The organism is Blastococcus sp. HT6-30 (assembly GCF_039729015.1).
In the GTDB taxonomy this organism is placed as follows: domain Bacteria; phylum Actinomycetota; class Actinomycetes; order Mycobacteriales; family Geodermatophilaceae; genus Blastococcus.
In genome coordinates, this window is the sequence record NZ_CP155792.1 from 2278688 (window position 1) to 2333798 (window position 55111).

General features: G+C 73.9%; 60 protein-coding genes and 1 pseudogene (2 of these 61 cut by a window edge). 26 read left to right on the plus strand and 35 right to left on the minus strand.

Going from position 1 to position 55111, the window contains the following annotated elements; all coding sequences use genetic code 11:
- Together treZ and ABC795_RS10975 are read left to right on the plus strand one after the other, a co-directional pair.
- On the plus strand, nucleotides 1–457 hold the 3' portion of the coding sequence (treZ, locus tag ABC795_RS10970; protein ID WP_347057221.1) for a malto-oligosyltrehalose trehalohydrolase. 1298 nt of this gene lie to the left of the window's left edge; only the last 457 of its 1755 coding nucleotides appear in the window; its start codon lies beyond the left edge, outside the window; it ends in the stop codon at nucleotides 455–457.
- Nucleotides 457–1182 (plus strand): dihydrofolate reductase family protein, encoded by a 726-nt coding sequence (locus ABC795_RS10975; RefSeq protein WP_347057222.1) that lies wholly within the window; start codon nucleotides 457–459, stop codon nucleotides 1180–1182. The genes treZ and ABC795_RS10975 overlap by 1 nt, the downstream gene beginning before the upstream one ends.
- A 28-nt stretch (nucleotides 1183–1210) precedes the next feature.
- Here the strand turns inward: ABC795_RS10975 and ABC795_RS10980 are convergent, their stop codons facing one another.
- The gene (locus tag ABC795_RS10980) at nucleotides 1211–1783 is read right to left on the minus strand and encodes a 1,4-alpha-glucan branching protein (protein WP_347057223.1); all 573 of its coding nucleotides are present in this window, start codon (nucleotides 1781–1783) and stop codon (nucleotides 1211–1213) included.
- Nucleotides 1784–1824: 41 nt separating this feature from the next.
- Here ABC795_RS10980 and ABC795_RS10985 point away from each other — a divergent pair, with 41 nt between their 5' ends.
- The 3 genes from ABC795_RS10985 (at nucleotide 1825) to ligD (ending at nucleotide 5668) form a co-directional block, all read left to right on the plus strand.
- Complete coding sequence (locus ABC795_RS10985; RefSeq protein ID WP_347057224.1) at nucleotides 1825–2895, plus strand: ATP-dependent DNA ligase; 1071 nt, start codon at nucleotides 1825–1827, stop codon at nucleotides 2893–2895.
- Between the two features lie 108 nt (nucleotides 2896–3003).
- Nucleotides 3004–4566 (plus strand): alpha/beta hydrolase, encoded by a 1563-nt coding sequence (locus ABC795_RS10990; RefSeq protein ID WP_347057225.1) that lies wholly within the window; start codon nucleotides 3004–3006, stop codon nucleotides 4564–4566.
- 34 nt (nucleotides 4567–4600) lie between these two features.
- Nucleotides 4601–5668: a non-homologous end-joining DNA ligase gene (gene ligD / locus ABC795_RS10995; RefSeq protein ID WP_347057226.1), complete on the plus strand. Its 1068-nt coding sequence runs from the start codon at nucleotides 4601–4603 to the stop codon at nucleotides 5666–5668.
- Between the two features lie 31 nt (nucleotides 5669–5699).
- On the opposite strand, the gene ABC795_RS11000 is transcribed toward ligD, so the two are convergent.
- Both ABC795_RS11000 and ABC795_RS11005 read right to left on the minus strand, forming a co-directional pair.
- A complete protein-coding gene (locus ABC795_RS11000) occupies nucleotides 5700–6305 on the minus strand; it encodes a gamma carbonic anhydrase family protein (RefSeq protein WP_347057227.1) in 606 nt (201 codons plus the stop codon).
- Nucleotides 6306–6545: 240 nt separating this feature from the next.
- Nucleotides 6546–6767, minus strand: coding sequence for a hypothetical protein (locus ABC795_RS11005; protein ID WP_347057228.1), 222 nt, complete (start codon nucleotides 6765–6767; stop codon nucleotides 6546–6548).
- Between the two features lie 268 nt (nucleotides 6768–7035).
- Between ABC795_RS11005 and ABC795_RS11010 the strand changes: the two genes are divergently transcribed.
- Nucleotides 7036–7443, plus strand: a complete 408-nt coding sequence (locus ABC795_RS11010) for a hypothetical protein (RefSeq protein WP_347057230.1) — start codon at nucleotides 7036–7038, stop codon at nucleotides 7441–7443.
- A 158-nt stretch (nucleotides 7444–7601) separates the two neighbouring features.
- On the plus strand, nucleotides 7602–7805 hold the full coding sequence (locus ABC795_RS11015) for a cold-shock protein (RefSeq protein ID WP_014377016.1): 204 nt from the start codon (nucleotides 7602–7604) through the stop codon (nucleotides 7803–7805).
- A gap of 78 nt (nucleotides 7806–7883) precedes the next feature.
- Here the strand turns inward: ABC795_RS11015 and ABC795_RS11020 are convergent, their stop codons facing one another.
- Nucleotides 7884–8360 (minus strand): hypothetical protein, encoded by a 477-nt coding sequence (locus ABC795_RS11020; RefSeq protein ID WP_347057231.1) that lies wholly within the window; start codon nucleotides 8358–8360, stop codon nucleotides 7884–7886.
- Nucleotides 8361–8562: 202 nt separating this feature from the next.
- On the opposite strand from ABC795_RS11020, the gene msrB reads away from it, so the two are divergent.
- On the plus strand, nucleotides 8563–8979 hold the full coding sequence (msrB, locus tag ABC795_RS11025; RefSeq protein WP_347057232.1) for a peptide-methionine (R)-S-oxide reductase MsrB: 417 nt from the start codon (nucleotides 8563–8565) through the stop codon (nucleotides 8977–8979).
- A gap of 86 nt (nucleotides 8980–9065) precedes the next feature.
- Here the strand turns inward: msrB and hemQ are convergent, their stop codons facing one another.
- From hemQ to hemE, 3 genes are all read right to left on the minus strand, one after another.
- Nucleotides 9066–9785 carry a hydrogen peroxide-dependent heme synthase gene (gene hemQ, locus ABC795_RS11030; RefSeq protein ID WP_347057233.1) on the minus strand — a complete coding sequence of 240 codons (720 nt, stop codon included), beginning with the start codon at nucleotides 9783–9785 and terminating at the stop codon, nucleotides 9066–9068.
- 351 nt (nucleotides 9786–10136) lie between these two features.
- Complete coding sequence (gene hemG / locus ABC795_RS11035; RefSeq protein ID WP_347057234.1) at nucleotides 10137–11507, minus strand: protoporphyrinogen oxidase; 1371 nt, start codon at nucleotides 11505–11507, stop codon at nucleotides 10137–10139.
- A complete protein-coding gene (gene hemE, locus ABC795_RS11040) occupies nucleotides 11504–12556 on the minus strand; it encodes a uroporphyrinogen decarboxylase (protein WP_347057235.1) in 1053 nt (350 codons plus the stop codon). The genes hemG and hemE overlap by 4 nt, the downstream gene beginning before the upstream one ends.
- A 104-nt stretch (nucleotides 12557–12660) precedes the next feature.
- Here hemE and ABC795_RS11045 point away from each other — a divergent pair, with 104 nt between their 5' ends.
- Together ABC795_RS11045 and ABC795_RS11050 are read left to right on the plus strand one after the other, a co-directional pair.
- Nucleotides 12661–13293 carry a DUF3000 domain-containing protein gene (locus ABC795_RS11045; RefSeq protein WP_347057236.1) on the plus strand — a complete coding sequence of 211 codons (633 nt, stop codon included), beginning with the start codon at nucleotides 12661–12663 and terminating at the stop codon, nucleotides 13291–13293.
- Between the two features lie 40 nt (nucleotides 13294–13333).
- On the plus strand, nucleotides 13334–14677 hold the full coding sequence (locus ABC795_RS11050; protein ID WP_347057237.1) for a ribonuclease D: 1344 nt from the start codon (nucleotides 13334–13336) through the stop codon (nucleotides 14675–14677).
- A gap of 166 nt (nucleotides 14678–14843) precedes the next feature.
- Here ABC795_RS11050 and ABC795_RS11055 read toward each other — a convergent pair whose 3' ends face one another.
- The 9 genes from ABC795_RS11055 to ABC795_RS11095 all read right to left on the minus strand — a co-directional run bounded on the left by ABC795_RS11055 (nucleotide 14844) and on the right by ABC795_RS11095 (nucleotide 24993).
- Nucleotides 14844–16130: an ABC transporter permease gene (locus tag ABC795_RS11055; RefSeq protein WP_347057238.1), complete on the minus strand. Its 1287-nt coding sequence runs from the start codon at nucleotides 16128–16130 to the stop codon at nucleotides 14844–14846.
- Nucleotides 16131–16140: 10 nt separating this feature from the next.
- Nucleotides 16141–16947, minus strand: a complete 807-nt coding sequence (locus ABC795_RS11060; RefSeq protein ID WP_347057239.1) for an ATP-binding cassette domain-containing protein — start codon at nucleotides 16945–16947, stop codon at nucleotides 16141–16143.
- A gap of 145 nt (nucleotides 16948–17092) precedes the next feature.
- The gene (locus ABC795_RS11065) at nucleotides 17093–18187 is read right to left on the minus strand and encodes a substrate-binding domain-containing protein (protein WP_347057240.1); all 1095 of its coding nucleotides are present in this window, start codon (nucleotides 18185–18187) and stop codon (nucleotides 17093–17095) included.
- Between the two features lie 359 nt (nucleotides 18188–18546).
- Nucleotides 18547–18825: a thiamine-binding protein gene (locus ABC795_RS11070; RefSeq protein WP_347060712.1), complete on the minus strand. Its 279-nt coding sequence runs from the start codon at nucleotides 18823–18825 to the stop codon at nucleotides 18547–18549.
- Nucleotides 18825–20744, minus strand: coding sequence for a 1-deoxy-D-xylulose-5-phosphate synthase (dxs, locus tag ABC795_RS11075; RefSeq protein ID WP_347057241.1), 1920 nt, complete (start codon nucleotides 20742–20744; stop codon nucleotides 18825–18827). Before dxs ends, ABC795_RS11070 begins: the two co-directional genes overlap by 1 nt.
- 141 nt (nucleotides 20745–20885) lie before the next feature.
- Nucleotides 20886–21254: a hypothetical protein gene (locus ABC795_RS11080; RefSeq protein ID WP_347057242.1), complete on the minus strand. Its 369-nt coding sequence runs from the start codon at nucleotides 21252–21254 to the stop codon at nucleotides 20886–20888.
- 99 nt (nucleotides 21255–21353) lie between these two features.
- The gene (locus ABC795_RS11085; RefSeq protein ID WP_347057243.1) at nucleotides 21354–21584 is read right to left on the minus strand and encodes a DUF4177 domain-containing protein; all 231 of its coding nucleotides are present in this window, start codon (nucleotides 21582–21584) and stop codon (nucleotides 21354–21356) included.
- 42 nt (nucleotides 21585–21626) lie between these two features.
- Nucleotides 21627–22961 (minus strand): TRAM domain-containing protein, encoded by a 1335-nt coding sequence (locus tag ABC795_RS11090; protein ID WP_347057244.1) that lies wholly within the window; start codon nucleotides 22959–22961, stop codon nucleotides 21627–21629.
- The gene (locus tag ABC795_RS11095) at nucleotides 22954–24993 is read right to left on the minus strand and encodes an APC family permease (RefSeq protein WP_347057245.1); all 2040 of its coding nucleotides are present in this window, start codon (nucleotides 24991–24993) and stop codon (nucleotides 22954–22956) included. The genes ABC795_RS11090 and ABC795_RS11095 overlap by 8 nt, the downstream gene beginning before the upstream one ends.
- Nucleotides 24994–25156: 163 nt before the next feature.
- Here ABC795_RS11095 and ABC795_RS11100 point away from each other — a divergent pair, with 163 nt between their 5' ends.
- Both ABC795_RS11100 and ABC795_RS11105 read left to right on the plus strand, forming a co-directional pair.
- Complete coding sequence (locus tag ABC795_RS11100; protein WP_347057246.1) at nucleotides 25157–25825, plus strand: TrkA family potassium uptake protein; 669 nt, start codon at nucleotides 25157–25159, stop codon at nucleotides 25823–25825.
- Nucleotides 25825–26505 carry a TrkA family potassium uptake protein gene (locus ABC795_RS11105; protein ID WP_347057247.1) on the plus strand — a complete coding sequence of 227 codons (681 nt, stop codon included), beginning with the start codon at nucleotides 25825–25827 and terminating at the stop codon, nucleotides 26503–26505. The genes ABC795_RS11100 and ABC795_RS11105 overlap by 1 nt, the downstream gene beginning before the upstream one ends.
- Before the next feature lie 60 nt (nucleotides 26506–26565).
- Here ABC795_RS11105 and ABC795_RS11110 read toward each other — a convergent pair whose 3' ends face one another.
- From ABC795_RS11110 to ABC795_RS11135, 6 genes are all read right to left on the minus strand, one after another.
- Nucleotides 26566–27369, minus strand: a complete 804-nt coding sequence (locus tag ABC795_RS11110) for a DUF3159 domain-containing protein (RefSeq protein WP_347057248.1) — start codon at nucleotides 27367–27369, stop codon at nucleotides 26566–26568.
- 58 nt (nucleotides 27370–27427) lie between these two features.
- Nucleotides 27428–27805: an OB-fold nucleic acid binding domain-containing protein gene (locus tag ABC795_RS11115; protein ID WP_347057249.1), complete on the minus strand. Its 378-nt coding sequence runs from the start codon at nucleotides 27803–27805 to the stop codon at nucleotides 27428–27430.
- A 65-nt stretch (nucleotides 27806–27870) separates the two neighbouring features.
- Complete coding sequence (locus ABC795_RS11120; protein WP_347057250.1) at nucleotides 27871–28596, minus strand: DUF3710 domain-containing protein; 726 nt, start codon at nucleotides 28594–28596, stop codon at nucleotides 27871–27873.
- 1 nt (nucleotide 28597) lies between these two features.
- Complete coding sequence (gene dut / locus ABC795_RS11125) at nucleotides 28598–29104, minus strand: dUTP diphosphatase (protein WP_347057251.1); 507 nt, start codon at nucleotides 29102–29104, stop codon at nucleotides 28598–28600.
- A gap of 83 nt (nucleotides 29105–29187) precedes the next feature.
- Nucleotides 29188–30060: a hypothetical protein gene (locus ABC795_RS11130; protein ID WP_347057252.1), complete on the minus strand. Its 873-nt coding sequence runs from the start codon at nucleotides 30058–30060 to the stop codon at nucleotides 29188–29190.
- A gap of 125 nt (nucleotides 30061–30185) precedes the next feature.
- Entirely contained in the window at nucleotides 30186–30485 is a 300-nt protein-coding gene (locus tag ABC795_RS11135) for a DUF4193 domain-containing protein (RefSeq protein ID WP_269193554.1), read from the minus strand.
- Nucleotides 30486–30769: 284 nt separating this feature from the next.
- Between ABC795_RS11135 and ABC795_RS11140 the strand changes: the two genes are divergently transcribed.
- Both ABC795_RS11140 and ABC795_RS11145 read left to right on the plus strand, forming a co-directional pair.
- A complete protein-coding gene (locus tag ABC795_RS11140) occupies nucleotides 30770–31816 on the plus strand; it encodes a phosphotransferase family protein (protein WP_347057253.1) in 1047 nt (348 codons plus the stop codon).
- Nucleotides 31817–31933: 117 nt separating this feature from the next.
- Complete coding sequence (locus ABC795_RS11145; RefSeq protein ID WP_347057254.1) at nucleotides 31934–32479, plus strand: LytR C-terminal domain-containing protein; 546 nt, start codon at nucleotides 31934–31936, stop codon at nucleotides 32477–32479.
- 13 nt (nucleotides 32480–32492) lie between these two features.
- Here the strand turns inward: ABC795_RS11145 and ABC795_RS11150 are convergent, their stop codons facing one another.
- A complete protein-coding gene (locus ABC795_RS11150; RefSeq protein WP_347057255.1) occupies nucleotides 32493–33323 on the minus strand; it encodes an inositol monophosphatase family protein in 831 nt (276 codons plus the stop codon).
- Between the two features lie 59 nt (nucleotides 33324–33382).
- Here ABC795_RS11150 and ppgK point away from each other — a divergent pair, with 59 nt between their 5' ends.
- The 5 genes from ppgK (at nucleotide 33383) to ABC795_RS11175 (ending at nucleotide 39887) form a co-directional block, all read left to right on the plus strand.
- Nucleotides 33383–34126 (plus strand): polyphosphate--glucose phosphotransferase, encoded by a 744-nt coding sequence (gene ppgK, locus ABC795_RS11155; RefSeq protein ID WP_347057256.1) that lies wholly within the window; start codon nucleotides 33383–33385, stop codon nucleotides 34124–34126.
- Between the two features lie 273 nt (nucleotides 34127–34399).
- Nucleotides 34400–35731: an RNA polymerase sigma factor gene (locus ABC795_RS11160; RefSeq protein ID WP_347057257.1), complete on the plus strand. Its 1332-nt coding sequence runs from the start codon at nucleotides 34400–34402 to the stop codon at nucleotides 35729–35731.
- 475 nt (nucleotides 35732–36206) lie between these two features.
- Nucleotides 36207–36431, plus strand: coding sequence for a hypothetical protein (locus tag ABC795_RS11165; RefSeq protein ID WP_347057258.1), 225 nt, complete (start codon nucleotides 36207–36209; stop codon nucleotides 36429–36431).
- A gap of 142 nt (nucleotides 36432–36573) precedes the next feature.
- A complete protein-coding gene (locus ABC795_RS11170; protein ID WP_347057259.1) occupies nucleotides 36574–38739 on the plus strand; it encodes a VanW family protein in 2166 nt (721 codons plus the stop codon).
- Nucleotides 38740–38822: 83 nt separating this feature from the next.
- Nucleotides 38823–39887, plus strand: a complete 1065-nt coding sequence (locus ABC795_RS11175) for a YihY/virulence factor BrkB family protein (RefSeq protein ID WP_347057260.1) — start codon at nucleotides 38823–38825, stop codon at nucleotides 39885–39887.
- Nucleotides 39888–40011: 124 nt separating this feature from the next.
- Here ABC795_RS11175 and ABC795_RS11180 read toward each other — a convergent pair whose 3' ends face one another.
- On the minus strand, nucleotides 40012–40239 hold the full coding sequence (locus ABC795_RS11180; protein WP_347057261.1) for a DUF3039 domain-containing protein: 228 nt from the start codon (nucleotides 40237–40239) through the stop codon (nucleotides 40012–40014).
- 90 nt (nucleotides 40240–40329) lie between these two features.
- Here ABC795_RS11180 and ABC795_RS11185 point away from each other — a divergent pair, with 90 nt between their 5' ends.
- A complete protein-coding gene (locus ABC795_RS11185) occupies nucleotides 40330–41259 on the plus strand; it encodes a pseudouridine-5'-phosphate glycosidase (protein WP_347057262.1) in 930 nt (309 codons plus the stop codon).
- Nucleotides 41260–41267: 8 nt separating this feature from the next.
- Nucleotides 41268–42146 carry a PfkB family carbohydrate kinase gene (locus ABC795_RS11190; protein WP_347057263.1) on the plus strand — a complete coding sequence of 293 codons (879 nt, stop codon included), beginning with the start codon at nucleotides 41268–41270 and terminating at the stop codon, nucleotides 42144–42146.
- A 100-nt stretch (nucleotides 42147–42246) separates the two neighbouring features.
- On the opposite strand, the gene ABC795_RS11195 is transcribed toward ABC795_RS11190, so the two are convergent.
- Entirely contained in the window at nucleotides 42247–42585 is a 339-nt protein-coding gene (locus tag ABC795_RS11195) for a DUF3099 domain-containing protein (protein ID WP_347057264.1), read from the minus strand.
- Nucleotides 42586–42692: 107 nt separating this feature from the next.
- Nucleotides 42693–43187: pseudogene (locus tag ABC795_RS11200) on the minus strand (HhH-GPD-type base excision DNA repair protein); the annotation flags it as partial.
- A gap of 109 nt (nucleotides 43188–43296) precedes the next feature.
- On the opposite strand from ABC795_RS11200, the gene ABC795_RS11205 reads away from it, so the two are divergent.
- Both ABC795_RS11205 and ABC795_RS11210 read left to right on the plus strand, forming a co-directional pair.
- The gene (locus ABC795_RS11205; RefSeq protein WP_347057265.1) at nucleotides 43297–43881 is read left to right on the plus strand and encodes a hypothetical protein; all 585 of its coding nucleotides are present in this window, start codon (nucleotides 43297–43299) and stop codon (nucleotides 43879–43881) included.
- A 175-nt stretch (nucleotides 43882–44056) separates the two neighbouring features.
- Nucleotides 44057–44497: a hypothetical protein gene (locus tag ABC795_RS11210; protein WP_347057266.1), complete on the plus strand. Its 441-nt coding sequence runs from the start codon at nucleotides 44057–44059 to the stop codon at nucleotides 44495–44497.
- A gap of 171 nt (nucleotides 44498–44668) precedes the next feature.
- On the opposite strand, the gene ABC795_RS11215 is transcribed toward ABC795_RS11210, so the two are convergent.
- The 8 genes from ABC795_RS11215 to ABC795_RS11250 all read right to left on the minus strand — a co-directional run bounded on the left by ABC795_RS11215 (nucleotide 44669) and on the right by ABC795_RS11250 (nucleotide 52080).
- A complete protein-coding gene (locus ABC795_RS11215; RefSeq protein WP_347057267.1) occupies nucleotides 44669–45514 on the minus strand; it encodes a phage major capsid protein in 846 nt (281 codons plus the stop codon).
- A 135-nt stretch (nucleotides 45515–45649) separates the two neighbouring features.
- Nucleotides 45650–46138: a hypothetical protein gene (locus ABC795_RS11220; RefSeq protein ID WP_347057268.1), complete on the minus strand. Its 489-nt coding sequence runs from the start codon at nucleotides 46136–46138 to the stop codon at nucleotides 45650–45652.
- Between the two features lie 472 nt (nucleotides 46139–46610).
- Complete coding sequence (locus ABC795_RS11225; RefSeq protein WP_347057269.1) at nucleotides 46611–46922, minus strand: hypothetical protein; 312 nt, start codon at nucleotides 46920–46922, stop codon at nucleotides 46611–46613.
- A 225-nt stretch (nucleotides 46923–47147) separates the two neighbouring features.
- Nucleotides 47148–49316 (minus strand): hypothetical protein, encoded by a 2169-nt coding sequence (locus ABC795_RS11230; protein WP_347057270.1) that lies wholly within the window; start codon nucleotides 49314–49316, stop codon nucleotides 47148–47150.
- Nucleotides 49317–49386: 70 nt separating this feature from the next.
- Nucleotides 49387–49599 carry a hypothetical protein gene (locus ABC795_RS11235; RefSeq protein ID WP_347057271.1) on the minus strand — a complete coding sequence of 71 codons (213 nt, stop codon included), beginning with the start codon at nucleotides 49597–49599 and terminating at the stop codon, nucleotides 49387–49389.
- Nucleotides 49600–49966: 367 nt separating this feature from the next.
- Entirely contained in the window at nucleotides 49967–50281 is a 315-nt protein-coding gene (locus ABC795_RS11240) for a hypothetical protein (protein WP_347057272.1), read from the minus strand.
- Nucleotides 50278–50481 (minus strand): hypothetical protein, encoded by a 204-nt coding sequence (locus tag ABC795_RS11245; RefSeq protein ID WP_347057273.1) that lies wholly within the window; start codon nucleotides 50479–50481, stop codon nucleotides 50278–50280. The genes ABC795_RS11240 and ABC795_RS11245 overlap by 4 nt, the downstream gene beginning before the upstream one ends.
- A 123-nt stretch (nucleotides 50482–50604) precedes the next feature.
- Nucleotides 50605–52080 carry a recombinase family protein gene (locus ABC795_RS11250; RefSeq protein WP_347057274.1) on the minus strand — a complete coding sequence of 492 codons (1476 nt, stop codon included), beginning with the start codon at nucleotides 52078–52080 and terminating at the stop codon, nucleotides 50605–50607.
- 388 nt (nucleotides 52081–52468) lie between these two features.
- On the opposite strand from ABC795_RS11250, the gene wrbA reads away from it, so the two are divergent.
- The gene (gene wrbA / locus ABC795_RS11255; protein WP_347057275.1) at nucleotides 52469–53071 is read left to right on the plus strand and encodes an NAD(P)H:quinone oxidoreductase; all 603 of its coding nucleotides are present in this window, start codon (nucleotides 52469–52471) and stop codon (nucleotides 53069–53071) included.
- Nucleotides 53072–53552: 481 nt separating this feature from the next.
- Here the strand turns inward: wrbA and ABC795_RS11260 are convergent, their stop codons facing one another.
- Nucleotides 53553–54065 carry an N-acetyltransferase gene (locus ABC795_RS11260; RefSeq protein WP_347057276.1) on the minus strand — a complete coding sequence of 171 codons (513 nt, stop codon included), beginning with the start codon at nucleotides 54063–54065 and terminating at the stop codon, nucleotides 53553–53555.
- 174 nt (nucleotides 54066–54239) lie between these two features.
- On the opposite strand from ABC795_RS11260, the gene ABC795_RS11265 reads away from it, so the two are divergent.
- Together ABC795_RS11265 and dtd are read left to right on the plus strand one after the other, a co-directional pair.
- Complete coding sequence (locus tag ABC795_RS11265) at nucleotides 54240–54692, plus strand: nuclear transport factor 2 family protein (RefSeq protein ID WP_347057277.1); 453 nt, start codon at nucleotides 54240–54242, stop codon at nucleotides 54690–54692.
- Between the two features lie 405 nt (nucleotides 54693–55097).
- Nucleotides 55098–55111: the 5' end (the start) of a D-aminoacyl-tRNA deacylase gene (gene dtd, locus ABC795_RS11270; protein ID WP_347057278.1), read on the plus strand. 418 nt of this gene lie beyond the right edge of the window; only the first 14 of its 432 coding nucleotides appear in the window; it begins with the start codon at nucleotides 55098–55100; the stop codon falls past the right edge of the window.

Sequence of the window (55111 nt, forward strand, 5' to 3'; positions counted from 1 at the left end):
CTTCACCAGCCACCCCGAGCCCGAGCTGGGCAAGGCCACGGCCGAGGGCCGGATCGGCGAGTTCGCCGAGCACGGCTGGGACCCCGACGTCGTCCCCGACCCGCAGGGCCCGGAGACGTTCACCCGCTCCAAGCTGGACTGGTCGGAGCTGTCGCAGGAGCCGCACGAGCGCCTGCTGGCCGTGCACCGGTCGCTGCTGGCGCTGCGCCGCGCCCACCCCGACCTGGTCGACCCCGACCTCTCCGCCGTGCAGGTCACCTGGGACGACGCCGACCGCTGGATGGTGGTCCACCGCGGCTCGCTGCGTGTGGTGCTGAACCTGGCCGGGGAGCCGCGGGAGATCGACCTCGACCGGCCGGTGGCCGACGTCCTCTTCAGCACCGCCGACGTGCCGACGGTGGCCGAGGAGACGGTCACCCTCGCCGCGGAGAGTGCGGCCGTGTTCAGCACCCGCTGATGCGCCGCCTCCTCCCGGAGCCGGCCGAACTGGACGACGCCGGTCTGCTCGAGGCCTACCGCTGCCCGCCGGGGCGCCGGCTGCGGATGGACTTCATCGCCTCGCCCGACGGCGCCATCACCGTCGGCGGGGTGAGCGGGGGGCTGGGCTCCCCGGGCGACCGGCGGGTGTTCCGGGTGCTGCGCGCGCTGGCCGACGTCGTCCTCGTCGGGCACGGCACCGCGGCGGCCGAGGGCTACCGGCCGGTGCTGCCGGACTCCGAGGTCGGCCGGCTGCGCAGGAGCACGGGGGTGTCCGCGACCGCGCCGATCGCCGTGGTCTCCCGGCGGGCGTCGCTGGACCCCGCGGGCCGGCTGGTGGCCGACGCCGTCTCCCCCACCATCGTCGTCACCTGCGCGGTCGCCGACCCCGCCCGCCGGGCCGTGCTGGCCGACGCCGGAGCGGAGGTCCTGGTCTGCGGTGACGACGACGTCGACCTGCCGGCGGCCCTCGACGCGCTGGCCGACCGCGGTCTGGAGCAGGTGACCTGCGAGGGCGGGCCCCAGCTGCTCCGCTCGGCGCTGGCCGCGGGGGTGGTCGACGAGCTCGACCTGTCGGTCTCCCCGGCCCTCGTCGGGGGCGAGGCCCGGCTGCTCGACACCGCGCTCCCGCACCCGGCGCGGCTGACGCTGCGCCAGGTGCTCGAGGAGGACGGGATGCTGTTCACCCGCTACGACGTCGGCTGATCGGCGCCTCGCCCCGTTCGGGGCCCGGTCATCGGACGACGACGACCGTGCCGCGGGCGGGCCTGCCGTCCGCCCGTGTCCAGCCGGCCTCGACCGACCCGATCCCCGACCCGGCCTCCCCGTCCTCCGGCAGCACGCGGACCAGCTCGACCGCCGGCCGCGTCTCGTCGTCCCCGCTCCAGCGGCGGATCACCGAGGGGTCCAGGGTGTCGCTGTCGTCCTGGTGCTGCGCCTGGGCCGCCCCCCGCGCCAGGGCCAGCAGCTGTGCGATCGCCACGGGGTCCGCCGCGGCGTCGTAGATCCACCGGAGTCCCAGCACCCCGTGCTCCGAGGTGCCGACGAGGCTCTCCTCGGCCCCGGCCAGCGGGGCGCCGCGGTAGCTCAGCGGCACGAAGTACGTCGTCTCCCCGCCCGGCGGGCCGTCGGTGACCACGACGAACTCGAGCCCGACCTCGCCCGTCGGGTCGTCGAGCCGGAAGCCGCCGGCCCGCCGCAGCGCCGGCGGGGCACCCGTGGGGCGATACCACGGCTGCCGGGGCAGCCACGCGGTGAGCAGCTCGAGCTTCGTCGGCACCATCGTGGTGCGGTGGATCGTCGCCATGCCGGCACCCTGCCACGGCGGGAACTGCTTGACTGCCCGGCATGGACCTGCCCGTGCAGCTGCCGGTGAAGCCGATGCTGGCCAAGGCCGTGACCACGATCCCCACCGGCGACGAGTGGTTCTACGAGCCCAAGTGGGACGGGTTCCGCTGCATCGTCTTCCGCGACGGCGACGAGGTGGAGCTCGGCAGCCGCAACGAGCGGCCGCTCACCCGCTACTTCCCCGAGGTGGTGGCCGCGGTGAAGGAGCAGCTGCCGGAGCGGTGCGTGGTCGACGGCGAGATCGTCATCGCGCGCGACGACCGGCTGCAGTTCGAGTCGCTCCTGCAGCGCATCCACCCGGCCGAGTCGCGGGTGACCCTGCTGGCCGAGCAGACGCCGGCCTCGTTCGTCGCCTTCGACCTGCTCGCCCTGGGCGACGAGTCGCTGCTGGAGGCGCCGTTCGCCCAGCGCCAGGAGCGGCTGCGCACCGTGCTCGCCGGGATCCGCCCACCGGTGCACGTCACCGCGATCAGCCGCGACGCCGGCACCGCCCAGCGGTGGTTCGAGACGTTCGAGGGCGCCGGCCTGGACGGCGTCGTCGCCAAGAACGGCGAGCTCCCCTACGGGCCCGACCAACGGCTGATGGCCAAGATCAAGCACGTCCGGACGGCGGACTGCGTGGTCGCCGGGTTCCGCTGGCACAAGAGCGGCCCGGTCGTCGGCTCGTTGCTGCTCGGGCTCTACGACGGCGACGGGCTGCAGCACATCGGCGTCGCCGCGTCCTTTCCGATGAAGCGCCGGGCCGAGCTGGTCGAGGAGCTGGCCCCCTACCGGGCCGAGGCGCTCGACGGCCACCCGTGGCAGGACTGGGCCGATGCCGAGACCGGTGCCGACGGCGGGCACCGCATGCCCGGCGCGGTGAGCCGGTGGAACGCGAAGAAGGACCTGTCCTGGGTGCCGCTGCGGCCCGAGCTGGTCGTGGAGGTCAAGTACGACCAGCTCGAGGGCCGTCGGCTTCGTCACACCGGCCACTTCCTCCGCTGGCGACCGGACCGGGACCCCCGCAGCTGCACGTACGACCAACTCGACGTGCCGGTGCGCTACGACCTGGCCGAGGTGCTGGACGGGTGAGGGAGAATCCCCCGCCCCCTGCCACTGGCATGCTCGCGGCGGGACCCCGCAGAGAGCCGACCCGTGCGCACGAGCGGTTCGGCCGATGAGGTCCCTATCCTCATGATCATGCGTCTGCACCGTGGCCTCCCGGCCGTCGCGTCCGGCCTGCTGCTGGCACTACCGCTGGCACTGACCGGCTGCACCTCCTTCGGCGACACCGCGGAGGAGCCGGCCGCCGCCACGACGACGGCGCCGGCCGAGCCGCAGGCGGCACCCATCGAGTGGACCGACTGCGACGCGCAGATCCAGCCGCTCATCGAGGGCCAGCCCGGCAGCGAGCGCGACATCGCCTTCGAGTGCGGCCGCACCGACGTGCCGATCAGCTACGACGAGCCGGGCGGCGCCACGCTGCCGCTGTTCCTGGTCCGGGCCGTGCTGGCCGGGCAGACCGACCGCATCGGCTCTCTCATGGTCAACCCCGGCGGGCCGGGCGGCTCCGGCGCGGACGCCGCGATCGGGCTCGCGCTCACCCTCCCCGAGGACGTGCTGCGCCGCTTCGACGTCGTCGGCTTCGACCCGCGCGGCGTGGGGCTCTCCACCCCCGTCGAGTGCATCCCCAAGGAGCTGAAGGACCGCGCGATCGCCGCGGAGCCCCGGCCCACCACGGCGGAGCAGCTCGACGACGTCTTCGCGCTCTCCCGGGAGGTGGCCGAGGGCTGCGCCGAGGAGTACGGCGAGGCGCTGGGCACCTTCAACACCGTCGACACCGCACGGGACATGGAGCAGATCCGGCAGTCACTGGGCGAGGAGCAGCTGAACTACCTCGGCTACTCCTACGGCACCACGCTGGGCTCCACCTACGCCGAGCTCTACCCCGACCGGGTGCGCGCCATGGTGCTCGACGCCGCCGTCGACCCCGACACCGACGCGATCGCCGACGCGGAGGCCAGCGCCGCAGGGTTCGAGGCCGGCTTCGACGCCTTCGCCGAGAACTGCCGGGGCCTGATCGCCGGCTGCCCGCTGGGCGACGACCCGCGCCGGTTCCTCGAGGAGCTCCTCGCGCAGGCGCAGACCACACCCATCCCGAGCAGCGAGGAGGGCGAGACCCGGCAGGCCACGCCCGGCGTCGTCCTGACGGCGGTGCAGGCCGCGCTGTACGACACCGCGTCCTGGCCGCAGCTGGCGCAGGGCCTGGCCGCCGCGCGCAACGGGGACGCCCGGGCGCTGTTCTCGCTGGCCGACGACTACAGCGGCCGGCTCGAGGACGGCACCTACTCCAACCTGATCGACGCGAACGTCGCGATCAACTGCGCCGACACCGAGGAGACGGTGGCCGAGACCCGCGTGCGCGAACTGGCCGCCGAGTGGAGCGCCCGCTACCCGCTGTTCGGTGCCGGCTCGGCCGCCGGCCTGTACACGTGCTCGGTGTGGGAGGCCGAGCGCACGCCCATCCCCGAGCGCGACGCCGAGGGCAGCGCCCCGATCCTCGTCATCGGCAACGCGGGCGATCCGGTCACCCCGCTGCCGGGCGCCGTCGACCTCGCCGAGGACCTCGACAGCGGCGTCCTGCTGACCTGGCAGGGCCAGGGGCACACCGCCTACCCGAAGACCGAGTGCGTCACCGCGGCGGTCAACGCCTACCTCATCGACCTGGCCGTTCCCGTGGACGGACTGACCTGTCCTGCGTGAGACTCGGCGGCCCCGGAACGAGCGGAGCAGCTGAATGGCCAGCAGCAAGGACGCCGTCGTCCTCGAGATCGACGGGCACGACGTCCGGGTCTCCAACCCGGAGAAGCCGTACTTCCCCGACCGGGGCATCCGCAAGATCGACGTCGTCGAGTACTTCGTGGCCGTCGGCGAGGGGATCCTCTTCGCGCTGAAGGACCGGCCGACGACGCTGGAGCGCTGGCCCGGCGGGGTGTTCGCGGGCGCCCGGATCTCCACCCGGACGGACAACACCGGCGACGCCTTCTACCAGAAGCGGGTGCCGAAGAACGCCCCTGAGTGGATCCCGACCGCGCACATCACCTTCCCCAGCGGCCGGACGGCCGACGAGATCGCGCCGGACTCGGTGGCCGTGGTCGCCTGGGCGGCGAACCTCGGCACGCTGACCTTCCACCCGTGGCCTGTCTCCAAGGACGACGTCGAGCAGCCCGACCAGATCCGCATCGACCTGGACCCGCAGCCGGGCACCGACTTCTCCGACGCCGTGTGGGTCGCACCCCACGTGCGCGAGCTGCTGCACGAGTTCGGCATGGAGGGCTGGCCGAAGACCTCCGGCGGCCGGGGGGTGCACGTCTACGTGCCGATCCAGCCGCGGTGGACCTTTGCCGAGGTGCGCCGGGCGGTGATCGCGTTCGGCCGCGAGCTGGAACGCCGCCTTCCCGACCGCGTGACCATGTCGTGGTGGAAGGAGGAGCGCGGCGAGAAGATCTTCATCGACTACAACCAGATGGCCCGGGACCGCACGATCGCGTCGGCGTACTCCATCCGGCCCAAGCCGCACGCCCCGGTCTCCGCGCCCGTGGACTGGGACGAGCTGCCCGACGTCCACCCGACCGACTTCGACGTCCTGACCATGCCGGCCCGGTTCGCGGAGGTCGGCGACAGGCACGCCGGGCTCGCCGAGCACGCCTTCGGCATCGAGCCGCTGCTGGAGCTCGCCGAGCGCCAGGCGGCCGACGACGGCCTGGGTGACCTGCCCTATCCGCCCGACTACCCCAAGATGCCGGGCGAGCCGATGCGGGTGCAGCCCAGCCGCGCCAAGGGTTCCACCAGCCCGAGCAGCTGAGCTGACGTCCACAGAGTGCCGTGCACAGCGCTCACCCGGCAGCGCCTCGGGGGTGCGCCGGGCTACGCGCGGCCGACGGGCTGTCCCGGACCGCCGCGCCGCCTGACCCCGGCCGACCGATCTCCTGCACTCCGGCCGCGTGCCGGCGGGCCAGCTCCTGGTAGGTCGTGGGGTTCTCGTCGACCCAGAACCGGCTGCCCGCCGACAGCGGACCACGCACGCTGGCCGGCTCGCCGAGTGCCATCACCTCGTCGGGGATGTCCATGCGCGGCGGTACCAGGCTGTGCGCCCCGATCAACGCTCGCCGGCCGATCCGGGCGCCGTCCTGGACGGTTGCGCCGTTCCCGATGAGCGCCTCGGCGCCGACCACGGCGCCGTGCACCACGCACATGTGCCCGATGGTCGCTCCCGGACCGACCTCGGTCTCCGGGTCCGACCCGCCGTGCAGCACCGAGTTGTCCTGCACGTTGGCCCCGGCGCGGACGACGATCCGGCCGAAGTCGGCGCGGAGCACCACGCCGTACCAGATGGAGGCGCCGGCCTCCACCACCACGTCGCCCACGAGGGTCGCCGTCGGCGCCACCCACGCCTCGGGATGCACCTGCGGGGAGCGGCCTTCGAACGAGAACAGCGGCATGGCCGGCAGCCTATGCAGGGGCGACCCGGCCGCCGTCCTCGGCAACCCTGGCTCCTGGTCGGTCGAGGTGGTCACCGACGCGGCGGAGCATGCCTGGACGGCCCACCCGCACGGCGCCGAGCCCGCCCATGGGCCACCACAGGCCGGTTCTCGGGCACAGGTCGGTCCCCCGTCGAGCGGGAGAGAACGTCGTGCGCGAGCGGCGCCCGCGTGACGGGTGGGGGCTCCGCGACGGCGGCCTCAGCCCGCCAGGCGCCGGGCGGACGCGCCCAGGGCGTGCACCCGCAGCGCGGCCGGCTGCGCCACCTGACGGGCCAGCTCGGCCGCCGTGACCGCCGCCCGCAGCGCGTCGGCGGACTCCGCCAGCCGGTCGGCGAGCACCTGGTCCAGGTCGGCGTCGTGCAGGTCCTCGATGTCGCGCAGGAAGACGGCGGAGGCGGGCGAGGCGGCGAGGGGCTGCATGGTGTTCTCCTGGATCGGGGGGTGCGCCGGATCCGTCCGGCTGGATCCCACCGTGGGCGTCGGACCGCAGGACGCCGGAGAGAGAAGCGCAGGAAATCCGCAAGACCACCCGGCACGAGCCGCTGCGTGACCGCGCCGGCCCGCAGTCGCCCGGACGGCCGCACGTCCTCCCCCGGACGGGTGAGGGCCGCCGCCGGGGCACGGGACGGTCCTCCAGCTGTGGGTAGCGATGGTCGATGCAGCTGACGACCGCGGTGGAGGCGAACGGGTGAGGATCTGGTTGCTGGCGTACGGCGTGCTGTACGTCGTCGTCGAGATGGTCGGCTCGACCCTGGAGTCCGTCGGGTGGCCGCAGATCACCGCCCTCGACGTGGCCACCGCGGTCACCGACGCGTTCCTCACCGTCTCGGTCTGCCTCGCCGTCCTGCTCGCCGGACACCTCGGCCTGCGGCGCTGGGCCCCGCTGGGGGCGACCCGGCTGCAGGCCCCAGCGAACTCCGGCTTCCTCGTCGAACAACCGCTCGGCGTCCGCTCGTGGCGCCCGGCGCTGTCTGCGCTGCCGCCCGCTGCTCCGCTGGGCCGCACCTACTCGGTGGGTGCCTACGGTCCCGGCTGGGGCCGACGGCAGCGACGCGTCGCACCGGCGTTCCGGGAGGAGCCGGGCCGGCTGCTGTGAGGCCGGCAGGGGTTCCCCGACCGGGTGTGGAGGAGTCCCAGGTCACAGTTCAGCGGCACCGGTGTCCTCTTCCGGCGATCTTTGGCTAGGGTTGGGCCGTCGGGAAGGCCCTGCGCTATGGCAGGACCCCGATGCACCACCTCAGCTAGGAGCGAGCAATGCCCGAAGGAACTGTCAAGTGGTTCAACGCGGAGAAGGGGTTCGGCTTCGCCACCCCTGACGGCGGCGGACCGGACGTCTTCGTCCACTACTCGGCCATCCAGTCCAGCGGGTACCGCTCGCTCGATGAAGGCCAGCGGATCGCGTTCGACATCGAGCAGGGCCAGAAGGGCCCGCAGGCTGCGAACGTCACCCCGCTCTGATCGCCTGATCAGCACAGCGCCCCCGCCCGGTTCTCCGGGCGGGGGCGCTGTCGTTCGTGAGCCGGTGCGGTGCGCCGGTCAGCGGGCGCGCGGCACGTACCCGCCGATGAGCGCGGACATGAGCAGGGCCCCATCGTGCTCGCCGACCGCGGCCGCCGCGTCCGCGAAGGCCCGCCAGCGCTGCCGCTCGACGTCGGTCGGCGCCTTCTCGGCCCGGGCGATCAGCTGCTCGAGCAGCCGCTCCCACTCCCCCTGCGGCGTCGGCCAGAGACCGGCCAGCCGTCGCGCCTCCGCCGAGATCGCGGTGATGCGGACGATGTCACCCGCGTGGTTGGTGAGCGGCTCGATGTAGCCGGCGGACGCCAGCGCCTTCGCCGCGGCGATGACCTCCGCCTTCGGCAGACCGCTCCCCGGCACGACCGAGCCGAGCAGGTAGGGGGCGCCGCCGTGCTTCGGCTCATCGACCAGCCGGGCGATCGCCCGCAGCACGGGCAGGTCGCGGGTGAACCAGACGTCGGGCAGGAGGCCGTCGGGGGGCTGGGGGGCGGAGGTCACCCCCCCAGTCTCCCCGGCCCCCACGCACGGCGGCGCCCCGCCTCCCCCGGAGGGAGAGCGGGGCGCCGGTCCTCCTGCCCGGGCCCGCCACGACCGTGCCCGCGGCGGGGGCAGGGGTGCCTGCTCAGCCGCGGGCGCGGAAGACCGGACCGGGGTGGTGACCGCCGGGAATGGTGGTCCGGGGGTGATCGTTGGTCCGGCCATGACGACCTCCCCTCAGAAGCCCCAGGTCAGCAAGACCGACGAGGAGTGGCGGGCGCAGCTGTCCCCGGAGGAGTACGCGGTGCTCCGCCAGGCCGGCACCGAGCGGGCGTGGACCGGCGAGTACGTCGACACGAAGACCGTCGGTGTCTACGAGTGCCGGGCGTGCGGCGCGGAGCTGTTCCGCTCGGAGACCAAGTTCGACTCGCACTGCGGCTGGCCGTCGTTCTACGAGGCCTCCGCCGAGGACAACGTGATCCTCCGCGAGGACCGCAGCTTCGGCATGGTCCGCACCGAGGTGCTGTGCGCCACCTGCCACAGCCACCTGGGCCACCTCTTCGACGACGCCCCGCAGACGCCCACCGGCGACCGCTACTGCATCAACAGCGTCAGCATCAGGCTCCAGCCGGCCGAGTAGGTCGCTCAACGCTCTCTGGGGGTATTCCTCCCGCTCCGGCCGTCCTGCAGGACTGCCGGGGGGCGAGGAACACCCTCAGAGTTGCGTCACGGCAGGTCGGCGACCAGCTCCTGCACCGGCTTGCGGGTGCCGGTGTAGAACGGCACCTCCTCGCGCACGTGCCGGCGGGCACGGCTGGCCCTCAGGTCGCGCATGAGGTCGACGATGCGGTGCAGCTCGTCGGCCTCGAAGGCGAGCATCCACTCGTAGTCGCCCAGGCCGAAGGAGGCCACGGTGTTGGCCCGCACGTCCGGGTAGGGGCGGGCCTGCATGCCGTGCTCCTTGAGCATGTCCCGCCGCTCCTCGTCGGGCAGCAGGTACCACTCGTAGGACCGCACGAACGGGTAGACGCAGACGAAGCGACGCGGCTCCTCGTCGGCCAGGAACGCCGGGATGTGGCTGCGGTTGAACTCCGCCGGCCGGTGCAGCGCCATCTGCGACCACACCGGCTCCAGCCGCCGGCCCAGGGCGGTGCGGCGCAGGCGCGTGTAGGCGTCCTGCAGCGCCTCGCCCGAGGAGGAGTGCCACCAGACCATGAGGTCGGCGTCGGCGCGCAGGCCGCTCACGTCGTAGGTGCCGCGGACGACGACGTCCTTGCCCGCCAGCTCCTCGACCAGCGCGGCGGCCTCGTCGGCCGCGGCGGTCCGCTGCTCGTCACCGAACGGCCGGGCCAGCTTGAACACCGACCACATCGTGTAGCGGATGCTGGCGTTGAGCTCGTTCGCCCGCTTGCCGATGCTGCGTTCCTCGACCTGCTGCTCGCTCATGCCGCCATTGTCCCCCCGCACCGGCATCTCCTTCCCGGGGGGCGTGAGCCGTGGAGAGGCGGTCCGGCGTGGTCGCGGCCGCCGCCGGGACGGCGACGGCCGCGACCACGCGGGGGCTCAGCCCGCCGTCGCCGCGCGATCCCGCCGGTTACCGGCGTGCGCGGCGCGGCAGTCGCCGCACGCGGCCATCCACACGTGGTGGCGCAGGCAGCGGGCCGGCGAATGCTGGACGGGGAACGTGCGTGTCGAGTCGTGCACCGATGTCACTCCGTTGTCAACGGCGGCGACCGGTCCGCCATGCCCGGGTCCGACCGTGGCGCCCGTCTCGGCGCTGCGGACCCGGCGGCCGGATCACGCGAGGGCGTCGACCGCCCGGTGGGCGTCGCGGATGCAGGCGGGGACGCCGACGCCCTCGTACGCGGCGCCGGCGACGGCCAGCCCCGGCACCTCGCCGACCGCTGCCCGGGCCGCCGCGACCCGCTCCGGATGGCCGACCAGGTACTGCGGCAGGCCACCGCCCCAGCGCGCCACGCGGGTCTCCAGCGGCTCGGGGCGCGAGAGCCCGAGCAGCTCGGCGACGTCGGCGACCACGTCCGCGGCCAGCTCCTCGTCGGACCGCTGCAGCTGCGACTCGTCGCCGAAGCGCCCCACCGACGACCGCACCAGCAGCGCCTCGCCGCCGGCCAGGTGCGGCCACTTCGCCGAGGAGACGGTCACGCCCTTGACCAGCCGGCCGGTCACCGGCGGCACCAGCAGGCCCGAGCCGGCAGGGACGTCCTGCACCGGAAAGGCGATCGCGACGACGGCCATGGAGGCGTACGGGATCCCCCGGAGCGGGTCGACGGCGCGGGGGGCGACCTCACCGAGCAGCCGCGCAGCCTTGGTCGCCGGCGCCGTGAGGATGACCGCGTCGGCGGTCAGCACCTCCGGCGCGGCGGCGGTCCCGACCGAGACCTCGAAGCCCCCGGCGGTCCGGCGCAGGCCGTGCGCGGGGGTGCGCAGCCGCACCTCCGCGCGCGCCGCCTCGACCAGCGCGGCCGGCAGCGCACCGATCCCGGCGTCGACGGTCACGAACACCGGCCCGTCGGCGTCGAACCGGCTACGTGACCCGGCGTCGCGGGCGGCGGCGGCCGCCTCGAGCACCGAGCCCGCACCACGCACCTGCGCGGCCAGCGCCGGCATCGTGGCGGCCAGCGACAGCTCGTCGGCGCGACCCGCGTAGACGCCGCCGAGCAGCGGCTCGACCAGCCGGTCGACCACCTCGTCGCCGAGCCGCTCGCGCAGCAGCCCGCCGACGGCGACGTCGCCGTCGGGCAGGGACAGCGGCGGCAGCTCGACCTCGGCGCGCACCCGGGCCACGCCGGTCGGGGTCAGGACGCCGTCGAGGCCGTCGGCCGAGGCCGGCACGCCGAGGACGGTGCCGGCCGGCAGCGGGAACCGGCCCTCCGGGAGCACCACCGAGGCCTGGGTGGTCGCCGGCGCGACCAGCCGGTCGCCCCACCCGAGCGCCTCCACCAGGCCCACCGCCTCCGGCACCCGGCCGAGCAGCGCCTCGGGGCCGGTGTCGTACCAGGTGCCGGCCAGCCGGATCCGGTCCAGCTTGCCGCCGATCCGGTCCCCGGCCTCCACGACGACGATCTCGTCGTCGGGCCGGCGCCGGCGCCACTCGAAGGCCGCGGCCAGCCCGGTGATCCCGGCCCCGACGACGACGAGCCGGGTCATCGCGCCGTCAGCTCGTGCACCAGGGCGGCGACGCGGGTCAGCACGTCGGGATCGGTGTCGGGCAGCACCCCGTGCCCGAGGTTGAAGATGTGCCCGCGCGCGCCCTCGGCCTGGCGGACGACCCGGCGCACCTCCCGCTCGACGGTGTCGCGATCGGCCAGCAGGACCGCGGGGTCGAGGTTGCCCTGCAGCGAGCGGTGGGGGCCGACCCGGCGGGCGGCCTCGTCCAGCGGCACCCGCCAGTCGATGCCGACGACGTCGGCGCCCGCGTCGCCGATCAGCGGCAGCAGCTCGCCGGTGCCCACGCCGAAGTGGATGCGGGGCACGTCGCGCTCCCCCAGCCCGGCGAAGACCGCCTGCGAGTGCGGCAGCACCCGCTCGGCGTAGTCGGCCGCCGACAGCACGCCGGCCCAGGAGTCGAACAGCTGCACGGCGGAGGCGCCCGCGTCGACCTGGGCGCGCAGGAAGGTCGCCGCCGACAGCGACAACCGCTGCAGCAGCCGCGACCACGCCTCCGGCTCGGCGTACATGAAGGCCTTGGTGCGGGCGTGCTCCTTGGAGGGGCCGCCCTCGATCAGGTAGGTCGCCAGGGTGAACGGCGCGCCGGCGAACCCGATCAGCGGCGTCGGCCCCAGCTCGGCCACGAGCGAGCGCACCGCCGTTCCGAGGAAGCCGAGCTGCTCGGGCACCAGATCGGGCAGGGCGTCGACGTCGGCGACCGTGCGGACCGGGTTCGCGACCACCGGGCCGATGCCCGGCTTGATCTCGATGTCCATCCCCGCGACCACCAACGGCAGCACGATGTCGGAGAAGAGGATCGCGGCGTCGACCTGGTGCCGGCGGACCGGCTGCAGCGTGATCTCGGTGACCAGGTCGGGGTCCTGGCAGGCCGCCAGCATGGACGTGCCGGCGCGCAGAGCCCGGTACTCCGGCAGCGAGCGGCCGGCCTGGCGCATGAACCAGACCGGAGTGCGGCCCACCGGGAGGCCACGTGCGGCGCGGACGAGGTCGGAATCGGCCGGGGACGCCGACGCGGGAGCGGGACTCACGAGCGTCGATCCTCCCAGACGGCCGGTGTCCGCCGGTCCGCCGCGTCCCGGCCGCGTGCGGCGCGTCGGCGCGCCTGCGCTGCTGACCGGCCTAGTCTGCGGACGTGGAGCCGCGCGACCTGGCCGACGCCGGGAACGAGAGCAGGGACGCCGATGCCGTCCCCGCCGCGTTCCGCGCCGCCCTGGAGGTCCTGGCCGGGGTGCGCGCCCGCCCGGAGATCGAGCTCGGCTCGATCCCCGCCCCCCAACGGCTGGCCCCCTTCGCGCACGCGATCGGTGCGCGGGTGCCCGACCCGGAGGGCGACGACGAGGACGACGTCGAGATCGCCAGCGCGAGGTTCATCGTCCTGTTCGACCCGCAGGGCCACGAGGCGTGGCACGGCACCGTGCGCTGCGTCGGCTACCTCTCGGCGGCGACCGACGAGGAGCTGGTCGACGACGCGATGTTCTCCGAGGTGGCCTGGAGCTGGCTCACCGACGCGCTGCACGAGTCGGGGGCGGTACACCACACCGTCGGCGGCACGGTCACCCGCACCGCGTCCACCCGGTTCGGCGAGCTGGCCGGCCCCGAGCACTCCGTCGACGTCGAGATCCGCGCCTCGTGGACGGCCGAGGGCACCGATCTGGACCGGCACCTGCTGGCCTGGCTCGACGTGCTGGGCAACGCGGCCGGCCTGCCGCCGCCGGGCGTGCGGCTGCTGGGTCCCTCCGACCGGGTCGGTAGCGAGACTCTCTAACATCGGTGCGGCACAGCGGGCCCGGCGCCCGCCTGAGCCGGTGCTCCTGCCCAGGATCCCGCGGCCGCCGCGGTGGACCCCGACCGGGCGCCGGTGCACCGACGACGAGGACCGGCGAGAAGGTGGACGGCAACTGAGCACCGAGCCCACTCCCGAGGCGCCGGAGGCCGTGGCTGCGGCCGCGGCTCCCGAGCCCATCCCGCTCCTCGTCCCCCGCGACGGGCTGCCCCCGGTCATCGAGACCTCTACGCAGCTGGTCGAGTACGCCGAGGCGCTGCGCGGCGGCACCGGGCCGGTCGCCGTGGACGCCGAGCGCGCATCCGGCTACCGGTACGGCCAGCGCGCCTACCTGGTGCAGCTGCGCCGCAACGGCTCCGGCACCGGCCTGCTCGACCCGATCCCGCTTCCCGACCTGTCAGTGGTCCAGGAGGCGATCGCCGACGCGGAGTGGGTGCTGCACGCCGCGAACCAGGACCTCCCCTGCCTCGCCGAGATCGGCCTTGCGCCGTCCCGCGTGTTCGACACCGAGCTGGCCGCCCGGCTGGCCGGACTGCCCCGCGTGGGCCTGGGCGCCGTCGTCGAGTCGCTGCTGGGCTTCTCGCTGCAGAAGGGGCACTCCGCCGCCGACTGGAGCACCCGCCCGCTGCCCGAGGAGTGGCTGGTCTACGCCGCCCTCGACGTCGAGGTGCTCGTCGACCTCCGCGACGCCCTCGCCGCGCTCCTCGAGCAGCAGGGCAAGACCGAGTGGGCCCGCCAGGAGTTCGAGGCCATCCTCGCCGCCGGCCCGCCGGCTCCGAAGCAGGACCCGTGGCGGCGCACCTCCGGCGTGCACGGGCTGCGCAGCCGCCGTCAGCTCGGCATGCTGCGGGCGATCTGGGAGGCCCGTGACGAGCTGGCCCGCCGGCGCGACGTCGCCCCCGGCCGGGTGCTGCCCGACTCGGCGATGGTCGCGGCGGTGCAGGCCGACCCCAGGAACGAGGGCGCACTGTTGGAGCTGCCGGTGTTCCGGGGGCGCGCCAACCGGCGCCTGGTCGCGCACTGGTTCACCGCGCTGGCCCGCGGCAAGGCGCTGCCGGAGAACGATCTCCCGCTGCACAGCAAGCCCGGGGACGGGCCGCCGCCGGTGAACCGCTGGGCCGACCGGGACCCCGCCGCCGCCACCCGCCTGCAGGCCGCCCGCGCCGGGCTCGCCGAGCTGTCGGAGAAGCACGCGGTGCCGGTCGAGAACATCCTCTCCCCCGACCTGGTGCGGCGGCTGGTGTGGAGCCCGCCGGAGCCCCGGGAGCCCGCGGCGGTGGCCGCGGCGCTGCGTTCGGGCGGCGCCCGGGCGTGGCAGGTCGAGCTCACGCTCGACGTGCTGACCGACGCGGTCAACCGGGCCTGAGAAAGGACCCCGACGCCCCCCCACCGCTCGCAAGCTCGCGGCGGGTCCCTGCGCCGGGGCCGGGGGACGGACGACGACGCCGGCGCCCACCGCGCAGAGCGGAGGACGCCGGCGTCGGCGTGGTCACCTGCCGCCCGCCGGCGTTGAGCACGGCGGGCGGCAGGGGTCATCGACGGGCCGTGGACGCCCGGCGCCGGGCCAGCGCGTCGACGCTCGCGGCCAGCAGCAGCACCCCACCGGTGATCACGAAGTTGAGGTAGGCCGCCACCCCCAGCAGGCCCAGCCCGTTGGCGATGATCGCGATCACCAGGCCACCCAGGACGGCGTCCCGGGCCTTGCCCCGGCCGCCGAAGAGGCTGGTGCCACCGATGACCGCCGCCCCGACCGCATACAGCAAGGTGTTGCCCGCGCCCGCGTCCGGCGTCACCGAGCTCAGCCGCGACGTGGCCAGGATGCCGCTGATCGCGGCGAGGCTCGACGAGATGACGAACGCCATCACGCGGATCCGGGTCACGTTGATCCCCGCCCGGCGCGCGGCCTCGGCGTTGCCGCCGACCGCGTAGATGTGCCGCCCGAACGCGGTGCGGGAGAGCACGAAGGTGAGGACCAGCAGCAGCACCACGACCAGCGGCACCGCGTACGGGATGCCGGCGAGGTCGATCGCGGCGGCCAGCGCCCGGTCGACGCTGAGGATGGCGGTCACGCCGAACACCACCGCGGCGATCAGGACGACGCGGGCCAGGACCAGCGCCAGGGGCTGGTGCGCCAGGCCCCGGGCCCTCTGCGAGCGCCAGCGCCACAGCTCGAGCGCCGCGTAGGCCAGGGCGACGACCCCGGCCAGGATCCAGCCCAGCGTGACCGGCAGGTTCTCGTTGGCCAGGGCGCGGATGACCGGCTCGCGCACGGGCACCGTGCCGCCCTGTCCGATGATCCGCAGGGTCACGCCCTGGAAACCGAGGAACAGGGCCAGCGTCACGACGAACGACGGGATGCCGACCATCCCGACCAGGCTGCCGGTGAAGACGCCGATCACCGCGCCGGTGGCGATGGCGGCCAGCACCGCGATCGGCCACGAGACGCCCACCTGCACCAGCAGCTGCGCGAGCACCGCGGAGCAGACCCCGCTCACCACGCCCGCGGACAGGTCGATCTCGCCGAGCAGCAGGACGAAGACCAGCCCCATCGCGAGCACCATGATCGGCGTCGACTGCACCAGCAGGTTGGAGAGGTTCAGCGGCGTCAGGAACGTCTCGGGCCGGAGGATCGTGAAGAGGATGCCCAGGACGACGATGCCCAGGATGGCCGGCAGCGCGCCCAGGTCGCCCGCGCGCAGCTTGTTGAGGTAGCCGCGGACGGCGCCGCCCATGGTGTTGTCCTGGCGGTCGCCCTCGAAGCCCGCGGCCGGCTTCTGCGGCCCGCTCGCCTCGGCGGCGGTCAGGGTGTTGCTCGACATGGAAGTCCTCTCAGTCCTCGAGCGCGTCCGGCGCGAGCCCCAGCTCGCCGGAACGACCGGAGGTGATCAGCTCGATGACCTGGGTCCGGTCGACGTCGGAGATGGGGACGTCCGCGGCCACCCGGCCGAGGTAGAGCGCGGCCACGCGGTCGGCCACCTCGAAGACGTCCACCATGTTGTGGGTGATGAAGACGACGGCGTGGCCGGTGTCGGCCAGCCGACGGACCAGGTCGAGCACCTGGCGGGTCTGGGCCACGCCCAGGGCCGCGGTCGGCTCATCCAGGATGACCAGCTTGGACTCCCAGAGGACCGCCTTGGCGATGGCGACCGTCTGCCGCTGACCACCGGACAGGCTGGAGACCAGCTGGCGCACCGACTTCAGGGTGCGCACGGACAGCTTGGCCAGCGTGTCGCGCGCGGCCTCCTCCATGGAGGCCTCGTCCAGGACGATGCCGTGCTTGCGTTCGCGGCCCAGGAACATGTTCTGGACGACGTCCAGGTTATCGGCGAGCGCGAGGTCCTGGTAGACGACCTCGATGCCCAGCCGGGCGGCGTCGCGGGGCCCGGTCAGCTGGACCGGCTCTCCCTCGAACTCCACGGTGCCCGAGTCGATCGGGTGGATGCCGGCGATGGACTTGATCAGCGTGCTCTTGCCGGCTCCGTTGTCGCCGACCAGCGCGGTCACCTTGCCGGGGTAGACGTCGAGGTTGACGCCGTGCAGGACCTGGACGGCCCCGAAGCTCTTCTCGACCCCCCGCAGCCTCAGCGTGGGCCGCTCCAGGGTCGGGGGGGGCGTGCTCTTAACGGGTGCGGACACCGCTGCGTCCTTTCCTGCATGGAATCGGCCCGGAGGGGACCGTGGTGAGACAGTGTGACGCCCTGCGGGCCCGGCGGACCCGGGACCCGCAGGGCGGGGACCACGCGGCCGGGGCACCCGCGTACGGGTGCCCCGGCCGGATGGATCAGGAGATGCCGAGCTCGGTGCAGGCGGCGGCGAACTCACCGGTGCAGACGTCCGCTGCGGACTGGTAGCCGTCGTCGATGACCTGCTTGACGTTGTCCCGGAAGATCGAGACCGGCTCGAGCAGCACCGAGGGAACCTCGCGCTGGCCCTCCGGGTCCTCGACCGTGCCGTCGGTCTGGGGCTCCTCGCCGATGACCAGGGAGACGGCCAGCTCGGCCAGCGCGCTGGCCTCCTGCTCGATCGGCTTGTAGACCGTCATGCACTGGTTCCCGGCGAGGATGTTCTGCAGGCCCTCGACGGTGGCGTCCTGGCCGGTGACGGGCACCTGGCCGGCCGCGTTGTTGCGGCCCAGGATCGACACGACCGCGTTGGCCAGGCCGTCGTTGGCGGCCACCACGCCCTGGATGTCACCGCCTGCCTGGGTGTACATCTGCTCGAAGATGGTGGCGGCCTGCTGGTTGTCCCACTCGGGAACGGCCTGCTCGGCCACGACCGTGTACTGCTCCATCGGGTCGAGGACCTCGTGGGCACCCGAGGAGAACAGCGTCGCGTTGTTGTCGTCGGGCGAGCCGTTGAGATAGGCGATGTTCGCCGGCTCGTCGCCGAGGCACTGGGCCAGGCCCTCGCCCTGCAGGCGGCCCACCTCGGTGTTGTCGAACGACACGTAGTAGTCGCTCTCGCCGCCGAGGGTCAGGCGGTCGTAGTCGATCGTCTGGACGCCCTGCTGCTCGGCCTGGCGCTGGATCGCCGCACCGGAGGCCGAGTCGAGGTTGGTGATCGCCAGGACGGTGACGCCCTCGGTGATCATCTGCTCGGCGATGGTGGCCATGCGCTGGGCGTCGCCCTGCGCGTTCTGGATGTCGTACTCGACACCGGCCTCCTCGAAGGCCGCCTCCAGCAGCGGGCGGTCCGCCGACTCCCAGCGGGCCGAGGACGCCGTGTCGGGGAGGATCACGCCGATCTTGCCTGCGGCGGCCTCACCGCCACCGCTGCCGGCGTTGCTGCCGCCGTCGGCATCGCCGCCGCCACATGCGGCCAGCCCGAAGACCAGAGCCGCCGCGATCGCCGTCGTCACCGTGCGCCGTCGCGCCATGAGGGACCTCTATTTCGTTGGGGTTACAGAGAAATTCCGGCGGGTTATCTTGCGCGCAGGTGGCGTGTGGCTGCAAGCACACCCTTGGGCCGTTGCCGGACCGTGACCCAGGAGCCCCCCGATGAGGCACCGGACCGCGCTCGGTGGACAGGTTACCGGCGGGTAACTGCATGTCCTGCCGACCCCTCCCGGGCGCCGGTCCCGATTTCTGCGGAGGCCCGTGTCCCGCACGCTGCATGAGGTCGTCTCCGTCCACGGCCTACGCATCCCCTTCGGCGAGGCCGGCCCGAAGGGCACCCACGCCGAGACCCGCGCCGACGACCTGGTCGTGCGCTGCATCCGCGAGCTCCCGGGGGGCCTCAGCGGAACTTGGCGGTGAGGCTGTCCATCGTGCGGTTCACCGAGGCGACCTTCACGTGCGAGAGCCCGGCCGAGGCGCCCGCGGCGAGCATCGCCTCGTGCGCGGCGCGCAGCGTGGCCCACACCGCGTCGTCCTCACCCTCGAGGGTCGTGCCGAGCGCACCCACCTCGTAGCGCAGCCCCGACGCCTGGATGACGGCGATCGCCGCCTCGACGTGCGCGTGCGGGTTCTCGGCGGTGCCGGGCGGGGACGGCGCCACCTGGATCTCGGCGATCATCACCGCCGGCCTTCCTCGACAGGGGCGGAGACAGCCTGCTCGGCGCGCTCGCTGAGGACGGCGGTCCACTCGGCGATGCGGCGCGCCACGTCCTGCTCGGTGAGCCCGACGTCGGCCAGCACCTGCCCGCGGCTGCCGTGCTCGAAGAACCGCTGGGGCAGCCCGACGGTGCGCACCGGCACGTCGCAGTCGCGGTCCTGCAGCGCCTGGGTGAGCATGGTGCCCACTCCCCCGGCGCGGCCGCCGTCCTCGACGGTGACCACGAGCCGGTGGCCGGATGCGAGCGACAGGAGCTCGTCGGCCACCGGGAGCACCCACCGCGGGTCGACGACGGTCGCCTCGATGCCGTGGTCGGCGGCCCGCTCGGCGACGGCGAGGCACATCGGCACCATCGACCCGACGGCGACCAGCAGCACGTCCGGGCGCTCGCCGCGCCGCAGCACGTCGACCGGCCCGCGTCGCTCGAGCGCCGGCAGGTCCGGCGGGAGGACGCCCTTCGGGAAGCGCACCACGGAGGGGCCGTCCGTGATGTCGACCGCCTCCCGCACCGCCTCGCGGAGGGTCGCCTCGTCCCGGGGCGCGGCGACGTGGACGCCGGGCACGACCGACAGGATGGACATGTCCCACATGCCGTTGTGCGAGGCGCCGTCGTCCCCGGTCACCCCGGCGCGGTCGAGGACGACGGTGACCGGCTGGCGATGCAGCGCGACGTCCATGAGCAACTGGTCGAACGCGCGGTTGAGGAACGTGGAGTACACGGCGACGACCGGGTGCATCCCGGCCATCGCGAGCCCGGCGGCGGAGGTGAGCGCGTGCTGCTCGGCGATGCCGACGTCGAAGGTGCGCCCGGGGAACCGCTCGGCGAACGGGGCCAGGCCGGTCGGATGCAGCATCGCCGCGGTGATCGCGACGACGTCGGGGCGCTCGGCACCGACCCGCACCAGCTCGTCGGCGAAGGCGTCGGTCCAGGCGAGCCCGGTCTTGCGGGCACTGATGCCGCTGTCGGGGTCGAAGACGCCGGTGGCGTGCCACGCGTCGATCTGGTCGGTCTCCGCCGGCGGGTAGCCGAAGCCCTTGGTGGTGACGGCGTGGACGATCACCGGGCCGCCGAAGGAACGGGCCCGCCGCAGCGCCGACTCCATCACCTCGACGTCGTGCCCGTCGACCGGGCCGACGTACTTCATGCCGAGGTCTTCGAACATGCCCTGCGGCGACAGGACGTCCTTGAGCCCCTTCTTGATGGCGTGCAGCGCGTCGTAGAGGGCCGAGCCGACGACCGGCGCCCGGTGCAGCGCCTGGCGCACCTGGAGCAGGGCATTCTCGTACCCCGGCCGCAGCCGCAGGGTGGCCAGCGCGTCGGCGACCCCGCCGATCGTCGGCGAGTAGGAGCGGCCGTTGTCGTTGACCACGATGACGACCGGGCGGTCCTGGGCCGCAGCGATGTTGTTCAGCGCCTCCCAGGCCATGCCGCCGGTGAGCGCGCCGTCGCCGATCACGGCGACGACGGGGCGGGAGTCACCGCGGATGGCGAAGGCCTTGGCCAGGCCGTCGGCGTAGGACAGCGACGTGGAGGCGTGGCTGTTCTCCACCCAGTCGTGCTCGCTCTCGGCGCGGCTGGGGTAGCCGGAGAGGCCGCCGCGCTGGCGCAGCCGCTCGAAGCCCTCGACGCGCCCAGTGAGCATCTTGTGCACGTAGGACTGGTGACCGGTGTCGAAGACGATCGGCTCGCGCGGTGAGTCGAACACCCGGTGCAGCGCGATGGTGAGCTCGACGCAGCCGAGGTTGGGCCCGAGGTGGCCGCCGGTCCGGGCCACACTGGTCACCAGCGCGTCACGGATCTCCGCCGCCAGGGCGGGCAGCTGGTCGGGGGGCAGCGCCCGGAGGTCCTCGGGACCCCGGAGCGATCGCAGGAGCGGCACGGCTCGGCGGTGTCCTCTCGGTCGGGCGGCAGCTGCTCGGCAGCCGCCGACCCACTGTAACTGCGCTTTCCCCGCTCTTCCGGTCGAGCGAGATTTCCGGATGCAGCTCACCGTGCTCCGGCTTCCCTCCCCATGGGGCGCTCAGAGCCGCGGGACCCACCGTTCGCCGCGCAGCGCGCCGCCGACCACCTCGACGCCTCGGGCGGCGGCCGCCAGCCGCGCGCCCTCCCGCTCGTAGGCGGTCATCGCGGCCTCGACGGCGTCGGGGGGCAGCTGGTCGGCCAGCTCCACCCGCAGCGTCCGCCACCCCTTGCGGGCGGCCTCGAGGCCGGCGGAGACGTGGTCGGCGGCGAACCGGGCCAGCAGGACCGGGTACCGGCGGAGCACCTCGTGCGCGCGGTAGTCCGGTGGCACCAGGTCGAACAGCCAGGCGACGGCGGTGCGCTCCCAGTCCGGCGCGCCCGGCGGGCGCACCTCCCCCGGCCAGCCCGGCGGCACCGTCGTGTCCACGGCACCAGTCTGCCGCACTGATCGAACATGCGTTCGACGGCGTGCCGCGCGTCGGCCCGCGACGCCCGAGGCGGGGTCAGCCCGGGATCGCCTCGTCGGTCAGGAGCCGACCTGCCGCTTGAGCCAGAATTGCTCGAACCCCCACGTCCCGGCGCCGCTGGAGTGGTAGCTGACGAGCTCCCACCCCTCGGCGCCCAGCTTGTTGAGGACCGAGCTGGTGTCGCCCTGCTGCCGTTCCGACGAACCGCCGGGGAGCTTGACGCTCACCCCGGCTCGCTGCGACTCGGCGTCGTTGGCGGTGATGACCGAGGCGTATTCCCACGTGGGCACCCCATGACGGTAGCCGAGGCCTTCCACGGGCCCGCCGGGTCGTCAGGCGGCCGGGACCAGCAGCGCCACGCACTCCACGTGCTGCGTCATCGGGAAGGCGTCGAAGCCGCGGACGGCGGCCAGCCGGTACCCGGCCTCGGCGAAGGCGGCGACATCCCGGCCCAGGGCCGCGGGGTCGCAGGCCACGTAGACGACGGCGCGCGCCCCGGTGCCGGCCAGCAGCGTGCTCACCGCCCGGCCCGCACCGGCCCGCGGCGGGTCCAGCACGACGACGTCCGGCGGGCCACCGAGCTCCTCGAACAGCTCCTCGAGCCCCTCGGCATCGACCTCGCCCTGCCACACCTCGGCCTGCGGCAGGTGGGCGAGGTTGGCGTCGGCCGCCGCGCACGCCCCGGGGTCGGACTCCACGCAGACCACGCGGCCGTCCTCCCCGGCGGCGGGGGCGAGCGCCCCGCCGAACAGCCCGGCACCGGCGTAGAGGTCGAGCACCGTCTCACCGGGCCGCACGGCGGCGAACCGGGCGACGGCCTCGACGAGCGCGTCGGCTGCGGCCGGGTGCACCTGCCAGAAGCCGGTGCCCTCGACCTCCCAGTCGCGCCCCCCCGCCCGCCGCTCCGCGCGTGCGGCCGGCTCCCGGGGCAGCTCCTCCCCCGCCTGGAGCACCTCACTGTGCTGCGGGCGGCCGCGCCGGTCCAGCCGGGTGGTCGTGACCGCGCCGGTGGAGTCGATGGAGACGTCGACCGCCCCGGCGCCCTCCCACCGTCGGGAGAGCACGGCCCGGGCGGCGGGCTCTACGGTGATCGGGCAGTCACCGAGCACCACGATCTCGTGCGAGCGGTGCCGCCGCAGGCCCGCAGCCCCGACGCGGTCGACCGCGAACCGGGCACGGGACCGCCAGCGCAGCGGGCCGCCGGGCAGCTCCTCGACCGCCAGACCGGTCACCACCGGGTCCTCGGGGTCGATCCTGCCCAGGCGCACCAGCTGTTCGCGGACCACCGCGGCCTTCAGCCGGTGCTGCTCGGCCGGCTCGACGTGCTGCCAGTCGCAGCCGCCGCACCTCCCCGGACCGCTGTAGGGGCAGGGCCGCTCGACCCGGCCCGGTGCCGCGGTCAGCACCTCGATGGCGTCGGCGCGGCAGAAGCCCGGGTGCCGGTCCTCGGTCACCCGCACCCGCACCCGCTCCCCCGGCAGGCCGTGCCGGACGAAGACGACGCGCCCCTCGTGCCGGGCCACGCAGTGCCCGCCGTGCGCGACCGGGCCGACCTCGACCTCGAACTCCCGGCCGGTCCAGCCGCCGCCGCGGTCCTCTCGGGGAGCCGCCGGCCGGCGACCGCGGCGTCCACCGCTCCGGTGCCCGGCTCCGCGGGGCTCAGCCATACGGCGTCACGTCCATCTCGTCGTCGGTGAACCCCCGCCGGAGGTCCCCGGGTGCGGGTCCGCCACGCCCCCCGTCGGCGTCGTCGTGCCCGGCGGTGCTCTCCAGGAGCCACGGCACGGTGGTGATCATCACGCCGGGCTGGAACTGCAGCCGGGCCCGCAGCCGGATGGCGGTCTGGTTGTGCAGGACGTTCTCCCACCAGTGTCCGACGACGTACTGCGGCACGAACACCACCACGAGCTCCCGGGGGCTGTCGCGGCGGATGCCCTTGACGTAGTCGAGCACCGGGCGGGGGACGTCCCGGTACGGCGACTCGAGGACGGTCAGCGGCACCGGGATGTCGAAGCGCTGCCAGTCGGCCTGCAGGGCGCGGGTCTCCTCGTCGTCGACGTTGACCGTCAGCGCGGTCAGCGCATCGGGTCGCGTGGCCCGCGCGAAGGCCAGCGCCCGCAGGGTCGGTTTGTGCACCTTGGAGACCAGCACGACGGCGTGCACCTTGCTGGGCAGCGTGCGCGAGTCGGCGTCGGGGACCAGCTGCTCGGACACGTTCGAGTAGTGGCGGTTGATCGCCCGCATGAGGACGACGAGCACCGGCATGGCGGCGATCACCAGCCAGGCGCCGTTCGTGAACTTCGTGACGACGACGATCCCCAGGACGATGCAGGTGAGGGAGCCGCCCACGAGGTTGATCGCCTGCGACCAGCGCATCCGGGACCGGGCGGCGCGGTCCGGCTCGCTCCGCATCTCCCGGTTCCAGTGCCGCACCATGCCCCACTGGCCGATCGTGAAGGCGGTGAACACCCCGACGATGTAGAGCTGGATCAGCCGGCTCACCGAGGCGTCGAACACCAGGATGAGGAGCCCGGCGAATCCGGCCAGCAGGAGGATGCCGTTGCTGTAGGCCAGCTTGTCGCCGCGGGTGTGCAGCTGGCGGGGCATGTAACGGTCCTCGGCCAGGACGGAGCCCAGCAGCGGGAAGCCGTTGAACGCGGTGTTCGCCGCCAGGAGGAGGATGAGCGCGGTGGCGGCCTGCACCACGAAGAAGCCGATCGAGGAGCCGCCGAAGGTGGCCGCGGCCAGCTGGGCGATGACGGTGCGCTGCGGCTCGGTCGCGCAGTCGGCGAAGCCCGCGAGATCGCAGGCGTCGTCGGTGTAGGTGACACCGGCCAGGAGGGCCAGCGAGCTGACCCCGAGGAACATGACACCCGCCAGCCCGCCCATGAGGGCCAGCGTGGTCGCTGCGTTCCGGCTCTTCGGCGGACGGAACGCCGGGACGCCGTTGGCGATCGCCTCGACCCCGGTGAGCGCGGTGCAGCCCGAGGCGAACGCCCGCAGGACCAGCAGCACGAGGGCGAGTGCCCCCGCCTCCCCGTAGCCGGCATCCGGGGTCACGGCGTAACCGGCGCTCTCGGCCACGACCTCCCCGGAGGTGAAGAAGTGCCGCACCAGACCGGTGCCGACCATCACGAGGATGGCGGTGACGAACAGGTAGGTGGGTGCGGCGAACGCCCGCCCCGACTCGCGGACCCCGCGGAGGTTGGCCGCCGCCAGCACGGTGACCAGCAGCAGCGCGATGAGCACCCGTTGGTCGTCGAGCGACGGGAACGCCGAGATGATGTTGTCGGTGCCGGCCGCGACCGACACCGCGACGGTCAGCACGTAGTCGACGAGCAGCGCGCTGGCCACGACCAGCCCGGCGAACGGACCATGGTTGCGGCGGGCGACCTCGTAGTCCCCGCCGCCGGAGGGATAGGCGCGCACCACCTGGCGGTAGGACAGCACCAGGATGGCCAGGAGCAGGACCACCCCGGCGGCCAGCCAGGGGGTGAGGTACAGGTACGCGGTGCCGGCGAGGGTCAGGACGATGAGGATCTCCTGCGTGGCGTAGGCCACGGAGGAGAGCGGGTCGCTGGAGAAGATCGGCAGCGCGAGCCGCTTGGGCAGCAGCGACTCGCCCGCCCGGTCGCTGCGCACCGGTCGGCCCAGGACGAGTCGTTTCGGGAGTTGTCCGAGGTCGGACAAGGTCGGCACGGCGCGATGGTACGGACGCCGGAGGGCCTCGCGCGGGTGACTCGGCGCACGGCCGCCCCGTCCGGGGGAAGCGGGCTCCGACCCCGCGCGCGGGTGTAGCTTCGCGCCCGGTGATGCGCGGGCGGACGGCGCCGGCGCCACCGGGACATGCGGGGAGTTGCACGTGCACGTGGTCGTGATGGGCTGCGGCCGTGTCGGCTCGGCCATCGCCCGGCGCCTGGAGGAGATCGGGCACAGCGTGGCCGTGATCGACCAGGACCCGGAGGCGTTCCGCCGGCTGGGGCCGGACTTCGCCGGCCGCCAGATCAAGGGCCTGGGTTTCGACCGGCAGACGCTGCTCGACGCCGGCATCGACTCCGCCGGGGCGTTCGCCGCGGTGAGCAGCGGTGACAACTCGAACATCATCTCCGCCCGGGTCGCGCGCGAGACCTTCGGCGTGCAGCACGTGGTCGCCCGCATCTACGACTCCAAGCGGGCCGAGGTCTACGAGCGCATGGGCATCCCCAGCGTCGCGACCGTCCCGTGGACGGTGAACCGGCTGCTGCGCGAGCTGCTGTCGGTCAAGGTGAGCGAGCTGTGGCGCGAACCGACGGGAAAGGTGCTGCTCGTGCGGGTCACCGTCACCGAGGGCTGGGTGGGGCGCAAGCTCGCCGGCCTCGAGGCGGCCACCGGCGCCCGGGCGGCCTGGCTGGTCCGCTTCGGGGAGGCCCAGCTGGCCACGCCTGCCACGGTGCTCCAGGACGGCGACCAGCTCGTCGTCGCGGTCACCGACGAGCTGACGGCGCACCTGCACCAGGTCGTCGAGCACGGCCCCCGGAACGGTGTGCACTGATGCGCGTCGCGATCGTCGGGGCCGGCGCGGTCGGCCGCTCCATCGCCGGGGAGCTGCTGGAGAACGGCCACACCGTCATGCTCATCGAGAAGGACGGCCGCAAGGTGCGCACCCGCTCGGTGCCCGGTGCCGAGTGGGTGCAGGCCGACGCCTGCGAGGTCTCCTCCCTCGAGGAGGCCCAGCTGGCCACCTGCGACGTCGTCGTCGCCGCGACCGGTGACGACAAGGCCAACCTCGTGGTGTCGCTGCTGGCCAAGACGGAGTTCGCCGTCAACCGCGTGGTGGCCCGCGTCAAGGACCCGCGCAACGAGTGGCTCTACACCGAGGCCTGGGGGGTCGACGTCGCCGTCTCCACCCCACGGGTGCTCGCCGCGCTCGTCGAGGAGGCGGTGACCGTCGGCGACGTCGTCCGGCTCATGACCTTCCGCAAGGGCGCGGCCAACCTGGTCGAGATCACCCTCGGCGACGACACCCCGTGGGTGGGGCGCGCGTTGCGGGAAGTGCCACTCCCCCGCGAGACCGTGCTGACCACGATCCTGCGGGGCGACCGGGTCGTGACCCCGTCGCCGGACGAGCCGCTCGAGTCCGGCGACGAACTGCTCTTCGTGTCGCACGGCGACACCGAGGAGGAGCTCCAGTACGTCTTCGCCCCCGGGGGGCCCGGCCGCACCGACGGCTGAACGGCCCCGTCCGGAGGCTCGCCCCGAGCGCGCGAGGGGTGAGGAGGACGGGATCCTTTCTCAGGCGGCCGGCGGAGCCGGCGCCCGGTGGCGGTGCAGCCGTGACACGACCCAGAGGGTCACGAGGAGCGCGACGGCGGTCACCGGCAGGCCGAGCGCGACGGACGCCACGCCGAGCAGGTCCTCCTCGTCGGCGAGGTACAGCGGGCCCTGCACCGCGACCCGCAGCAGGAAGGTGCCGGCCCAGAGCACGGTGAGCCAGGAGTACGCCCGGAGCATCCGCCGGTCCTCCCGCCAGTGCAGCTGGGGTGCCGACCCGGCCGTCGGCGTCGCGCCGGCCGGGTCGCCCACCGGCCTGGAAGCCGGTGCCGCTCCCCCGCGCAACCCCGGGATGGCGCCGGAGGAGAGGCTGCCGAGGTGGCTGGGTGCTAGGAACTCGGCGGCGACACCGACCAGGGGCCAGCGGACCAGCACCGAACCGAGGAGCACCACGCCGATGACGGCGTTGCGGATGATGCCCGGCGCGTAGAAGTTGCGGGCCTCGCCGGACACCGCGGCGATGGCCACCGCGACGGCCACGCCGAACAGACCACTGACCGCCTGCTGGGTGCTCTCGCGGCGGAACAGCCGCAGGACGAAGACGGCGACCGCTGCCGCGACCGCCGCCCAGATCCCGGTGCGCAGCCCGGCGACGCCGTTGGCCACCACGAAGGCGACCGTGGGCAGCGTCGCGTCGAGCATGCCGCGCCAGCCGCCGAGCTGCGCCAGCAGCGTCTCCCGGTCGAACAGCGACGCGGGGGCGTCCGTGTCGGCCCCGGCCGGGCGCTCCTGCCCACCGTCGGCCGGCGGACCCGCTGCGGTCACCCTCGTCCCCCTGTTCGCTGACCTGGCGTGCGGAACGCGGGCGGCTGCCCGCCGCCGGTCAGCCGGCGCTCAGCTCGTACCAGGGGTTGTAGATGACCTGGCGGCCGTCGAAGGCGGCGAACCGGCCGCGGGCGGTCAGCGAGCGGCCGGGCTCGATGCCCGCGATGCGCCGCCGTCCCAGCCAGACCAGCGTCACCGAACCCGAGCCGTCGAAGAGCTCGGCCTCCAGCGTCGGCACGGTCTCGCGAGGCGTGTAGACGACCGACTTCAGGCGCCCGGTCACCGTGACCACCGCCCCCTTGCGGCAGGAGCTGACCGGCTCGCAACCGGCGCTGGCAGTCCCGGCGCGCAGTTCCTGGGCGTCGATGGTGTGGTCGTCGGCGGTGAGTCGCTGCAACGTGCGCGACCACCAGCCCGCCGGTCGGGTCTCCGTCACGGAACCAGCGTAGTGCGGGCGGCAGGGCACGGGGGCGCGCACGGGTGTTCCCTCCGTCGCGTCGGTCAGGCCGCCCCGCCGGCGGACCCGCCGGTGGGTGGCTGCTGGCCCTGGGCCGCCGCCTGCTGCGCGGCCAGCTGCGCCGCGGCCTGCGGGGGCAGGGCGAGCGGCAGCGGCTCGCGCACCGGCATGGGCTCGCTGCCCCGGACGACGACGATGCCGCGGAACGCCGTCTCCAGCGCCCGGGCCTCCGCCTCGGCACCGGCGGCCGCCGATCCGCTGAGCAGCCCGCGCAGGAACCACCGCGGGCCGTCGACGCCGAGGAACCGGGCCGGCCGCCGCACCGGCGGCTGGGCCGGCTGACCCGGCCGGGCCGGGGGCGCGCTGACGACCGTGCCGCTCAGCTCGATGCCGAACGGCCCCTCGACCTCGCGCAGGGACGCGCCCTGACCGGAGGCGGTCCGCGCCAGCTCGACGCGGACGTCGTCCCAGATGCCGGCCGCGCGGGGCGCGGCGAACGCGGCGACCTGGAGCAGCGAACCGCCGTGCCGCAGGGTTGCGGCGATCACCTTCTGCTGCTGGTTGAGCTCCACCCGCAGGTCCATGCCGGGGAGCGCCGGGAGCCGGATCGCCCCCAGGTCGATGCGGGCCAGCCCGTCGTCGGGGGCGTCGGCCTCGTCCCAGGGCCCGGTGGTCTCCTCGACGTCCCGGATCCGCTGCTGCGGTTCCGGGGGCACGCCCCGCTCGCGCAGGCTGCGGTCGATGCGATTGCGCCGCCGTCCGAACGGCATGTCAGTTCCGCCCCTCGAGTGCTGATGTGCCGGAGGACCCGGGCGCCGCGGACCCGTGCCCGCCGGTGGAGCCGTGCCCGCCCTCGCCGCGGGCGCTGGCGGGGAGCGCGGGCACCGGCACGAACCGTGCCCGGACCACCGGCTGCACCACCAGCTGCGCGATGCGGTCCCCGCGGGCGAGCCGCAGCGGCGCCGCCGGGTCCAGGTTGATGAGGTTGACCATGATCTCGCCCCGGTACCCCGCGTCGATGGTCCCGGGGGCGTTCACCATGCTCAGCCCGAGCCGGTGCGCCAACCCCGAACGTGGGTGCACGAAGCCGGCGTAGCCCTCCGGGATCGCGACCGCGACCCCGGTGCCCACGAGCCGTCGCTCGAAGGGGGCCAGCTCGACGTCCTCGGAGACCGTGAGGTCGGCCCCGGCGTCCCCGGGCAGCGCGTAGCGCGGCACCGCGCCGTCGGGCGCGGTCAGCAGGACGGGCACGTCCAGCTCGGCGGAGGGTTCGGGCACGCCGGCGACCCTATAAGGACCTCCCTGCCCCCCACCCCTGCACGTTCGGGGCGGGGCCCGCAGGGAGGCCTCGGGCCGGCCGGCTACGCGGGCGGACGGCGCAGGTCGCCGAGGACCCGGCGGGCCAGGGTCTCGGTCGCCCGGCGGTTGACCCGCCCGGCGAGCGCCGCGCCGACCAGGAAGGGCGCCGCCGAGGGCACCGCGCCGGCCAGCCGCCGCGTCATCCGCCGCCGGAGGGCGCGCAGCCCCGCGGTGCCCAGCAGGGAGCCCAGGTCGGCCGCGCCGGGGCCGGTGACGGCGCGCTGGTCGGACCAGCTGCGGAGGTAGGCGTGGGCCCGCTCGGCAGCGTCACCGGGCGCCGGCCGCCCGTGGAGTTCGTGCAGCTCACCGATGAGCACCACCTCGACGGCGGCGACGAGGACCGTCTCCGCGCCCAGCTCCAGCGGGACGGCCAGCAGGGACGGCGGCGCGAACCAGTGCGCGGCCGACAGCCCGCCGGTGGCCGCACCGATCGCCGACGTCATGCGAGCCGTGCGCTGGACGAGGGCCTCGGCGATCTCCGTGTCCGACGCCCCGGGGTGGGCAGCCCGCAGGCGCGCGCGGTCCCGGATCGGCAGCCGGGGCACCGCCGCGGCCAGCAGGTCGCCGAGCAGGGCGCCGGGGTTGCGGGCGTCGCCGGGGACCGCGTGGCCGCCGGTGGACGTGCCCGCCGCGGGGCGGGGGGCCGACGGGCCGGTGCTGCCGCCGCCGAAGGCGCCGGCCACGGCACCCAGGACGTCCCGCAGGCCGCCGACCGGGGACCGGTCGGACCCGGTGAGCCCGGCGACCGCTTCGGCGACGGCGCGGCCGGCGCGGGCCAGCGGCCCCTCCTCCGCCGGCGGCGCCCCGGCCGGTGCGGGCACCGGGCGCGGGGGCGGGACGTCACGTGGCGTGCCGGTGCGCGACCCCTCGGTCATCGGTCGTCCCTCCTGTGGTGGCCCCCTGCGAGGTCCCGCCGCGAGCCCGCGAGCGGCGGGGCCGGTGGCCCCCCTGCAGGGTCCCGCCGCGAGCCTGCGAGCGGTGGGGGCAGGGGGGGCCTCTCTCAGGCGCAGTCGCGGCAGAACACCTGGTCACCGCGGGTGGCGGCCAGGCGGCTGCGGTGCTGCACCAGGAAGCAGCGCGAGCAGGTGAACTCGTCCTCCTGCTTGGGCAGGACGCGAACCGTGAGCTCCTCGTTCGAGAGGTCGGCGCCGGGGAGCTCGAGGTTCTCGTTGAAGTCGGTCTCGTCGACGTCGACCGACGAGGACTGCGCCTCGGCCCGCCGCGCCTTGAGCTCCTCGAGCGAGTCCTCGCCGAGCTCGTCGGTCTCGTTGCGGCGCGGGGCGTCGTAGTCGGTGGCCATGGGGTGTGCCCCTCCTCCGGGGTTGTCGCGGGCGTCGTGCCCGCTCGTCTGACGCGGCGCGGGGTACGTCGTCGTCCTGGCCGGTCGCCGGTGGGCGACCGGTGGGTCCGTGTGGGGGCAGCCCGCTGGCGCGGCGCCCGTCCACGCTGCCGGCTCCTCCTCACGTCGGGGCCGGCAGCCCGCCAACGCCGCACGGCCCCGATTTGTGCCCGCCTCCGCAGAGGTGACACATCGGGCCGGGAACGGGCGGGCGGCTGCGGAGCGCCAGAGGTTACCCTGCGCCGGTGTCGACTTCCCCGGGTGCTGATCCAGCCGTCGTAGGGCCCTACCTGGCCACCGCGCTCGAGGACGAGCGATGGCGATCGGTGCGGATCGAGCTGATCGCGGCAGGGATGTCCAACCTCACCTACGTGGTGACCCCGGAGGGCGGCCCGGCCGACGCCGCGGTCATCCTCCGGCGGCCTCCGACGGGTGCGGTGCTGGCCACCGCGCACGACATGGCCCGCGAGCACCGGGTGATCTCCGCGCTGGGGCCGACGCCCGTGCCGGTGCCCCGCACGCTGCACCTGTGCACCGACACCGAGGTGCTCGGTGCGCCCTTCTACGTGATGGAGCGGGTCGTGGGCGTGCACGTCACCCGCGAGATGCCTGCGGGCTACGCCGACGCCCCTGAGCAGCGTCGGGCGATCGGCGACGCCCTGGTGGACACCCTCGGGGCGCTGCACGGCGTCGACCCCGCGGCCGTGGGGCTGGCGGACTTCGGCCGCCCGGAGGGCTTCCTCGCCCGGCAGGTGCGCCGCTGGACGACGCAGTGGGAGGCCACCCGCGACCGCGACCGGCCGGACCTGGACGCGCTGGCCGCACGCCTGGCCGAGACGGTGCCGGACACCCAGCGGCCCGGGATCACCCACGGCGACTACCGCCTGGACAACTGCCTGCTCGACCCGGACACCCCGGGTCGGATCGCCGCGGTCCTGGACTGGGAGATGTCCACGCTCGGCGACCCGCTCACCGACCTCGGGATGATGCTCGTCTACTGGCCGGAGGCCGGCGAGGACCGCCCGTCCACGCAGAGCCCGGTCACCGCGCTGCCCGGTTTCCCGACGCGCCGCGAGGTCGCCGAGCGGTATGCGACCGTCACCGGCACCGACCTGTCGGAGCTGAACTGGTACCTCGCTTTCGGGTTCTTCAAGTTCGCCGCGATCATCGCCGGCATCCTGGCCCGTTCCGCCGCCGGCGCGATGGCGGGCAAGGACACCAGCGGCTACGCCGAGCGGATCGGCCCCTGCGTGGAGCTGGGACGCGCCGCACTGGACGACGATGTGATCTAGTCCGGTCCGCCGCCCCTAAGCTCAGACGACAGCTGTCCGCACCAGGACGCTGGCTCCGCCGGACCCATCGGGCCCGGTGGCGCCACGCCTGCCGGGTCCTCGCCGAGGAGCATCACCGTGACCGAGCGCACCGTCCGCCCTCCGGTGCGCCCGCGCAGTGGTCGTCGGCCGCTCCCGCCACTGATCTTTTTGCTCGTGCTCGCGCTGGCCGCCGGGGCGGTGTGGTGGACGGTCATCCGGCAGGACCGCGAGCGGCAGGCTGCGGAGGCGGCCGCCTGCTCGACGGCGGAGGCCGCGCCCCCGTCGCTGGATCCCGCCACCATCTCGGTGCGCGTGTTCAACTCCACCGACGAGGCGGGGCTCGCACAGAAGGTCGCCGACGACCTCGCGGCCCGCGGGTTCACCGTGAGCGAGATCGCCAACGACCCGACCAGCCGCGAGGTCGAGGGCGTCGGGGAGGTGCGGCACGGATCCCCCGGCCGGGACGCGGCCCGCTTCCTCGCCGTCCACATGCCCGGGGCCGGCGACTACCCCGACACCCGGGCCACCGCCGTGGTCGACCTGGTGCTGGGCCCGGAGTTCGTCTTCCCGGACAGCCTGGCGACCCCGGAGCAGGTGGCCGAGGCCCTCGCCGGCGCGGAGGACGCGGCCGCCGGCTGCTGACCGCGCGACCGGCTCAGCGGTGCAGCTCGGCCAGCAGGGCGAGGAACGGCTCCGCGACCGACGGGGCGACGGCGACCACCATCGGCTCGCCGACCGGCGTGCCGGGCAGCCCGGTGACGACCGCACCGGCCTCCGCAGCCACCAGGACCCCGGCCGCGTGGTCCCACACGTTCAGGCCGAGCTCGTAGTACGCGTCGACGCGCCCGGCGGCCAGCGCGCACAGGTCGAAGGCGGCGCTGCCGGATCGCCGGATGTCGCGCACCCGCGGCAGCAGTCGGGCCACGACCGCGCCCTGGGCAACCCGCTGCTCCACCCGGTAGCCGAAGCCCGTCGCCACCAGCGTGCGGTCCAGCGACTCGGGGCGGTTGACCTCCAGCCGCCGCACCGGGCGCCCCGGCGCCTCCAGCCACGCCCCACCGCCGGTCGTCGCGGTGAACAGCTCCCCCGTCGCCACGACGAGCACCACACCGGCCCGCACGACGCCGTCGACCTCGGCGGCGATCGAGATCGCGTACGCGGGGACGTCGTAGAGGAAGTTCACGGTGCCGTCGATCGGGTCGACGATCCAGCGGACGCCGCTGGTGCCCTCGCGGGCGGCACCTTCCTCCCCCAGCACGCCGTCGTCGGGGCGGCTTCCCAGGAGGCGCCGGACCAGCAGCTCCTCGCTGGCCGCGTCCACCGCCGTCACGACGTCCACCGGGCTGGACTTGGTGCTGACGTGCTCGGCCGCCGTGTCCCGCCCACGGGCCACGAGGACAGCCGCCTCGCGGGCGGCCGCCACGGCGAGGGCGAGCAGCGCGGCGGGCTCGGGAGCGGGGGCTCCGCCGGTCCGGGGAGAGGCCATGACCGGCATCCTGCCCCAGTGGTGCCCGGGCCGGTGGCGCCGCTCACTAACCTGTCGTCGTGCAGGGCTTCGGAGTGGACATCGGCGGCAGCGGCATCAAGGGGTGCCTGGTCGACCTGGACGAGGGGCGGCTCGTCGGCGAACGGCTGCGCATCGAGACGCCGCAGCCCTCGCTGCCCGAGCCGGTCTACGACGTCGTGGCGCAGATCGTGGACGCCTTCGGCTGGACCGGCCGGGTGGGCGTCACGTTCCCGGGGGTGATGAAGTCCGGGGTGGCGCACACGGCGGCCAACGTGGATAAGAGCTGGATCGGCACCGACGTCGACGCCGGGCTCTCCCAGCGCATCCCCGGCTCGGTGGAGACGCTCAACGACGCCGACGCCGCCGGCATCGCCGAGATGCGCTACGGCGCGGGCCGCGACCGCCGCGGCGTGGTGCTCATGCTCACGTTCGGCACCGGCATCGGCAGCGCCCTCTTCGTCGACGGGCAGCTGGTGCCGAACACCGAGTTCGGGCACATCCAGGTCGACGGCGAGGACGGCGAGCGGCGGGCCTCTGCGGCCGCGCGCGAGCGGGAGGAGCTCAGCTACCCCGAGTGGGCGCAGCGGGTCGACCGCTATCTCGACGTCCTGGAAGCGGGCCTGTGGCCGGACCTGATCATCGTCGGCGGCGGGGTGAGCAAGAAGGCGCACAAGTGGGTGCCGCTGCTGAGCACCCGCACCCCGGTGGTGCCCGCGGAGCTGCAGAACGACGCCGGCATCGTCGGGGCCGCGCTGGCCGCGGCCGAGCACTTCGAGCCCTGACCGGCCGGTATGCCTCACCTGCACGGGGCGGCCCGTTCGCCCCGTCGGAGCGATGCGCTCCGATCCGAGGCGCTGGTCTCGACCGGCGACGTCGTTACAATGGTGAAGCCCCAGCCCGTCGCCCTTCAGCCGGGAGGGATTCCCCGACTGGATCGTGGCCAAACGCCGCGCCGGTTCGCCGGGTCCCCACCCACTCCAGGGCGCAGGCCGGAGCCGCTGCCCGAGGACCACACGGTCCCCCGGGGAACGAACCCAGCACGGGAAGGAACCTGAGTGCCCGCCGATCAGCCAGCACCGGAAGCAGCCGCAGCGAGCACCCCGCGCGCCAGGACGGCCGCAGCCGGTACCCGTGCCAAGAAGTCGGCCGCCGAGCCGGCCGCCGCACGGAAGAAGGCACCGGCCAAGGCCGCCGGCGCCAAGGGCCGCGCCAAGCCGACGATCACTCCGTCCCCGGGCACCGGCGAGGGTGCGGTGCTGACCGCCGTCGCCACCGAGGAGGGCGCTGTCGCCGTCGTCGACGCAGGCTCCGAGGGCCTGAAGCTCGACGAGACGGTCGTCACCGGCAAGGACGGCGTCGAGGTCACCGCCGAGGAGGAGACCACCGAGGGCGGCACCGATTTCGAGTGGGACGAGGAGGAGGAGTCCGAGGCCCTGCGACAGGCCCGCAAGGACGCCGAGCTCACCGCGTCGGCCGACTCCGTCCGCGCCTACCTCAAGCAGATCGGCAAGGTCGCCCTCCTCAACGCCGAGGAGGAGGTCGACCTCGCCAAGCGCATCGAGGCCGGTCTCTACGGCGCCGAGCGGCTGCGCCAGGTCGAGGAGGAGGGCCAGAAGCTCTCCCCGCAGATGCGCCGCGACCTCAACTGGATCGTCCGCGACGGCGAGCGCGCCAAGAACCACCTGCTGGAGGCCAACCTCCGCCTCGTGGTCTCCCTGGCCAAGCGCTACACCGGCCGCGGCATGGCGTTCCTGGACCTGATCCAGGAGGGCAACCTCGGTCTCATCCGCGCGGTCGAGAAGTTCGACTACACCAAGGGCTACAAGTTCTCCACGTACGCCACGTGGTGGATCCGGCAGGCGATCACCCGTGCCATGGCCGATCAGGCCCGCACCATCCGCATCCCGGTGCACATGGTCGAGGTCATCAACAAGCTCGGCCGCATCCAGCGCGAGCTGCTCCAGGACCTGGGCCGCGAGCCCACGCCGGAGGAGCTGGCCAAGGAGATGGACATCACCCCGGACAAGGTGCTGGAGATCCAGCAGTACGCCCGGGAGCCCATCAGCCTCGACCAGACGATCGGTGACGAGGGTGACAGCCAGCTCGGCGACTTCATCGAGGACTCCGAGGCGGTCGTCGCCGTCGACGCGGTCAGCTTCACGCTGATGCAGGACCAGCTGACCAGCGTCCTGCAGACGCTGTCGGAGCGGGAGGCCGGCGTCGTCCGGCTGCGGTTCGGCCTCACCGACGGCCAGCCGCGCACCCTCGACGAGATCGGCCAGGTCTACGGCGTGACCCGCGAGCGGATCCGCCAGATCGAGTCCAAGACCATGTCGAAGCTGCGCCACCCGAGCCGCTCCCAGGTGCTGCGCGACTACCTCGACTGAGCGCCGCCACGAGGGGCCTGGACCGCGACAGGGGTCCGGGCCCCTCGTGGTCTCCCGGGTCGGGCCGCCGGAGCGTTGCCCGGGCCCCTGGGGGTCCACACCGCTCCAGGGGGCAGGACGCTCGGGGCGCGGCGCGCCGACCCCCTCCCAGGACGGGTCACGGTGCGGACGCGGCCGGTGTACGGCCACATCTGTCGGGTAGACGGCGTAGCGTGGGCCTCGTCAGAACAGCAGCGGACCCACGGTCGGCCCGGTCAACCACCGAGCCGGCAGATCACCACCAGCACGTGCACCACCAGTTCCACCCCAGTGACGTCCCTGCTGGACCCGCTCCACGCACGCCCGGTGTGTTACGGACTCATCTCTTTCGGCGAGTCCGGGATGAACCGGGTGGGAACGGGAATCCGGAGGACCATCCTGGCGCTGTGCAGGAGGCCGATCCGCAGCCGCGGGTCCGTGCGGTAGAGAGCGAGTGATGACCCAGATGACCCAGACGCTGACGACGACCCCCGCCGCCGACGACCTGGTCGTGCCCTTCCACTGCGACCGTTGTGGCGCCCTGGCCAAGGTCCGTGTCGTGCTCGCCAGCGGCAGCGACCTCGTGTTCTGCGGGCACCACGCCCGGGAGTACGAGACCAAGCTCCGTGACATCGCTGTCGACATCATCGACACAGAGGGCGAGCGGCACGTAACTGCCTGACCGAGGCGATATCGTCGCGCCCGCGATGACCGCCTCACCCGACGACGCCGCCGCGTCCGACGTCCCGCCTCGTGCGGGCGTCGGGCCGGCGGCTCCGTCGTCTCCGGGGGCCCCCGGTCGGCGGCGACCGGAGGAACCCCCCATGTCCCAGCAGCCCCCTGCGCACGACGAAACCGTGCGCATGCACCCCGAGGGCGCCGAGGGGCGCCCCCGGCCGGCGGGCTCTTCGCCGGTGTACGGGGAGCAGCCCGACGACACCCGGCCGGTGGGCCGGGAATGGCTGCGCAGCACGCCCGAGCCGCCTTCGGCGATCGCCGAGCAGCCGACCGCGCAGGACCCGGCGGCCGACGCGGTCGACGGCGACGGCGACGGCACCCAGCGCATCGACGTCTCGGCCGGCGCCCCCGCCCCTGCGGGCAGCGACGACTCCGCACCGACCGCCGCCGTCCCGCCCGTGGGCGGAAGCGACCCCGACGCGCCCACCGGTCCCCCGCCGGGCGACGAGCCGCCCGGCGGCGGGCCCCGCGGCCCCTGGTGGCGGCGCCGGGCGGCGCTCGTCCCGGCGGGGGCCCTCGTCCTGCTGGCGGCTGCCTACGGGGTGGACCTGCTCGCCTCCTCCGGGGACGTACCCCGCAACACCGTCGTGGCCGGTGTCGACGTCGGCGAGCTCTCCCCGGCCTCGGCGGCGCAGCGGCTCGAGGAGCAGCTGGCGCCGCGGGTGGCCGCCGACCACACCGTCGAGGCCGCCGACGTGACGGCCACCCTCTCCCCCGCGACCGCCGGCATCACCCTCGACGTCCCGCGGACCGTGGACGCCGCCGAGGAGCAGCCGCTCAACCCGTGGACCCGCCTGGTCACCCTCTTCTCCGACCGCGAGGTGGAGCCGGTCATGACCGGTGAGGAGACGGCGCTGCAGGCCCAGATCGAGGGCATCGCCGCGCGGGTCGACCGAGCTCCGCAGGACGCCACCATCGCCATCGAGGGGACCACGCCCTCGGTCGTGGAGGCGGTGGACGGCCGGACGCTCGACCGGGAGGGCGCAGCCGAGGCGATCACCGATGCGCTGGCCTCCGGTGGGGACCCGAGCACGCCGATCGAGCTGCCCGTCGAGGTGACCCCCGTGGCCGTCGACGTCGAGGAGGCGCAGCGCGTCCTCGAGGAGACCATCACGCCTGCCCTGGCGGCGCCGGTGCAGGTGGTCAGCCAGGACGGCAGCACCTCCGCCGAGGTGCCGGTCGAGGCGATCGCCACCGCCCTCACCTTCACGCCGACCGACGACGGCGAGCTCGCCGTCGGCCTCGACCCCGCGGCCCTGCAGGACGCGCTCGGCGACGAGCTCGGCGCGTTCGGCACCCCCGCACAGGACGCCCGCTTCGAGGTCTCCGGCGGCTCGGTCAGCGTCGTGCCGTCGGTCGACGGGACCGGCATCGCACCGGCGCACCTGGTCGAGCAGCTGCTGCCGGTGCTCAGCCAGGAGGCGCCGCGGTCGGTCACCGCCGAACTGGGCCCGGTGCCCGCCGAGTTCACGACCGCGGAGGCCGAGGCGCTCGGCATCCGCGAGCAGATCTCCAGCTTCACCACCAACATCGGCAATCCGGCCAGCGGGACCAACATCCGGGTGGTCGCCGAGGAGGTCGACGGCGCGATCATCATGCCCGGCGAGACCTTCAGCCTGAACGGCTTCACCGGGCCGCGCGGCCTGGCGCAGGGCTACGTCGAGGCCGGGGTCATCAACAACGGCGAGTTCACCACCGCCGTCGGCGGCGGCATCAGCCAGTTCGCCACCACCATGTTCAACGCCGTCTTCTTCGCCGGGCTCGAGGACGTCTTCCACAAGCCGCACAGCTACTACATCAGCCGCTACCCGGCCGGCCGCGAGGCGACGGTCTACTACGACTCGATCGACCTCAAGTGGCGCAACGACGGCGACACCGGCGTCTACGTCGACACCGCGTGGACCCCGGGGACGATCACGGTGACCTTCTACGGGACCAAGCGCTACGAGATCCAGTCGGTCAGCAGCGACCGGTACAACCTCCGCCAGCCGGTGGTGCAGGAGAAACCGGCCAGCCCGACCTGCGAGCCGCAGTCGGGGTCGACCGGCTTCGACATCACCGTCACCCGGGTGTTCCGCGACCTCAGCACGGGCGCGGAGCTGAGGCGGGAGAACTTCCAGACCCGCTACGCCGCCGAGCCGATCATCGTCTGCGTGCCGGAGGAACTGCCTCCGGCCGGTCCCGAGGGCACCGCACCCGGCGGCGCCCCGGCGACCGGCGGGCGGCGCCCCGCCCGTCCGCGGACGCTCTGACGCCCTCCACCGGGCCGGCCGGCGGGATGCCGCCAGCGGCTCCCCCACCGGTCGGCGACGGCGCTCGCGTGCACACTGTGCAGGTGAGCGCCGTCCTGCCCAGCGGCTCGCCCGCCCGGGCCGGTGCGGACGAGCAGCCGGACGCCGTCCCCGGCACGGGAGGCGGCGCGACGCGGGCCGACGTCCCCGCACCGTCCCGGCTGCGCCGCTGGCCGACGCCGCTGCGGGTGCCCCTGCAGGTCCTCGGGCGGACGCTGGCGAAGGCCTGGCAGGACCGCATCCTCGGGCTGTCGGCGGAGGCCGCGTTCTGGCAGATCCTCTCCGTGCCCCCGCTGCTCATCGGGTTGCTCGGGTCACTGGGCTACCTGGGCGACATCATCGGTGGCGACGCCGTCCGGATGATCGAGGACCAGCTCCTCGACGCGTCGTCGCAGGTCCTCACCGACGACGTCGTCGACAGCCTGGTGCGGCCCACCCTGGCCGACATCCTCGGCTCCGGCCGGCTCGAGGTGGTCAGCCTCGGCTTCCTGCTGTCGCTGTGGGCGGGCTCCTCGGCGACGGCGACCTTCATGAACACCACGGTCATCGCCTACGACCAGCGGGACGTGCGCGGCCCGATCCGCACCCGGCTCATGGCGCTGTGGCTGTTCGTCGTCGGGCTGCTGCTGGCGGTGCTGACCCTGCCGCTGCTGGTGCTGGGCCGCGGCACCCTGGCCGATCTGGTGCCCCCGGACTGGCGCAACACCACGGTGACGCTGATCAACGCCGTCTACTGGCCCATCGTGGTCATCGGGCTGCTGCTGGCGCTCACCAGCTTCTTCCACGTGATCCTGCCGAACCGGCTGCCGTGGCGGCGGCATCTGCCCGGCGCACTGCTCAGCCTGGTGTTCTTCCTGCTCGCCGCGCTGCTGCTGCGCGCCTACATCGGCGACTTCCTCACCACGGCCCTCCCCTACGGAGCGCTCGCGGCACCGATCGGCGCGCTGCTGTTCTGCTTCTTCTTCGGCATGGCCGTGCTGCTCGGCGCCGAGCTCAACGCCACGATCCAGTCCCGCTGGCCAGCGCCGCTGAGCCGGCACGACCGGCGGCGCCGGGCCCGCCGCCAGGCCAAGCTCGACGACGAGGCCCGGCGGCTGGGGCTGCGGTGACGATGACCCTGCGGTCCTCCCGGACCGCACCGCGGGAGATGACGCCGTCGTCCTCCGGACGGTGTCGGCCCCGCTGCAGGATCCCGCCGCGAGCCTGCGAGCGGTGGGGGGCAGCGGGGTCATCCTACTTGCGGAGCTGCTCGTAGACCTCCTTGCAGGCCGGGCACACCGGGCTGCCGGGCTTGGGGGTCTTGGTCACGGGGAAGACCTCCCCGCACAGGGCCTCGACGAGCGTGCCCATCACGGCGCTCTCGGCGATCTTGTTCTTCTTGACGTAGTGGAAGACCTCGTTGGCGTTGCCGGTGTCGGACTCGCGGACGTCCGGCCGCTCGAGGATGTCGCTGCTGCTCATGCGGGCTCCCTGCTCGACGGTGCAGTCGTGCGGTGGCCGCGCGGCCGGGGTCGCCGCCGTGCTCCCGCACCCGCCGACCATGATGACAGGGTGCACGCCGCGACCACCCCTTCCCGCCCGATCCTGTCCCCTGAGGTCGCCGGCGCCCTGCGCGACGGCCGCCCCGTCGTCGCGCTGGAGAGCACCCTGCTGGCCCACGGCCTCCCCCGGCCGGACAACCGCGCGGCTGCCGACCACGTCGAGGCCGCAGTCCGCGCCGGCGGCGCCGTCCCCGCCACGATCGCCGTCCTCGACGGGGTGCCGCGCGTCGGCCTGACGCCCGCCGAGGTCGACCGGGTCTGCGCCGATCCCGAGCTGGCCAAGCTCGGTGTCCGGGACCTCCCGGTCGCCGCCGCCCTCGGGCTGAGCGGCGCCACCACCGTCTCCAGCACCGCGCTGCTGGCCGAGGCCGCCGGGATCGCCGTCTTCGCCACCGGCGGGCTGGGCGGCGTGCACCGGCAGGCGGCCGACACCTTCGACGAGTCGGCCGATCTGACGGCGCTGTCCCGCACGTCCCTGGTCCTGGTGTGCGCCGGCGTGAAGTCGATCCTCGACGTCCCGGCGACCCTGGAGCGGCTGGAGTCGCTCTCGGTGACGGTGCTCGGGTACCGCACCACCACGTTCCCGGGCTTCTACGTCGCCGACTCCGGGTCGACGCTGGACTGGTCGGTCGCCGACGCCGAGCAGGCCGCCGCGGTGTTCGCCGCCCGCCGGCCGCTCGCCCCCGGCGCCGTCGTCGTCGCCAACCCGCTGCCGGCCGACGAGCAGCTCGACCCGGTGCTGCACGACCGGGTCATCGCCGACGCGCTCGCGGCGGCCGACGCCGCCGGGGTGCGCGGCAAGGCCGTCACGCCGTTCGTCCTCGACCACCTGCACCGCGCCAGCGAGGGCGCCACCCTGGCGGTCAACGTCCGGCTGGTGCTGCGCAACGCGGAGCTCGCCGGCCGGATCGCCTCGGCGCTGGCCGCCCGCGCGGCCTGACCGCGGCCGTGCGCACCCCCGTCGTCGTCGTCGGCGACGTGGCCACCGACGTCGTCGTCGTGCTGTCGGGCGAGCCCGCGCCCGGCTCGGACCGGCCGGCCTCGATCGTCAGCCGCGGCGGGGGCGCCGGCGCGAACGTCGCCGCGCACCTGGCCCGACTGGGAACGCCGACGGTGCTGGCCGGCTGCATCGGCGACGACGCCCCGGGGGCCGGACTGGCCGCCGAGCTCTCGGCGGCCGGCGTGGAGCTGCGGCTGCGCACCGTGCCGGGGGCTCCGACGGGCACGATCGTCAGCCTCGTGGAGCGCGACGGGCAGCGGAGCATGCTGGCCGACCGCGGCGCCAATCTGGTCCTCCGCCCGGCCGACGTGCCCGCTCCGGTCCCGGGCGGCCACCTGCACCTGTCGGGCTACACGCTGCTCGACCCCGGGCCGCGCGACGCCGGGGTCGCGGCGCTGCGTGCGGCGACGAGCGCCGGGTGCACCGTCTCGGTCGACCCGGCGTCGTCCGGCCCGCTGCGCCGCTACGGGCTGGACCGGTGGCTGGCCGACACGGCGGGGGCGACGCTGGTGCTGCCCAACGCCGACGAGGCGCGGCTGCTCACCGGCTGCCCGGACGCGACCGACGCCGCCCGCGCGCTGGCTGCCCGGCACCCGGTCGCGGTGGTGACCCTGGGGCCGGACGGCGCGCTGTGGGTGGCCGGCGACGAGGTGGTCCACCGCCCCGCCCGGCCGGCGACGGTCGTGGACACGACTGGCGCCGGCGACGCCTTCGCGGCCGGGCTGCTGCACGCCTGGCTGGGTACGCGAGGGGCCTCCCCCGCGGCGGCCCTGGACGCCGTGCTGGCGTGCGCGGCCGAGGTGGTGCGCCGCCCGGGCGCCCGCTGATGCCGGCCCCTGCACGACCTGCCCGCCGTGGTCTCGGCCGGATCGATCGTGCTCCGGGTGCCGATCGGGCGGCACCCCGGGAAGACGCCGGCCGGAACGCTCAGCCCTCGATGATCCGCACGGATCGGGCGGGGTTCTCCAGGACCCGGTCGGGACGCACGTCGACGCCCTTGAGGCGGGTCCTGGGCTTGGGTGGCCGGTCGTTGGCCATCACCACGGCGATCCACGGCAGCACCGTGCCGAGGACGGCGAGGATGACCATCAACCAGACGACCTGGTAGAACACGGCGGCCAGCACCAGCGCCAGGCCACGGATGGCCATGGTGATGGCGTAGCGCCGCTTCCGGGCTGCCTGCTGGTCGGCCAGGCTCGGGGCGGCCTCGGTGATGAGCACCGGCTCCGGTCGGCGCGACCGCGTGAACTGCTGGCTCGAGGCCACGGGCACTCTTCCCTCCGCTGGCCGGGGTGCCGCGGAGGGTGACCCCGCCGTCTCCCGGACCACCCCCATGGTGCCACCGCGACGGACCCCGTGCAGGTGCCCCGGCATCAGCTCCCCGGCGTCTGCTTCGCCGCCTTCGCGGCCTGCTTCTGCTCCTGCTTGACGGCCCGCACCTCGGCCAGCGACCCGGGACCGGTGATGTCGGCGACCGAGCGCCGGGAGCCCTCGGCGCCGTAATCGCCGGCGGCCTCGCGCCAGCCCGGCGGGGGGACGCCGTACTGCTTGCCGAGGAGGGCGAGGGAGATCTTCGACTTCTGCGCCCCGAAGCCCGGCAGCCCGTTGAGGCGCTTCAGCAGCGCGGCGCCGTCCGGGACGTCGGCCCACGGCCCGTCGGCGCGCCCGTCGTACCGCTCCACCAGCGCGCGGCACACCTCCTGCGCGCGGCCGGCCATCGAACCGGGGTAGCGGTGCAGGGCGGGCGCCCCCCGGAAGACGCGGACCAGCTCCTCGGGGTCCATGTCGGCCAGCTGCCCGGCCGACAGCGTCCGCACCCCGAGCCGGTCGGCCAGCAGCCGCGGAGCGCCGAACGCCCGCTCCATCGGGAACTGCTGGTCGCGGCATAGCCGCTAGCCACATAGCGCTCTCCGCATCCGTGGGGTAGAGGTCGAATCCAGCGCCACAGGGGCGCACCGCCACCACAAGGAGCCAGCCATGACCGCCAACACCGCCACCGCCGCCACCACCGTCGAGGAGGTCCGCGCCGAGATGCTGCCCGACGCCTCCGCCGCTGCGGACGACGCCGAGGTCGCCGCCGCCATGGAGCGGGCGGGCATCGCCGTCGCCAAGCCCGCCCGGAAGGCCCCGGCCAAGCGACCTGCCGCCAAGAAGGCCCCGGCCAAGCGGCCCACCGCTGCCGAGAAGAAGGCGGAGGCCGCCAAGGCCAAGGCCGACGAGGCGTTCGCGGCGAAGGTCGCCAAGGCCCACGAGGCTGCGAAGGCGGCTGCTGCCAGCGACGCGCCGGTCGGTGGCGAGCCGACCGTCAGCGTGTGGGTCGGCTGGTTCATCGCCTCCGAGGCCATGGCGAGCAAGCACAAGGGCCTGGCCGCGAAGCTCGCCGCCAAGAAGCCCAACGGTGCCCTGGACCGCACCGTGCGGCTCACGAAGGCCGAGTGCGAGCAGCTGGCCGAGGTCGCCACCGCCGTGGAGAACGAGGCCATGGGCCGCAAGGGCGGCAGCGCCATCGTCGGTAGCGCCCGCACCCTCCGGGCCCGCCTCGACTTCGCCTGGGACAACTGAGCCCCACTACACGGACTGCCCCGCCCCTGGGATCACCGGGAGGCGGGGCAGTCGTGCGTCCTCACCCGATTACCCACGGGTGGGCGGCGAGGCTGGGAGAGGAACGCTCGCTGCGTGTGGCGGCTGTGGCTCGGCGCTGCTGCCGGACCCCCGAGCGGCTGCCAGGCTCACTTCCATGAGCCAGCTCCTGACCCTGCTCGCAGTTTTGGTTGGCGCAGGCGTGTCCCTGCTGACCGCTCGACAGACCCGCCGCTGGGCGCACCAGCAGTGGCTCCTGGACAAGCGGCACGAGGCCTACGCGGACGTTCTGCGTTCCATCTTCGCTCTGGTCGAACAAGGGGCCGGTGCGCCGAAGGAGGCGCGCACGAAGCTCTACACCGGCGTGTTCACAGCGGTGATCCATTGCCGCGTCGTCGCCTCCGAGACCGTCGACCAGGCCACACGAGGACTGCTTGAGGACGTGAAGCACTGGAGCACCACAGGCAACGACGTGGGTCGCGTCGTAGGACACGGCGGAACGCTCGACAAGCTCATGCGGGCGGATCTTGCTGGCTCACCACGCGGCGCGCTGAGGGCACGCTGGCGGTTCTGGGCTCGACGAGGGGCGTCAGGGTGACAGCCTGCCGAGCTGGCCAGTGAGAAGTGGGCGACCGGCCCCTGGGGCTGCGCCTAGTCCCAGGGGCCGGTCTCTTCCACCTTTGCCCGGTCGGAAGTGTGAGTGCCCCGGGCCGACGGTCGGAGGGACGAAGCTCCGCCGCTACCGACCCGGGGCAAGCCGAACGCTAGCTCAGGCAGCAGGCGCCGACAGGGAGACCCTGACGAGCCCGGCCTTGTGCGGGAAGCCGAAGCCGACGCGCATCACGGCCTTCACCGCCACCCGGTCCGAGGTGAAGAAGGCGCTCGTGTCGGTCTCGATGGTGGCGTCCTCGCGGACGACCACGACCACGCGGTCCTGCGGGATGCCCCACACCGTCCCGGCGGCGACGGCCGAGCTGACCAGCAGCGGCACGCCGTTGATGGAGCGCACACCGTTCAGCAGGGTCTGCTGCGAGCCGGTGCCGACCTTGATGGTCGACAGGGCCAGGGCGTCGGCCGGGTTCGCCACGAAGTTGGTGATGGCAGCGCCGACACCCTCCGCGAGCGACTGCGCCTCGGCGAAGGGGTCCAGGCTCGTGAACGCGGTCCCGGCGTCCACACCCTGCACGTCCGCAGGGGTGGCGTTGACGGCCAGGCTGCCCAGACCGGCCGGGGCCGGGGCGGCGAGGTTGCCGAAGAACGCGGCGTCGACCTTGCGGGCGATGTCGCGGGCCAGCCCCTGCCCGACGGTGGCAGCAGCCTCCGGCGAGGAGTCGTCGGCCAGCTCGCGAGTGATGATCGTGAGGCCCGCGAGCTTGCTCGGGGTCACGTCCTCCTCGTCGAGGGTCATGTCGGAGGGGTTGATCTCGTCGCCCTCGGCGACCCACGCGGCCTGCGGGTCGGCGGTGACGGTCGGGATCCGGTAGGTGGAGCTCGCCGTGTTGACGAGCGTGGCCACCTGGAAGGCGATGCTCGCCTCGCCGACCGGCTGCACGAGCAGCTCGGCGACCTGCTCCGGGGTGAGGATGACGGCGCCGTTGGCGCGGGTCATGGTCATGCTGGATGTGCTCCTTCAGGAGGACGGGAGTGGGGTGGTCGTGCTGGTCCACGCCACGGGCGCTTCCCATGCCCTCCTGGGGCTGCAGGTCGGTCGGACCGCCACCTGGGCTGGTCCAACCGACCCGAGCTTACCTCAGCTACGGCGACCGCCCGAGATCACCGAGGCCCAGCTGGTGCCCCCGCCCACGCTCTCGCCACGACTGCCCTGGCCCATGTCGCGGGGCACACCCGGCTTCTTCGGCGCCCAGTGCGGGTGGTCCTCCAGCACCTTCGCCACAGCGGCGTCGACCTTCTCGGCCGACACGGTCGCGCCGTCGTCGAGCAGGTCCTTGAGCTCCACTCCGGCCACCCACAGGTCGGCGGCGGACAGCAGGCGCTCCCCGACCAGGGCCTCGGCGTCACGCTTCTGGTAGGTGGCCACCGCCGAGGCGAGGGCGTCCCGCTCGGCCTCGGCGTCACGGAGCTTCCGCCGGTAGTTCGCGGCCTCCCGGTTGGCGGCCGACTGCTGCCCCTCCTCCGTCCCCTCCGGCGGGTTGGTGCCCTCGGGTGCGGTGGTGTCGGTCTGGCTGGCGTCGGTCATCTCAGTGCCGGCCTCGGTGGTGCTGGTGTCGGTCGTGGTCATGGTGCGGTCCTCCTGGGGTCAGTTCGAGTGGATCGGGCAGTTCGAGTGGTCGTTCATCGGGAACCCGTACGTCTGGGAAAGCGCAGACCGGCCCGGGGTCCGTCGGGGGCGGGGTGGGGACCGGGACCCCCGGGGGTCGGGCCGATGCGAGCGTGACCACCAACACCACGGCGCTCCTCGGCGAGCGCGGCGAGGTTGCACCGGCGGCACTGCCCGACGAGGTTCTCCCTCGTGTACGGACCACCACGAGCGAACGACACGATGTGGCCTGCCTCGGTGGCGGGAGCCCCACAGGCACAGATGGGCTCCTCCCGGAGTACCTGGTCCCGGAGCTCCCGGTCCGCGCGGGACCTCGTCGCACCTGCGCGAGTGCTGCCCTCCCACGCAACGGTGTGCGCAGCGCAGTAGCGCCGACCTCGCACCCGCTCCTCGCAGCCGGTCTTCCCGCAAGCCTTCGGTGCACGCGGAGACATCAGGCCACCGCCGTCTCGTCAGCAGGGCGCGCCAGCCACGTGCGACGACGGACGCCGGGCGACAGCCACTCGACCAGGCACGTGGCGTCGTCCGCGATGGTGAGGCCGACGGCAGCAAGCAGCAGGCGCTCCGTGGGCGTCGTCGGGCGGTCCCCCTCCAGGCTCTGGTCGGCCACCACGCGGGCGTCCTCGGCGGCCTGGAGGGAGCAGCCAGCCAGGGTGTCGTGCTTGAACACGATGGGGCCTGCCGGGTGGTTGGGGATGTTGGCCCCGCCGCACTCGGGACAACTGGAGGGGGTCGGTTCGGTCATGGGGTGTGGCTCCTTCGGTTGGCGGGTGGGCCGGTCTGTGGGGGTGGTTGGTGTCACGAAGCAGTGCGTTCCACTGCGGGGTCGCGGGGTTGGAACCCCGCAGTGGGGGCGGCCGGGGCCGAGAGCGCTCGACAAACGCCCAGTTCGAAGAAGAAGAAGTTGGATTCGATAAGGGACGTGGTGGGGCCACTGCGGGGTTGCGACCCCGCGACCCCGCAGTGGCGCTCACGCCGCCTTCTCCCGCAGACGGATGCCCTGCTGCCCCCGCGACTCGTACTCCTCGACCTCGACCTGCGAGGCCAGGCGCAGGACCTCGATGGCGTCGTCCATGTGCTGGCGGAGGGCGTGCGTCCCCGGCCGGGCCTGGTGCTTGGTGACCCACTTGCCGCCCGCCTCCCGGACCTTCTTGAGGACCTGCTGGGCGGCACGCTTGACCTGGTCCTCCTCGGCCGCGTCCTGCGCCCTCGACTGCGCGATGGCAGCCCCGGCGGTGCGCCGCTGCCCCTCGGCCGCGAGCACCGCCTTGCACTCCCCCTGGAGGGCCAGGGACGCGTCGACGATCTGCCCGGCCAGCGCCCACCACTCGTCGCGGATGAACGTCTCGCCGTGCAGCAGCGCGAGCGCCGCGCCCACCTTGAGCCGGAGCAGGACCAGGTGGCCGTCCAGCTCCCGACCCCCGCCGCGCTGCTGTGCCAGCCGGGTCGACCTCACGACCGCCTTGACGTGGTCGGGGTAGTCGAGGAAGCCGTCCACCTCCGGCGGGGACCACTTGAGCTCGCCCGGCCACTCGACCTCGGCGTCGGGGATGGTGGGGTCCGTCGCCCGCACCCACACGAAGCGCTGCGGGGTGCCCGCGTCGCTGTCCTCCAGCAGCGCGGCCGACCGTGTCGGCTGCACCCCCGCGAACAGGACGAGCCGGTAGCTCCTGGCCGGGACGTTCCGTCGGCGCTCGATGTCGGCGTTCTCAGTCCCGAGCTGCCCGCCCGTGAGCGCCGACCGGATGGTCGGCCCCAGCGTGGCCCCCGACCGCTGCCCGAGCGCACCGAGCTGGTCGACCTCGTCCACCACCACCAGCCGCCTGGGGTCGTGGACGAGCACCATCTCCTTGGTCTCCTTGTCCCGGCGCAGGAACGTCTGCACCAGGCCCTCGCCCGAGCCGATCTGCTTCTCGCACCGCGCCTGGTTGGCGCCCAGCAGCTCGCGGGACACGTCGAGCAGGGCCGACTTACCGGAGCCCGACCCGCCCACGACCGCGACGCCCAGGTTCAGCGACGCCGCCGAGCCGACGGTCGGCGGCAGGTAGACGTCAGGCGGGACGTCCAGCAGGACCCGCCCCAGCACGTAGGCCAGCAGCGCGGGAGCGCTGACGAGGCGGGAGTGCGCGGCCTTCCGGATGTGCTCCAGCACCGACGTCGACCACACGTCGGCGATCGGCTCAGCGAAGTCGTCGGCCGGGGTCGGCGGAGGCGCGAAGCCGCCACCCTTCACGGTGTCCCGGGCAGCAGCCCACTTGGCGTCGAGCTCGTCGTCGCCCCAGCCCTCGTCGCGGCGCGAATGCTCCAGGTAGTCGGCCTCCGCCTGCTCCAGCGTGTATCCGGTCCAGTTGGAGTTGGCGTAGCGCTGGAGCATGCAGGCAGCCCGGTGGTGCGCGTCGTCCCAGTGGTCGCCGTCGGACCACACCGCAGGCAGGCTGTCCAGCTGTTCGAGCGCCCGTCGCACCCCGTCCTGGGCCATCGGGTGGACACCCTCCTCGATGGGGCGGAGAGGGCTCTCGTCCACGTACTCCTCGTGCACGGCGTTGCTCGCCCCGACTGCCTCCAGTACCGCCACCAGCGCAGGGTCCGGCTGGGCGACGAGGAGGCAGGTGTCGATGTCCCACGGCTCCTCCTCGACGTACACGCCGCCGGGGTACTTCGGCCGGGTGGACCCGGGCAGGTAGCCGAGCAGGCGTCCCGTCCCGTCGGCCCGGCCACCCACGTAGTCGCCGATGTGCCGACCGTCCGGTGCGTTGAACGGGCTCACCTTGGCGAAGCCGGACGAGGGCACGACGTAGTGCTCGCCGCCCGAGGGCGTGCGGGTCTTGCCGTAGCTCGTGAATGCCGGCAGATGGGCGACCGAGCCGCCCGCCTTGGTGTCCACGTCGACCAGGTCGAGGCCGTGGCCGCTGACCATGGCGAGGGTGTCGACGCCCGGCCGGAACCCCGACAGGTCGCACTGCTCGGCCGTGAGCCTCGGCCAGCCCTTCGGCTGGTGGAGCTCCACCGTGCCCTTGGTGTGGCCCTTCCAGGAGCACCCGCCCGGCTTGCCGAACCCCGGGCAGGGGGTGCACACGACGACGGGGATGCCCGCCGCGAGCAGGCGCTCACCCAGGGCCAGCGGGGTATCGTCGAGCACGGTTTCTCCTACTTGGCGGTGGCTGGGACCTGAGGCGGGCTCTGCTTGGGTGGCGGAGCCCGCCTTGCTGTCACTCATCGAGCACCACCAGGGCGTGGTGCAGCTGGCAGCCTCGGTACGAGACGGGGTGGATCCGGCGCAGGGCCGAGCGAGCCTCCTGCTCGGTCTCGTGGAGGACCACGGTGAAGCCGCCGCAGGCCCGCACGGTGCAGTAGCGCCCGTCGCCGTGGATGTAGCGCGCCTCCGGCCACATGGCATGGGCGAGCTCCAGGTACTTGCTCATCGGACGGCCTCCCAGCCGGTGTGGCCGGTCGCCCTCGCGTGGAGAGCGAGTGCTCCGGGGTTGCTAGTCATGTCGCAGCCGAGGCACCGACGCCGTATCGATGCGGACCGGCGAGCGGCCTCGGAGCGGGTCGACCCAGACCGTGGCGGGGAGGCCACGGCGGGCTGCGGCAGGGAGACCGCACGGAACGGCGGCAGGACGTCGTCCGACGGCTCGCTGTGGGCAGCGGCCAGGGCCTCCTTGAAGGCGGGCTCTGAGGCCACCCTCGCGGCGCAGGCGCGGCAGCACGGCTCGTCGATGCCGGGGGCGACCGCGACCCACACCCGAGCCCGGGAGCCGCACTGGCAGTCGTGCTCGTGCGGGGCGGTCACTGGGGGTCCGTCCCTGCGAAGATCAGGCAGGAGCGCCCGTCTTCCCGGTCCATCGTCACGGCCTGCGGCGGCACGGACGACCACCGGAGGAGGGCCCGCGTGTCGGGCACGACGACGATCACGCCGGGTCGGTCGGCGCACTCCTCGTCGAGGCAGATCACGATGTCGAAGCCGTCGGCCTGGCCCACGATTACGAGCTGCATGTCGTTGAGGAGCGCCAGGTCAGCGGCTGCCCGGCACGCCTCCTCCCGCCACGACAGCGGCATCTCGAGCGCCGTGGTCGTGATCGGCACCGAGGTGCAGGCGCTCACTTGAGGAGCTCGATCAGTGCGGACCGCTGCTCGGCGGTCATGGCCGGGACGGCGGCGAGAGCTTCCTTGACGGAGCGCTCGACCTTGGCGAAGGTCAGGTTCCGGCGGGCCTCGGTGATGGCCTCACGGTCGAGGACGGGCCGGTTGTGCAGCCCCGCCAGCCGGTTGCGGGCGAGCATGATCGGGTCGGTTGTGGCCACAGGGCGCTCCAGGGGTTCGGAGTGAACCGGCACCCGGCCCGGTTGGACCGTTGCCGTTCAGACCCCTGTGGCCTACGACGAAGAACGTAGCCCATAGGACGCCGTTTGGCCCGTGACCAGGAACTACACGCCTTCCCGCCACACCGGGTCGAGCCGGGAGGAGTCGAACCGGTTGCCGGGACGGGTCGCCTTGTGGACGTAGACGGCCCGCAGAGCCCGCTCAGCAGCCGCTCGACGCCGGTCCACGTCCAGGGCCCCCCAGGTGTCAGCGTCCAGCACCTCGGGACGGGAGAGGGCCGTCTCGGCCAGCAGGGCGTCGCGCTCGGCCACCACCGGCACGAGCGACTCCTCCAGCTTGGCGACGTTGCCGAACGCCGTCGCGGCCGAGATGCCCTTGTTGCGGTAGACGGCCATGACGTCCTCGACCATGGCGTTCACGTCGTCGATCCGGGTGTTCAGCTCCACGAGCCGGGCGTCGGGGCCAGCCGTGGAGGGCGCGTCCTGTGCCGACACGAGCTCGCTCCGCTCCACGACGCGCTCGGCCACCCAGGCGTCCACGCCCTTGCCGCTCGCGCTGTTGGAGCACTTCGGGGTGTCGCAGCGGTAGAAGTGGCTCTCCCCCACCTTGTTGCCGTACATGACGCCGTTGCACGCCGCACAGCGGAGCAGGCCCGTCATCAGGTAGCGCCGGGCGTTCCTGCGCGGCACGACGGCCCTGGAGTCTGGCTTGCTCGCCAGCGCCTCCACCAGCGCCAGGTGCGTGGCGTGGTCGATGATCGGCTCCCACTTGCCCCGAACCGGCTGCCCCTGCTTGTCCAGCGCCACCGGCGGCACCTTCGACCACTCCGACCCGCCCACGCGGTGGATGCGCCACCCGGCCAGTCGTGGCGAGCGGAGCAGCTGGAGCAGCACGCCGCCGGTCCACGTGCCCCCGGTCACGGTCGGCACGCCTGCCTCGTTCCACCGCTTGACGATGGTGGCTAGCCGCGTCCCGGCCAGCACGTCGGCGGCTGCCTGCCGCAGCAGTCCCGCCTCGTACTCGTTGAGGGTGACCTTGTCGGCCTGCCAGCCGAACGGACGCCGCCCACCCACCGCCTTGCCCTTCTGGGCGTTCTCCAGGTGGGCGCGGCGCACACGCCGGGCGGTGTCGGCGCTGGCCTTGTTCGCCATGATGACGTGCAGCCGGGCCGACGTGCGCCCGGTGCCGGTCGTCAGGTCGATTTCGCTCGCCGTGGCGCTGAGGACGGTCTTGCCGTAGTGCTCCACCACCTCGATGGCGTCCTCCAGGTCCCGAGGTTCGCGGGCCAGCCGGTCGAGGTCGTACACGACGAGCCCGTCGGCCTTGCCCTCGCGCAGCCGCTGGAGCGCCGCGTGCCACACCGGCCGGATCACCCGGTAGCCCATGTAGGTGTTGCCGCTCGCGTCAGTGACTGGCACCTTGCGCTTCTTGAAGGCCGAGGTGTCGTTCTCGACGTGCTCGACGCCGAGGGTGGCCCCGCGAGCCTCGACCACCTCGCGGGTATCGGCCGCCTGCCGCGTCACGCCTCGGCGCTGGTCGTTCGGGTCCTCGGAGATGCGGCTGTACGTGTCCAAGATCATGCGGTCGTACCCTACGCCCTTACCCCATGGTTAGGCGCTTTGCTGGTCCAGCAGCATGCCGATGAGCAGGGCGACGCGGAGGTTCGGCACACCGAGATGGTGCCGTAGCGATCCCGTCGCAACCGCCACCGAGCACCGCGGGCCGTATGGTCCCGCCAGTGGACGATGCGCCTGCCAGAGACCTCGTTCACGGCCTTGCGAACGAGCGCTGACTCTCGGCTTCGCTACCCCGGCAACCACCACGCCGTCCGCCTCCTGGGCGCCGGGTGCCACTTCCCGACATGCATGACGAGCCGGCGCGCGGTAGCGTCGAAACTGTAGTTGAGCGCTCAATGAGACGCACCGACTGCGGCCGCCATGTCCGAACCCACGCGCTACAGGGAGAACCGTGCCCAACATCGCTGTCGTCTACTACTCGTCGACCGGGAACGTCCACCAGCTCGCCGCCGCTGTTGCTGACGGCGCCCGTGAATCCGGGGCCGAGGTCCGCCTGCGCCGAGTCCCCGAGCTGGCTCCCGCGGAGGCCATCGACTCCAACCCGCTCTGGCGCGCCCACGTGGACACCACCGCCGATCAGGTCGAGGTGGCCACGCCGGCGGACCTGGAGTGGGCCGACGGCTACGCCTTGGGCACGCCGACCCGATTCGGCACTCCCGCAGCCCAGATGAAGCAGTTCATCGACACCCTCGGTGGGCTCTGGTTCACCGGGAAGCTGGCCAACAAGGGCGCCACCGCCTTCACCAGCGCGCAGAACGTCCACGGCGGCCAGGAGTCGACGATCCTGACACTGTTCAACGTGTTCTCGCACTTCGGGGCGGTCATCGTGCCGCCCGGCTACACCGACCCCGTGCTGTTCGCGGCCGGTGGGAACCCCTACGGCATCTCCAACGCCTCGGGCGGCCAGGCGGCGACCGCCAACGAGGCCGAGCTGGCCGCGGCCCGCTACCAGGGCCGCCGCCTCACCGAGGTGACCGCCAAGCTCGTCGCCTGACATGGATCACGGTTCCTGGGGCTGCTCCGCGGACTCGCCCCAGGAACCGACCAGATCCGCAATCCCGGCGCTACCGCCGCAAGGTCGCCAGCGCCTCCCCCGCCCATACGGCACGGAGCAGGAACTGCACCCTGTGACGGGTCACCGGGCGCGTCGGCTGCCGCCCTTCCGGGGGCCACGCGGGTAGCGAGTGACTCTCGCGGACGCGGCCGCTCCGCGCGGGAAGTCGCGGTCAGAACCGGCCCCTCTCGTCGCGGCTGGTCGAACTGCAGTCGACTTCTTCAGCTGTTTCGTCGACGCATGCGCTGGTCGAGCAGCATCCCGATCAGCAGCGCCAGCGGGTCACGGGAGAGCAGGTCGTCGGCGGCGTCGTCCTGGGCGGTGCGGATCGTGGGCACGCGACGATGGTGCCGCACAGCGGTCCGGCCGCGACCATCCGCCGCGGAGCTCTCGTTCCGGCAGGCCGGGCACCTCGGCAGCGCTACAGGCGGTCGAAGGCGGGGGCGTAGTGGAACTGGCCCGCGACGTCGTCGGTCCAGGCGGTCAGCCGGCGGATCTGGAAGTGCGCGCCCCATCCCGGGTCGGGAGGACGGACGCCTACCTGGTGGGCCGGCAGGAACCCGAAGCGTCCGTAGTAGCCCACGTCGCCGAGCAGGGCCACGCACGGCTCGACCAGCGCGTCCGCGGCGGCGAGCACCCCGTGCATCAGGGCCTGTCCGACGCCGCGTCGCTGCCGGGCGGGCACGACGCCCAGGGGTCCGAGGCCCAGCGCAGGACGGCCCTCGATGTCTCCTCTGCTGCAGACGACGTGGCCCACCACCTCGCCGCCGAGCTCGGCGACCAGCGAGAGGCCGGGAACGACATCGCCGTCCTCGCGGAGAGCGTCCACGAGGCGTGCCTCTCCCGGAACGTCACCGCTGAGCAGCGCGAAGGCCGCAGCATGGACGGCACGCACCGCCTCGCGGTCCCGGGCCAACTCGCGACGCAGGATCACCGGGCCATCGTCATCCCGGGACCGACCGAGAACAATCGATTTGCCCCGTGCCTTTCGATCCGCCTCGTGCCATCCCCGGGAGATGGCCCGTGCGCCGGCCGACGATGACCAGCGGCGGCGTCAGTTGCTGCGCTGCGCGGGTCGGTCAAGGGGCGACGACACGAGCGTCCAGCCATGCCCGCAGTTCGTCGGCCAGGGCCACCGGTTGGTCGAGGTGGAGGAGGTGGCCCGCATCGCTTCGCGGAGCAGTTCTTCCGCGAGTGGACCGGTGCGGGCAACCGGGGGGACTGGCCAGCCTCCGAGGCGATGCTGCACGAAGACGTGACCCTCTTCGACCCTCTCGAATCCGAACCAGCCGTCGGCAGGACAGCCGTGCTGGCGCGAGCCAAGGCGCAGTACGCCCCGTTCCCGGACGGCCGCGTCGACGTCGTCGGTGTGCCGTTCGCCACCGCCGACCGGAGCGCATTCGGCTACCGGTGGCGTTTCGTCGGCACGCACGAGAGGCCGATCGAGCCGCCGGGCTTCGCCCCGACCGGAGTACGTCTGTGCCTCGAGGGGATGTCGTATCTGCAGTTGGAGCAAGGGCGGGTGGGTCCGTACGCCTGTACTTCGACACCACCGAGGTAGCGCGGCAGATCGGCGCTGCACCTCCGCGGGGCGGTCGTCTCGAGCGGCTGGCCGTGGCAGCTCAACGCATGCGGGCCCGGCGTCGACGCTGAGGCCACGCCGGCGGCCTCGGATGCCTACCCGCGTGGGCAGACGGCGCTGCCCGCCGGCGATCGCCGCCGCGGCCGCGCGGGCATCGTTGGTGATCTGCAGCAGCAGGCCCTGCAGCAGATCCGACCGCCCGACCAAGTACATCGCGGGGTGCGGTGGGCTTGGCCCCCCGCCGGGGAGCCGGCAACGCCCGCGCATCGACCCGGGAACCGCCACGGTCGGCCGGCTGCGCACCCGCTGAGACCGAGGGTCCCCGGCGGCTGCCGCAGCAGTCGGGCCCGGGCAGCCCGGCGGTCGCTGGCCGACAATGGCCTGGTGCGCGCCGTGGT

Coding starts and splice junctions, on each gene's coding strand:
- ABC795_RS10975 (WP_347057222.1), top strand. CDS start 457: ATGCGCCGCCTCCTCCCGGAGCCGGCCGAACTGGACGACGCCGGTCTG.
- ABC795_RS10980 (WP_347057223.1), bottom strand. CDS start 1,783: ATGGCGACGATCCACCGCACCACGATGGTGCCGACGAAGCTCGAGCTG.
- ABC795_RS10985 (WP_347057224.1), top strand. CDS start 1,825: ATGGACCTGCCCGTGCAGCTGCCGGTGAAGCCGATGCTGGCCAAGGCC.
- ABC795_RS10990 (WP_347057225.1), top strand. CDS start 3,004: ATGCGTCTGCACCGTGGCCTCCCGGCCGTCGCGTCCGGCCTGCTGCTG.
- ligD (WP_347057226.1), top strand. CDS start 4,601: ATGGCCAGCAGCAAGGACGCCGTCGTCCTCGAGATCGACGGGCACGAC.
- ABC795_RS11000 (WP_347057227.1), bottom strand. CDS start 6,305: ATGCCGCTGTTCTCGTTCGAAGGCCGCTCCCCGCAGGTGCATCCCGAG.
- ABC795_RS11005 (WP_347057228.1), bottom strand. CDS start 6,767: ATGCAGCCCCTCGCCGCCTCGCCCGCCTCCGCCGTCTTCCTGCGCGAC.
- ABC795_RS11015 (WP_014377016.1), top strand. CDS start 7,602: ATGCCCGAAGGAACTGTCAAGTGGTTCAACGCGGAGAAGGGGTTCGGC.
- msrB (WP_347057232.1), top strand. CDS start 8,563: ATGACGACCTCCCCTCAGAAGCCCCAGGTCAGCAAGACCGACGAGGAG.
- hemQ (WP_347057233.1), bottom strand. CDS start 9,785: ATGAGCGAGCAGCAGGTCGAGGAACGCAGCATCGGCAAGCGGGCGAAC.
- hemG (WP_347057234.1), bottom strand. CDS start 11,507: ATGACCCGGCTCGTCGTCGTCGGGGCCGGGATCACCGGGCTGGCCGCG.
- ABC795_RS11055 (WP_347057238.1), bottom strand. CDS start 16,130: ATGTCGAGCAACACCCTGACCGCCGCCGAGGCGAGCGGGCCGCAGAAG.
- ABC795_RS11065 (WP_347057240.1), bottom strand. CDS start 18,187: ATGGCGCGACGGCGCACGGTGACGACGGCGATCGCGGCGGCTCTGGTC.
- ABC795_RS11070 (WP_347060712.1), bottom strand. CDS start 18,825: ATGATCGCCGAGATCCAGGTGGCGCCGTCCCCGCCCGGCACCGCCGAG.
- ABC795_RS11090 (WP_347057244.1), bottom strand. CDS start 22,961: ATGGCTGAGCCCCGCGGAGCCGGGCACCGGAGCGGTGGACGCCGCGGT.
- ABC795_RS11105 (WP_347057247.1), top strand. CDS start 25,825: ATGCGCGTCGCGATCGTCGGGGCCGGCGCGGTCGGCCGCTCCATCGCC.
- ABC795_RS11120 (WP_347057250.1), bottom strand. CDS start 28,596: ATGCCGTTCGGACGGCGGCGCAATCGCATCGACCGCAGCCTGCGCGAG.
- ABC795_RS11130 (WP_347057252.1), bottom strand. CDS start 30,060: ATGACCGAGGGGTCGCGCACCGGCACGCCACGTGACGTCCCGCCCCCG.
- ABC795_RS11135 (WP_269193554.1), bottom strand. CDS start 30,485: ATGGCCACCGACTACGACGCCCCGCGCCGCAACGAGACCGACGAGCTC.
- ABC795_RS11150 (WP_347057255.1), bottom strand. CDS start 33,323: ATGGCCTCTCCCCGGACCGGCGGAGCCCCCGCTCCCGAGCCCGCCGCG.
- ABC795_RS11165 (WP_347057258.1), top strand. CDS start 36,207: ATGACCCAGATGACCCAGACGCTGACGACGACCCCCGCCGCCGACGAC.
- ABC795_RS11170 (WP_347057259.1), top strand. CDS start 36,574: ATGTCCCAGCAGCCCCCTGCGCACGACGAAACCGTGCGCATGCACCCC.
- ABC795_RS11180 (WP_347057261.1), bottom strand. CDS start 40,239: ATGAGCAGCAGCGACATCCTCGAGCGGCCGGACGTCCGCGAGTCCGAC.
- ABC795_RS11205 (WP_347057265.1), top strand. CDS start 43,297: ATGACCGCCAACACCGCCACCGCCGCCACCACCGTCGAGGAGGTCCGC.
- ABC795_RS11210 (WP_347057266.1), top strand. CDS start 44,057: ATGAGCCAGCTCCTGACCCTGCTCGCAGTTTTGGTTGGCGCAGGCGTG.
- ABC795_RS11215 (WP_347057267.1), bottom strand. CDS start 45,514: ATGACCATGACCCGCGCCAACGGCGCCGTCATCCTCACCCCGGAGCAG.
- ABC795_RS11220 (WP_347057268.1), bottom strand. CDS start 46,138: ATGACCACGACCGACACCAGCACCACCGAGGCCGGCACTGAGATGACC.
- ABC795_RS11225 (WP_347057269.1), bottom strand. CDS start 46,922: ATGACCGAACCGACCCCCTCCAGTTGTCCCGAGTGCGGCGGGGCCAAC.
- ABC795_RS11235 (WP_347057271.1), bottom strand. CDS start 49,599: ATGAGCAAGTACCTGGAGCTCGCCCATGCCATGTGGCCGGAGGCGCGC.
- ABC795_RS11250 (WP_347057274.1), bottom strand. CDS start 52,080: ATGATCTTGGACACGTACAGCCGCATCTCCGAGGACCCGAACGACCAG.
- ABC795_RS11265 (WP_347057277.1), top strand. CDS start 54,240: ATGCCCGCAGTTCGTCGGCCAGGGCCACCGGTTGGTCGAGGTGGAGGA.